Below are 57,671 nucleotides of genomic sequence, written 5' to 3'. Positions count from 1 at the left end.
GTCCTGCACGAAGTGCGTGAACAGGCGCCGCTGGTAGCGGTAGTGGCCGGGCAGGTTGGCCTTGAACGCGCCCATGAAGTAGGGCTCGTTCTCCCAGGAGACGGTCACCGGGTTGCCGATGATGTGCTTCCTGATGTCGACCTTCGGATAGATCTCGCCGAGCGACTTCAGCATCACCTCCATCCGCTCGTTCGCGGACAGCGGCAGCCACTTCAGGCTGTCGTCGCACCAGGTGTAGGAGAGGCAGATGACGGCCGGCTTGTCCGGGCCGTCGTCGAGGAGGTAGGTGCCGCGGGTCATCCGGTCGGTGAGCGTCATCGACATGACGTCCCGGCCGGTGTCCTCGTCCTTGTCCAGCCAGAAGGGCCGGTCGACGGGGACGAACAGCTTCGAGGACTCCATGTAGTGGGTGCGCTCGATCGCGGTCCAGTGGTCGATCGGGAAGAGCGAGTCGTCGCAGGCGATCTTCGAGAGCAGCATCCAGGACTGGGCGGTGAAGATCGCCGCCTGGTAGGTGCGGATGTCGCCGTTCGCGTCCGTCACGGTGATCCGGTTGCCGGTGGTGCGGTGCAGCCGGGTCACGGCGGGGCGGGGCGCGCCGTTCGCGTGCAGTTTCGCGAGCGAGGTGCCGTACGCCCAGTGCACGATCTTCTCCGGCTCGCGTTCCCAGAGCCGGACCGGGAGCTGCTGGCTGCCCCCGACGATCCCGCGGTGGTGGTCGTCGGCCTCGGTGTAGACGACCCGCAGGATCTCCAGGATGGAGTTCGGGAAGTCCGTGTCCCAGCCGCCCGTCCCGAAGCCGACCTGGCCGAAGATCTCGCGGTGCCGGAAGGACTTGAAGGCCTCGGAGTCGCAGAGGAAGCCGTAGAAGGTCTGGTTGTCGAGCTTCTCGACGAGCCGGGACCAGATCTCGCGGATGCGCGGCACGTCCCGCTCGCGCATGGCGCGGTTCATGTCGGAGAAGTCGGCGCCCTCTTCGAGGCACTTGTTCCAGGCGTCGGCGACGTCACGGTAGACCTGCGGCAGGTCGGCGGCCGTCTCGGCGTAGTGCGACTCGCCCTTGAGGTCGACGACGGTCGAAGGGGTCGCCTCCGCAAGGGGGTTGGGGAAGGGCCGGGTCTCCAGTCCCACCAGGTCGATGTAGTGCTGGAGGGCGGTGGAGGACGGCGGGAAGCGCATCGCGCCCATCTCGGCGCTCAGCGAGGGGTCGCAGCCTTCGAAGCCGACGGTCCGCAGCCGTCCGCCGATCTGGTCGGCCTCGTACACGACCGGCTTCAGGCCCATCTTCATCAGCTCGTACGCGGCCACGATGCCGGACAGCCCGCCGCCGATGACCGCGATCTCGGTGCCGTGCTCGGCCGCGGGTATCTGGCCGAGGCCCGCCGGGTGGGCGAGGAAGTCGTCGTACGCGTACGGGAAGTCCGGCCCGAACATGGTGATCGGCGGCTGCTGCTCGTCTGCGTGCTCGACGGCGTTGGGCACGGTGGACGTCATGGGGTACGGGCTCCTTGCGACTTGCGACCTGCGAAAAGAAGAGACAGGGGAGGTGACAGCGGGAAAAAACGGGGGGGAGGTCAGACCAGGGACCCGTAGAGGCCGGGGCGGCGGTCCTTCAGGTAGGGGTTCGCCTCGCGGGAGGCGGCGAGGAGGGCGGGGTCGATGTCGGCGATGACGAGTTCCTCGCCGCGTCCGGCCCGGGCGCGGGCCACACCGTCGGGGCCGGCGAGGCCGGACAGCCCGAAGAAGTCGAACTCGCCCTCCTGGCCGACCCGGTTGACGTACGCCACGTACATCTGGTTCTCCCAGGCCCGCACCGGGACGAGGGACTCGGCGACGAACTGGAACGGGTGCATGTTCGCCGTCGGGACGAGCAGCAGGTCGGTCCCGGCCAGGGCGTGGGCACGGACGGGCTCCGGGAACTCCACGTCGTAGCAGATCATGATCCCGACGGTGAGGCCGTTCAGCTCGGCCTGGACGACCGGCTGCTCGCCGGGCGTGAAGTGGTCGCGCTCGAAGCCGCCGAAGAGGTGGGTCTTGCGGTAGTTCGCGAGCCGGGTGCCGTCGGCGGAGATCAGCTGGGCGGAGTTGTGGACCGCGTCGCCGGCGCGCTCCGGGTAGCCGTAGGCGATCGCCAGGCCGTACCGGTGGGCCAGCTCGGCGATCGCGTCCGCGCAGTCGCCGTCGGCGGGCTCGGCGAGGCGGGCGATGTCGTCGCCGATCGCGTAGCCGGTCAGGAACATCTCGGGTGCGACGAGCAGCGCGGCGCCCGCGGCGGCGGCCCGGCCCGCGGCCTCGTCGAGCGCCTTGAGGTTCTCGACGGTCGAGCCGGGGCGGCCGGAGCTCTGGAGCAGGGCGGTGCGCATACGGGTCCTCACCGGGTACGGAGGGGGTCTGGGGCCCTTTAGACGGTAAGTCGGTCAGACCGGGCCGGACAAGGAGGAGCCGTTGCGCGTGGTCGAACGGTTCGTTGCGTGATACAGGTGTCCGGCGGCGATTCGTTGCGCCGGACGCGCCCCTACAGCTCCCTCAGCCGCTCGACGATCTCCTTCAGCAGCGCGGGGTCGGCGCCCGGACCGGCCGGTGCCACGCGGCGCGGCAGGTCGATGCGGACCAGGCCGGCCTCGGCGAGGTCGCCGAGCAGGACGCGTACGACGGTGAGCGGCAGGTCGGCGTCCGCGGCGAGCTCGACGACCGGGCGGGCGCCGCGCCGCACCAGGGCGAGCAGGGCGGTCCGGGCATGGTCGACGTCCGGCTCGGCCGGGTCCGCGTCCACCGCCGTGACCTGGGACATCAGGTCGATGGTGTGCCGTCCGGAGGGCTCGGTACGGCCCCGGGTCACGGTGTAGGGGCGGACCAGCGAGCCGGTCTCGTCCTCGTACCAGTGCTCGTCGCTCACCGGAGGGTCAGGGGGTCGAGCGTGCGGCCGCGTCCAGGTGGCGGCCGAGGCGGCGGACGAGCAGGGCCATCTCGTGGGCCAGCTGGCCGACGTCGGTGCGGACGTCGCTGAGGACGGCGAGCCGGCTGCCGTGCCCGGCCGGGGTCACGAAGAGATAGGCGTCGTCGAGCATCACCATGGTCTGCCGTACCTCTCCGGCGCCGAACCGGTCCCCTGCCGAGCGGGCCAGGCTGTGGAAGCCGGAGCAGACGGCCGCGAGATGCTCGATGTCCCGTCGCCGCATGCCCTCGGAGTGGCTGAGCGGAAGCCCGTCCGCGGTGAGCAGCACGGCCTGCCGGACGTGGTCGGTCCGGGCGACCAGGTCGTCGAGAAGCCAGCCGAGGTCACTGCCGGGCTGGGCGCCGGGCCCTGGGCCGACGGCAGGCAGTGGGCCACGGCCGACCCGGGAAGAGGGGACAGCACTACCGGAACCGACAGCCGAGCCGGGGCCGACAGCCGAGCCAGGGCCGGTGGCCGGGTCGGAATCGGTGGCGGACGGGTCGGAATCGATGGCCGGGTCGGGTGGCTGGGGCTGGGCGTCACTGGTCATGGTCGGCGCGCGTCCTTTCCTCGATGTGGTCCGGCTCCTCGGGTCCGGTCGGCAATCCCCTGCGCCCTCGGTCCAGCCCGCGCTGGAAGGCTCCGAAGACCGCCCGCATCTCGTCGGCGTCCAGATCGCGCTCGACGGGCGGGGCCGGGGCCACCGGGCCGGCGGCGCGCAGTTCGGGGGCGAGGGAGGCCTGGCGGGTGCGGGTGGGCAGGGCCGGGGGCACGTCGGGGGCGGGATCCTCGATCCGGCTCGGCCGGGGCTCCGTGTCGTGGCCCGCTCCGGCCTCGTCGGCCGGCGCCGACGCGGCCGCTCCGCCGAGCGCCGGGGATTCCCCGGCGACCGCCGTACCGCCGTGGGGCGGCAGGACGCCGACCGCCGACGTGGGTCGGCCCCCGGCACGCGTCGGCCGGCTGCCGTGTTCCTCCGCGGACGCCCGCCGCCCTCGCTCGCCTCCCCGTCGGCCGCTCTCCGGCTCCACCTCCGCCAGCACCGCCGCAGGCAGCAGCACCACCGCGGTGGTGCCCCCGTACGGCGACTCCCACAGGGTCACCTCGATGCCGTGCCGGGCGGCCAGCCGGCCCACGACATAGAGGCCGAGGCGGTCGTGGCGGGTCGGGTCGAAGGCTTCGGGGTCGGTGAGGGTGCGGTGGGCCTCGGCGAGCTGGTCGGCGTCCAGGCCGAGGCCCCGGTCGTCTATCTCCAGGGTGAAGCCGTGGCCGACCCGGCCGGTGCGCAGGGTGACCTGGGTGTGCGGCGGCGAGAACACCGTGGCGTTCTCCAGCAGCTCGGCGACCAGGTGCACGACGTCGGCGACCGCGTCCGCGGCGACCCCGACCTCGGGCATCGGCGGCACCACGACCCGTGGGTAGTCCTCGATCTCGCCGACCGCCGAGGACACCACGTCGGCGACGGGCACGGGCCGCCGCCAGCGCCGCCCGGGAGTCGCGCCGGAGAGGATGATCAGGCTCTCCGCGTGCCGGCGCATCCGGGTGGTCAGATGGTCGATGCGGAACAGCTCGCCCAGGACGGCCGGGTCGTCGGTGCGCCGCTCCAGGGTGTCGACGAGTTTCAGCTGGCGGTGGACGAGGGCCTGGTTGCGGCGCGCGATGTTGAGAAGGACCGCGAACAGGCCCCTGCGCAGCGTGGCCTGCTTCACCGCCGCCTCGACGGCGGCCAGCCGCGCCCTGTTGAACGACCGGCCGACGTCCCCGATCTCGTCGTGCCCGGCCTCCCCGGCGGCCAGCGGCGGCGCCTCGATGACCGCGTCCACGTCCTCACCGGCGCTCAACCGGCTCATCAGGGTGGGAAGTTGGTGTGCGGTGAGCAGGTCGGCCGCGTCCCGCAGGGTTTCCAGACGGCGTGAGATGCGGCGCGCCCCGCGCACCGTGAACCACAGCGAGAGCCCCACCGCCGCCAGCCCTACCACGCCGACGACGGCCGCCTTGGTCAGCTCCCGGTAGGCGAAGTCCCGTCCGCGCGCGGCGGAGTTCCGCGCCGACTCGGTGCACAGCAGCATGTACTGCTTGACGGCCCGGTCGGTGGTCGACCGCCAGGTGTCCGCGGCGACGGCCGCACCGGCCCGGTCCGCACCGGCCCGCAGCAGCGCGTCCTCACCGCGCGTCAGCGAGCCGTACAGCTCGCCGCGCTGGAACCGCTCGAACAGCCCCCGCGAGTCGGAGGGCAGGTCGGGGACGTAGGTCCGCTGGAAGACACGGCGGTCCTCGATGGTCGCGGTGAGGCTGCCGTACTGCCTTTCGGTGAGCCGTCCGGCGGCCCGGGCCCCCGTGACCAGCGCGTCCTCGCGCGAGACGAACTCCCGTACTCGCACCAGCTCGACGACGACCTGCGACTCCCGGGCCAGCTGTCCGGCCTGGAGGGCGGTGAGGGTGGACTCGACGTCGAAGCCGGGTTCCACCAGGGCGCTGTAGTCGGTGACGGCGCTGTCCCAGGAGATCCTCCGGGACAGCACCCGCTCGCGCAGTCCCTCCAGCCTGCCGGCGGCGGTCACCATCGTGTCGAGGGCCGCGCGCTGCCGGTCGCTGAGACGGCCGCGGTCACCGCCCCGGACCGCGTCCCGCATGGCGTCCACCGCCCGGTCGGTGCGCCGCTGCTGTGCGAGCAGGTCGGCGGCGGTCGCCGTGTCGAGCCGGGCGCCCAGGTAGGCCGCCGACAGGCGCCGCTCGATCTGGATCTGCCCGATGGCGGTGTCGACGGGGGTGCCGTAGTCGTCGTACACCCCTTGGAGCCGGATCAGCGCGCGGAGTTCGGCGGTGACCGAGACCATCGCGAAGCTCCACAGAGCCGTCAGCGCGACGGCCGGGGCGAGGGCGAGCGCCACGATCCGCGCGCGGACGGTGGTGGGTCGGCGCGTGAAGCGAGATCGGGGTCCCCCCGGCCGGAGGGTGGCGGAGGGCCAGCGCATGGATTGCCTACCGGTGTTACCAGCGAGTAAGGAGCCCGGCACAACCTACGGGATGCCCCCGATGACCGCAATGGTTGCCCCCGGTAACCCCGAGTCAGGACTCCATGGCGAAGGTGCTGACGACGGCCGCGTGGTCGGACGGCCAGTCGTTGCCCGCCACCTCGGGCCAGGGCGCGGGGATGCCGCTGACGTAGGTCCGGGAGTCGAGCACGCGCAGCCCCCTGTGCAGCACGTAGTCGATCCGGTCCTGCGGCTCTGGTCGCCCGCTGCCGTCCTCCTGCACGGGGTGGATCGGCGACCAGGTGTGCCCCGGCGCGGTCACCGGATCCGGATGGACCTCCCGGTAGGAGTCGCGGAACCCGGCCTGTTCGGCGGCCTTGGTCACCGGCCACTCGACGTCCCTCCAGTCCAGGTGGGATGGACAGTTGAAGTCCCCCACGAGCACCACCGGCACCGCGCCGTCCCCGATCCGCCGCAGTGCCTCGCGCAGTTGCCCGAGCCGTACCGCCTCGTGGGCGATCAGCTCGGCCGCCCCGAGTCCGTCGAAGTGGAACTCGTAGGGCCCGTACGGGGTGTAGTGCAGATGCGCGGTCCAGACGTCGACCTCGCGTCCGGGGCGTACGGCGATCCGCACCCCGGCGGCTCCGTAGAAACCGACCTCCGGGTCACCCAGGCGGGCGGTGATGGGGTACCGGCTGATGATCCCGAGGTTCTCGCCGGCCGTGTGGTGGTGCCAGCCGAGGGCCTCGGCGAGTTCCCGGGCCGAGGTGCCGGCGGTCTCCTGGAGTCCGACGACGTCCGCGCCGGCCTCCAGGACGGCCTTGACCTGCTTGGCCCGGTGGTCGTCGATCCGGCTGCCGCCGAGCCACAGGTTCCAGGACATGACCCGCAGTTCGGGTACCGCCATGTCGCTCAGCTGCTTCGGCGTGACCCCGACGAGGGTGTCCCGGACGGTCCGGCCGGGTGCGCCGCCGATCGGCGCGAGCGAGGGCACGGCGAGCACCGCGCAGCCGGCGGCCTCGGCGGAGGCCACCCCGGTCTCGGTGTCCTCGACGGCGACACAGGCCGCCGGGTCGACACCGAGGGCCCGGCAGGCGGCGAGGTACGGGTCGGGGGCGGGCTTGGTGCGGCCGGTGTCGTCGGCGGTGACCGAGGCGGCGAACCGGCCGGCGCCGAGCGCGGCGAGCACGAGGTCGGCGACCGCGCGTGGGGACGCGGTGACCAGGGCGGTGGGAACGCCGGCCGCCGCGAGCGCGTCCAGCAGGTCGAGGGCGCCGGGGCGGGGCACGATGCCGGTGCGGACGCGGTCCGCGAACTCACGGTGCAGCTCGGCCGCGAGGTCGGCGCCGGACCTGCCGGTGCTGCCGGCCAGCCACTGGGCGGTGTACTCGACCGGACGGCCCAGCACATCGGGCTCGTCGGCCTCGCCGAGCGTCCGCCCGGCAACGCGTTCCACCGCCTCCCACCACAGTCGCTCGGTGTCGACGAGCGTTCCGTCCATGTCGAACAGGACGGCCTGGAGTGGGAGTCGGGGGTGGGGGGTCACGTTGTTGTCATTCCTTACTTCTGGGTTTCTGGATACTTCCGGACTTCTGGAAGCGTTACTTCTGGGTACGGTCCGCCACGAGCACCGGCCGCTCGGGCAGCGACACGCTCACCGCGGCTCCGGCGCCCAGACCCGCGGCCTCGTGGGCGGGCAGATCGGCCTTGGCCTCGGTGCCGTCGGCGAGCCGTACGGTGACCCGGACGACCGCGCCCAGGAAGGCGGTGGCGACGACGGTGGCCGTACCGGTGCCGTCCGCGCGCACCTGGACCGCCTCGGGCCGTACGAGCACGTCGACCTCGCTCGCGTCCGGCGCCTGTCCGTCGACCGGCAGCCGCTGACCGAGCACCTCGACCCGGTCGTCCTTGACCGTGCCCGGGATCCGGCTCATCGTGCCGACGAACTCGGCGACGAAGGCGGTGGCCGGACGGCCGTACAACTCGGCGGGCTCGGCGCACTGTTCGAGCCGCCCGGCGCGCATCACGGCGACCCGGTCGGCGACGGACAGCGCCTCCTCCTGATCGTGCGTCACGAACAGGGTGGTGATGCCGAGTTCCTGCTGGAGGCGGCGGATCTCCTCGCGGAGGCTCAGCCGGACCTTGGCGTCCAGCGCGGACAGCGGCTCGTCGAGGAGGAGCACGCGGGGGCGCAGGGCCAGGGCGCGGGCGAGCGCGATGCGCTGCTGCTGGCCGCCGGAGAGCTGGTGCGGGAACCGTTCCCCCTTGTCACCGAGCCCGACAAGGTCCAGCAACTCGGCGGCCCGCGCCCGTCGTTCACTCGTGCGCACCTTGCGCATGCGCAACCCGAACGCCACGTTGTCGACGGCGTTCAGATGCGGGAAGAGGCTGTACGACTGGAAGACCATCCCGGCGTCACGGCGATGGGCCGGGACCGAGGTGACGTCCTTGCCGTCCACCAGCACCGCGCCGGAGTCGGGGTGTTCGAACCCGGCGAGCATGCGCAGCGCGGTGGTCTTGCCGCAGCCGGACGGGCCGAGCAGAGCCAGGAACTCCCCGGGGCGGACGGCCAGATCGAGTCCGTCGAGGGCGACGGTGGCGCCGAACTCCCGTCGCAGCGAACGGAATTCGACGGTGGCGGCGGTGGTGGCCTTCTCAGGCGTGCTGACACTCATGGTTCATCCCCGGGAGGAAGCGGTACGGTCACGGCCGCCGGCACCGGCGAGCGCGAGGAGCAGGGCCCAGGTCACCAGGAGACTGAGCACGGACACGGCGACGGACATCTGAGCCTGCGAGCCGCCGACGTTGTAGATCCACACGGCGAAGGGCTGGAAGCCGAGCAGCCGCGCGACGGTGAACTCGCCGAGCACCAGCGCCAGGGTGAGGAAGGCCGCGTTGAGCAGCGCCCCGCGCAGATTGGGCAGCACGGCCCGCACAAGGGCCTGCGGCCAGTTGGCACCGCAGCTGCGGGCGGCCTCGACGAGGGTGCGCACGTCGATCGCGCGCAGTCCGGCGTCCAGCGCCCGGTACACGAAGGGGAGCGCCATCACGACGTACGCGAGGACCAGGACGACCGGGAAGTCCGGGTTCTGGATGGCGACGAACGTCTCGAACAGCGGGGTCCGGGAGAGGTAGTCCGGCCCCCACTTCAGCACGCTCGCGATCCCGGCGACGAAAGCGATCGGCGGCACCACCAGCGGCAGCGAGCAGACGATCTCGACCACGGGGCGCAGCTTCGGCGCGCTCAGCCGCAGGGCGACCACGGCGGGCACCATCAGCAGCAGCACGACGGCGATGGTGGCGAGGGCCAGCTCCAGCGAGAGCAGCAGGCTGGAGAGGAAGCCGTCGGCGGACAGGATCTGGGTGTAGGCGTCGAAGGTGACGCCCTGGCCGGGCACGTCGACGGTGAAGACGACGGAGGCGCCCAGCGGGACCAGGAAGTACAGGGCGGCCAGGCCGAGGACGGCCCAGCGCCAGGGGGTCAGGCGTCGAGCCATCGGGCGCTCCGTCGTTGCAGGGGCAGGTACACGGCCATCACCACGCCGGCCACCAGCACCATGTCGAGGCTCAGGGCGAGGGCCACGTTCTCCTGGCCGACCAGGACGTTGCCGGAGATGGCGTCGGCGATCTGCAGGGTGACCAGCGGGACCGCGCTGCCGACCATCGCGGCGGCGGTGGCGTAGGCGGCAAAAGCGCTGCCGAAGAGCAGCACGAGCCCGCCGAGCAGCGAGGGCGCGAGCACGGGCAGCGCCACGAACCGCCAGTACTGCACACCGGTGGCGCCGTTGTTGAGCGCGGCCTCCCGCCACTGCGCCCGCAGTCCGTCCAGGGCCGGGGTGATGGTGAGGACCATCAGCGGGATCAGGAAGTAGAGGTAGACGAGGACCAGTCCCCAGAAGCTGTACAGGTTCCAGCCGTGGTCCGCGAGCCCGAGGTGCACGGTCAGCACACCGGCGTTGCCGAGGGTCGCCACGAACGCGAACGCCAGCGGCACACCGCCGAAGTTGGCGAGCACGCCGGAGGCGGTGAGCACGGCCTCGCGCAGCGCCCGGGAGCGCGAGCTGACCACGGCCTGCGCGAGCGGCAGCCCGAGGACGGCCGCGATGAGGGCGGAGAGCGCGGACAGCTTGACGCTGCCGACGAGGGCGGTGAGGTAGGGCCCCTGGAGGGAGTCCGTGAGGTTCTTCCCGGTGTACGAGGACACCCCGCTGGCCGGGTCCTTGACCGTGAAGGCGCCGTTCAGCATGGCCACGGCCGGCAGCCCGAAGGCGACGGCCGTGAAGACGAGCAGTGGGACGACGGCCAGCCAGCCGGGGGCGCGGCGCCGCCGCTTCTGGGAAGCGGCGGACGCCACGTCGGCCTGCGTGAGCGTGGCCGTCATCCGGAGACGGCCTTCGACCAGCCCGTCGCGAGGACCGTCTTGGCCTTGTCCTGCTGGGCCTCGGTCGGGAAGGACGGCGTGCCGGTGACCGCGGGCAGCTTGGCGGCGGCGGTCTTGTCCAGGGAGCCGGCGGACTCCATGGAGGTCATCAGGACCGGGCGGGCGTAGCCCTTGAGCCACAGGTTCTGACCCTCGGTGCTGTACAGGTACTCCTGCCACAGGCGGGCGGCCGCCGGGTGCGGGGCGTCCTTGTTGATGGCCTGGGAGTAGAACTGGGCGTACTGGCCGTCGGTCGGGATGGTGACCTTCCAGTCCACGCCCTTGGACTTGAACTCGTCGGCGTACCCGGCGTTCAGGTAGTCCCAGTCGATCGAGATGGGCGTCTCGCCCTTCTCCACGGTGGCCGGGGTGGACTCGACGGGCGTGTAGTTGCCGTTCTTCTTCAGCTTGGCGAAGAAGTCGAGGCCGGGCTGGATGTCGTCGAAGGAGCCCTTGTTGGCGAGCGCGGCCGCGTAGACGCCGCCGAACGCCGAACCGGACTTGGTCGGGTTGCCGTTGAGGGCGACCTGGCCCTTGTACTGCGGCTTGAGCAGGTCGGCGAAGGTGGTCGGGCAGGTCTTGACGCGCTTGGCGTCGCAGCCGATGGAGATGTACCCGCCGTAGTCGTTGTACCAGCGGGCCTGCGGGTCCTTCTGACCGGTGGGGATGTCGTTGTACGAGGTGACCTTGTACGGCGCGAGCAGCCCCTGCTGAGCCGCGCTGAGCGCGAAGGAGGAACCGAGGTCGAGGACGTCCGGGGCCCGGTCCTGGCCCTTGCGCGAGGTCACGGCGGTGATCTCGTCCTGGCTGGAGCCGTCGGGGCTCTCGTCCTCGATCTTAATGCCGTACTTCTTCTTGAAGCCGTCGATGATGGCGCCGTAGTTGGCCCAGTCGCGGGGCACGGCGATGATGTGCAGCGTGCCCTCCTTCTTGGCTGCGGCGACCAGCTTGTCCATGCCGCCGAGGTCGGCGGCGGAGGTGGCGGTGGCAGCGTTCTTGCCGTCGGAGGTGGTGGACGCCGAGTTGTCGGGGGCGGCGCCGCAGGCGCTCAGGGCGAGCGCGGCAACGACGGCGAGGGAGCCGCCAAGGACGGCGGTTCTCGGCAGGGACACGGTCACGGTCTCTCCAGGGAGTACGCACGAGGGTGGGTGGCGCTGTGGGTGGCACGGGCAAACTTGTCTGAACAAGTTGGCTCACAGTACGCCCGGCGCGGGTGTCGGGACTGTGAACTCCGGAAAAACCCTGGCCCCCAATTCCCTGCACACTCCTGACCGGTTCCGGGCTGACACGAATCACACGGAAACGTCGATTAGGCTGGTCACGCTGTGCACAGCGGCCTATCCAGAGGGGAAGCATGACGGCGCGACACGAGGAGATCGCCGACGAGCTGCGGCGCGCCATCGACCGTGAGGAGTACACCGTCGGCAGTCGGCTGCCCTCGGAGACGGAGCTGGCGGCGCAGTACGGCGTCTCCCGCGGCACCGTCCGCCAGGCCGTCGCCGCGCTCACCTCCGAGGGGCTGATCGGCTCCCGCCAGGGCGCCCGCCGGGTGGTGCTGGCCAGCCGGCGCAGCCAGAGCTTCGCGGAGCTGCGCAGCTTCGCGCAGTGGGCGCGGTCGATGGGCCGCGAGGCGACCGGACACGTGGTGTCCCAGGAATACCGCCCCGCCACCCAGGAGGACGCGGTCCGCCTCCAACTTTCCCCCGGCACAGCGGTGTTGCACGTACTCCGGGTACGCGGCCTGGACGGCGAACCGGTGTTGCTGGAACGGACGGTGTACGCGGACTGGATCTCCCCGGCGGTGGCGGCGATAGAGCCGGAGTGCCCGTCGGTGACTCAACGCCTGTACGAGGACACGGGGTTGGTCTTCGCGTACGGCGAGCACGTGATCGACGCGGTCGCCTGCGGCGCACGGGACGCCGAACTGCTGGGGGTCCGCCGGTCGAGCCCGCTGCTGCGGGTGCGGCGGGTGACGACGACACGGGAAGGGCGCCCGGTGGAGTGGTCGGACGACCGGTACCGGTCGGACGCGGTCAGCTTCAGCGTGCACAACTCCATCGACAGCAACGCGCTGGCGCGGATGACCGCGGGATAGGGGGCCGGGGGTGCGGTCGCGTGCCGGGTGCGGGTGCGTGGAGGTTGCTCGCGCAGTTCCCCGCGCCCCTACAAGCAACTCAACTGGTCCCACCTTCAGGGGCGCGGGGAACTGCGCGATCAGCCACGATCTACCCGCACCCGGCACACGACCGCACCCCCCGAGCCCTCCCCGCCCCTCACCCCGGCGCGCCTGAGGAGAACCTCCTCAGCAGCGGCGACAGCACCAGTACCGACTTGGTGCGCTCCACGAACGGCTCCCCCGCGATCCGCTCCAGGACCCGCTCGAAGTGCCGCATGTCCGACGCGAAGACCTGCACGACCGCATCGGCCTCACCGGTGACCGTGGACGCGGCCACCACCTCCTGGTACCGCTCCAGCCCCCGCTGGATCGTCTCCGGTGAGGTGTTGCGCCGGCAGTAGATCTCGACGAACCCCTCCGTCTCCCAGCCGAGGGCCGCAGGATCGACCCGCACGGTGAAACCCGTGATCGCTCCGGTGGCGCGCAGCCGGTCCACGCGCCGTTTGACGGCGGGCGCGGACAGGCCGACCAGTTGCCCGATGTCCGCGTAGGAGCGGCGGGCGTCCTCGGCGAGGGCGTGCACGATGCGTTCGTCGAGATCGTTCAGCAAGGGGTCGTTCAGCTTTCAGGTGTTGCAAGACGGGACCGGCGATAGCCGTACAGGAAGTAGAACACGAGCCCGACCGCCATCCAGACTCCGAAGACCACCCAGGTGACGGCCGAGAGGCTGCCCATCATCCAGACGCAGAATCCGAAGCCCAGCGCGGGCAGCAGCGGGGACAGCGGGACGCGGAAGGTACGGGGCATCGCGGGACGCGTCCGGCGCAGCACCACCACCGCGATGTTCACCAGGCCGAAGGCGAACAACGTGCCGATGCTGGTGGCGTCGGCCAGCTGCCCCAGCGGGATCGCGGCGGCCAGCACCCCGCAGAAGACGGAGACGATCACCGTGTTGGCCCGGGGCGCCCCGGTCTTCGGGTGGACCTTGGCGAACACCTTGGGTACCAGGCCGTCCCGCGCCATCGCGAAGAGGATGCGGGTCTGGCCGTAGAGCACGGTCAGCACCACGCTGGCGATGGCGACGACCGCGCAGGCGGCCAGCAGGGTGCCCCAGAAGCTCTGGCCGGTCACGTCCCGCATGATCTGGGCGAGGGCGGCCTCGGAGTCGTTGAACTGCCGCCACGGCTTCGCACCGACGGCGACGGCCGCGACGAGGACGTACAGCGCCGTCACGATGACCAGCGACAGCATGATGGCCCGGGGCAGGTCGCGCTGCGCGTTCTTCGCCTCCTCGCCTGCGGTGGAGGCCGCGTCGAACCCGATGTACGAGAAGAACAGCGTCGCCCCGGCCGCGCTGACACCGGCCATCCCCAGCGGCATGAAGTGCGCGTAGTTGCCGGACCTGAAGCCCATGAAGCCGATGGCGCAGAACAGCACCAGCGCGGCGATCTTCACGCACACCATGATCGTGTTGGCGCGCGCCGACTCCTTGGCGCCGCCGAGCAGGAACACCATCGCGAGGAGCACGACGATCAGGGCGGGCAGGTTGAAGACACCGCCGTCGACGCCGGGCGGCGCGGACAGGGCCTTCGGGAGGGTGACGCCGATGGTCCCGGCGAGCAGCTCGTTGAGGTACTCGCCCCAGCCGACCGCGACCGCGGCGACCGAGACGCCGTACTCCAGGAGCAGACACCAGCCGCAGACCCAGGCGATCAGCTCGCCCATCGTTGCGTATGCGTACGAGTACGAGGAGCCGGCGACCGGGATGGTGCCCGCCAGCTCGGCGTAGGAGAGCGCCGAGAAGAGCGCGGTCAGCCCGGCGATCACGAAGGACAGGGTGACGGCCGGGCCGGCCTTGGGGACGGCCTCGCCGAGGACCACGAAGATGCCGGTGCCGAGGGTGGCGCCGATGCTGATCATCGTCAGCTGCCAGAGCCCGAGGGAACGCCGCAGCGTGCCCCCTTCACCCTGCCCGCCTTCGGCCACCAGCCGCTCGACGGGCTTCCGCCGCATCAGTCGGGCACCGACGGAGGGGGAAACGTCGGTTCGTTGGGGTGCGCCTTGGTCAAGCACGCGCGGCTCCTTCGTCGCTGCGGGTCTGGGCGGCCGGGACCGGCGGCGCCCATCCCGCCGGGCCCCACCGAGCGGGGTCCCGGCCACGCCACGTACAGCGCATGACCCTATGAGCCAGCCCTTCACGGACGTAATGCAGCAACCTTGCACGTACACGCAAGATCGTTGCGTGTGTGGTCGGAGGGTGCACATTCATTGCACGCCGGGTGCAACGCGCCCCGAAGGGGCGCGGGGATGTATCAATATGCGGCTCCGCCGCGCAGGCGCGAGCAACCACGAGGGACCCGCACCCGAAGGCGACGAGGCACCCTCTTTCGGTCAGCTCCAGCTCGCGTGCAGCGGCTGGCCCTCCGCGTAGCCCGCCGCGCTCTGGATCCCCACGATCGCCTTCTCGGCGAACTCCTCCAGGGACCCCGCACCGGCGTAGGTGCACGAGGACCGCACGCCCGCGATGATCGAGTCGATCAGGTCCTCCACGCCCGGCCGGGCCGGGTCGAGGAACATCCGGGACGTCGAGATGCCCTCCTCGAAGAGCGCCTTGCGGGCCCGGTCGTAGGCCGACTCGTCGGACGTACGGTTGCGCACCGCACGCGCCGAGGCCATGCCGAAGGACTCCTTGTACAACCGCCCGTCGGCGGCCTGCTGGAGGTCGCCCGGCGACTCGTACGTGCCGGCGAACCAGGATCCGACCATCACGTTGGACGCGCCCGCGGCCAGCGCCATGGCGACGTCCCGCGGGTGCCGGACACCCCCGTCGGCCCACACGTGCTTGCCGTACTTCTTCGCCTCCGCGGCGCACTCCAGCACCGCCGAGAACTGCGGCCGGCCGACGCCGGTCATCATGCGGGTGGTGCACATGGCGCCCGGGCCCACACCCACCTTGATGATGTCCGCGCCCGCGTCGACGAGGTCCTTGACGCCTTCGGCGGAGACGATGTTGCCGGCCGCGATCGGGACCTGCGGGTCGAGGCCGCGGACCAGCTTGATCGCGCTGATCATCGACTCCTGGTGGCCGTGCGCGGTGTCGATGACGAGCGTGTCGACGCCCACGTCGAGCAGTTGCTTGGCCTTGTCGGCGAAGTCCCCGTTGATGCCGACGGCGGCGGCGATCCGCAGCCTGCCCTGCGCGTCGGTGGCCGGGGTGTACAGGGTGGCGCGCAGGGCGCCCTTGCGGGTGAGGATGCCGGCCAGCTTGCCGTCCCGGTCGACGGCGGGCGCGTAGCGGCGGTTGGCCGCGTCCAGCTTGTTGAACGCCTCGCGCGGGTCGATGTCCGCGTCGAGCAGCAGCAGGTCACGGGACATGACCTCGGCCAGCTGGGTGAAGCGGTCGACGCCACTGAGGTCCCGGTCGGTGACGACGCCGACGGGGCGGCCGTCCTCGTCGACGACGACACCCGCGTTGTGCGCTCGCTTGGGCAGCAGGGCCAGCGCGTCGGCGACGGTCTGGTGCGGGGCCAGCACGATCGGAGTGTCCAGCACCAGGTGGCGGCTCTTCACCCAGGTGATGACGTCGGTGACCACGTCGATCGGGATGTCCTGCGGGATCACGACGAGTCCGCCGCGCCGGGCCACCGTCTCGGCCATCCGCCGGCCCGCGATCGCGGTCATGTTGGCGACGACCAGCGGGATGGTGGTGCCCGTGCCGTCCGGCGAGTCGAGGTCCACGCCCTGACGCGAGCCGACCGCGGAGCGGCTCGGCACCATGAAGACGTCGTCGTACGTCAGGTCGTACGCGGGCTGGATGTCATTGAGGAAACGCACGTGCCGCACATCCCGGTCGATCAGAGGTGACCCCCGGACCGGCCGGCCAGGGGGAAAAGCACGTACTTCATTGTCCCATGGCGACCGGTATGCGGTGCCCGGGACGAACGTCCAGGCAGGTCAGCGGTGCTTAGGAGGAACCTCCAACGGCGGTGCGCACGGCTTCCCGACTCAGCCGAGGGCGAGCGCCACCGTCAGTCTCGGTTCGCCGTCCGAGGCCTGGGCGAACACGTCCTGGGCCGTCTTCCACTCGTCCGGCCGGGTCCCCGCGTAGCCCTGCCAGCCGGTCACGACCAGGAGGAGCCCGCGGTCGACCGCCTCCGGCGGCCAGACCGAGGGGTCGCGAAGGCTGTCGGCCAGGGCGTCCCAGTTGCGGCCGAACCAGTCGGGCAGGCTCAGGGCGAGGACGGCGCGGTCCATGAGACCGGCCTTGTCGGCGACCCCGGCGAGGTCGAGCATGACCAGATGCGGACTCGTCGTCATCTCAGCACCGCCCGGGAGGAGTTGTAGGGATCACGGTGTAGTAGATCCCACCGGTGCACCGCGTGACAATGCACACCGGCGTCATGCCTTCTCGGGAGCCGGGGGCAGGTCGTCGAGGAAGTCGCCGGACGGCACGTGGAAGAGCGTGCCGGTGACCGCCGTGGAGAAGTCGAGGATCCGGTCGTGGGCGGCGTCCTGCGTGCCGAGGAACATGTTGCGCAGCATGCGCTCGATGACGTCCGGGGTACGGGCGTACCCGATGAAGTAGGTGCCGAACTCACCCTGGCCGGGGCTGCCGAAGGGCATGTTGTCGCGCAGGATGTCCTGCTCCACGCCGTCCGGTCCGGTGACGGTGTTCAGGTCGACGTGCGAGCCCGGCTCCTCCAGCTCGATGTTGGTGGCCTTGGTACGGCCGATGATCCGCTCCTGCGTCTCGACCGGCAGCGCGTTCCACGCGTCCAGGTCGTGCAGGTACTTCTGCACGATCACATAGCTGCCGCCGGCGTGCGCGGGGTCCTCCGCCCCGATCAGGACGGCCCCACGGGCGGCGGCGCCGACCGGGTTCTCGGTGCCGTCGACGAAGCCCAGCAGGTCACGGGCGTCGAGGTACTTGAAGCCCTGTACCTCGTCCTCGACGGTCACCGCGTCCCGCAGCCGGTGCATGATCTCGGCGGCCAGCCCGAAGCAGAGGTCGAAGCGGCCGGCCCGGATGTGGAGGAGGACGTCGCCGGAGGTGGCGACCGCGGTGTGCCGGGAGCCTTCCAACGGCTGGAAGGAATGCAGTCCTGCCGGGCGCGGATGGTCGAACAGCCGGTCCCAGGCCTCGGAGCCGATCCCCGCGACACAGCTCAGGGCGGCTTCCGGGGCGCCGAAGCCGAAACTGCGCCGCAGCGAGCTCAGATCGCCCAGCACTTCCCGTACCCGCTCCTCGTGCCCGGGGCGGACGGTGACCACCAGGAAGATCGCGGCGGTGGTCAACGGTCCTAGCACCGGCTGTGGTTCGGCTTCCCGTGCGGGCTGGGGTTCATTGCTCACCGCGTCCTCCCGATGCGATCGGCGCTCGGCCTGTCGTACACATGAGCCGCGCACGTAAGTCGTACACGTATGTCGTACACATAATCGGGGTCGGCGGCGCTCAGTCGACGCAGACGCTCCATGCGACAGCGTCGAGATCGGCCCACAGACTGCGCCACAGAGCCCGGAGGAAGTCACGCGATGTGCCGGGCACCCCGGTCCGGTGCCTCCAGCGGGGGCGGCCGGCCGAACCGGCCGGGTCGGTGAGCGTCGCGGTGGGGACACCGGGCCGCCTCCCCGGCCCGGGAGCCGTCCTCCTGGATCCGGCGACGCCAAGATTTTTTCGCCCTGCCGGAATAGACAGACCTGTCTATGCGGTTTACCAGGTCATGTAGACAGACCGGTCTACTCACTCAGCATCTGTGAACCGACGGTCTCCGGCCCCGGCCCCGCGAAGGATCTCCCCGATGAACCACCTCGCACCGCACGAGCGAACCAAGCCGTCGAGCAAGCCGATCCCGCCGCGCGCGGCGTTCTACGTGCTCGCCTCCGTCGTCGTCTCCTTCCTCGCCGCCTCCAGCGCGCCCACCCCGCTCTACGCCTCCTACCAGGCCGAATGGGGCTTCAGCCCGATCACCACCACCGTGGTCTTCGGCATCTACGCCATCGCCGTGCTGACCGGCCTGCTGGTCCTCGGCAAGCTGTCCGACCACGTCGGCCGCCGCCCCGTCCTGATCACCGCGATCGCCGCCCAGGCCGTCGCGATGGTGCTGTTCTCCACGGCCGGGGGCGTCGGCGAACTGCTCGTCGCCCGGATCGTGCAGGGCCTGTCCACCGGCGCCGCGCTCGGCGCGGTCGGCGCCGCGATGATGGACGTCAACCGCTCCCGGGGCACCGTGGCGAACGCCTTCGCCCCCGGCCTGGGCACCGCGACAGGCGCCCTGGTCAGCGGTTTCGTCGTGCAGTACCTACCCGCCCCGACCCACACGATCTACCTCGGCCTGCTGGGTGTGTTCGTGGCCCAGGCCGTGGCCATCGCCCTGATCGACGAGACCGTCACCCGTGCGCCCGGCGCCCTGGCCACCCTGGTACCCGAGATCAAGCTGCCGCGCACGGTCCGCGGCGCCGCCCTCGCGGCCGCCCCGGTCATCTTCTCCGTCTGGGCTCTCGCCGGGTTCTACGGCTCCCTCGGCCCCGCCCTGGTCCGCACCCTGGTCGGCTCCGACTCCGCCGTCTACGGCGGCCTCGGCCTGTTCGTCCTCGCGTTCGTCGCGGCCGCCTCCGTCCTCCTGCTGCGCAGCGCCCGGGCGACGACCGTGACGTACACCGGCATCGGAGCGCTGGTCGTCGGTGTCGCCGTCACGCTGCTGGCCGTCGACCAGAGCGCGCCGGTGCTGTTCTTCGTCGGTACGGCCGTCGCCGGCTTCGGCTTCGGCAGCGGCTTCCAGGGCGGCATCCGCACCGTGCTGCCGCTGACCAGGCCGCACGAGAGCTCGGGCGTGCTGTCCCTGCTGTTCGTCGTCGCCTACCTCGGCATGGGCGTCCCCTCCGTCGTCGCCGGAACGCTGGTGGTGCACGGCGGCGGACTGGTCCCGACCTCCGAGGAGTACGGGGCGGTGGTCATCGCCCTGGCGCTGCTGGCCCTCGCTGCCCTGCTGCTGCGCCGCGGCCCACAGATCGCGCCCGGGGTCCTGGTGGCCGCCGGAGGCTCGCCCGCCGTCGATGCCCGGGAGGCCGAGCGTGCCGACACGGTGTCCCGGTGACTGAGTAGACCGGTCTGGTCAGTCGTAGAGTGGAAATGTCGAGAAGGTGGGTGGCATGACGAAGACGTTGAGTGCCAAGGCTCCCACGGCCCGGGAGCGACTGCTGTCGGCCGCGAACGAGTTGTTCTACGCGGAGGGCGTGCAGACGGTCGGGATCGACCGGATCATCGAGCGCGCCGGGGTCGCCAAGGCCTCGCTGTACAACACCTTCGGCGGCAAGGAACAGCTCGTCCGCGCCTACCTCGACTCCCGGTACGCCAGGATGTCCGCCCGCCTGCTGCGCGCCGTCGAAGGCACCGACGATCCGCGGGAGCGGCTGCTGGCCGTCTTCGACGCGCAGGCCGCGCTCTTCGCCGAGCAGAGCTACCACGGGTGCGCCTTCGTGGCGGCCAGCGCGGAGGCCAAGCACGGCAGCGCCATCGAAGAGGTCTCCGACACCTACCGCGCCTGGGTCCGGGCACTGTTCACCGACCTCGCCAGGCAGGCCGGCGCCCCGGATCCCGAGAGCCTCGCCCGCCAGCTCCACCTGCTGTACGACGGGGGCGGCCTGTCCGCACGGATGGACCGCGACCCGTCGGCGGGCGCGGTCGCCCGGCAGGCGGCCACCGTTCTCATCGACGCGGCGCTGCCCGCCCGTCCCGCAGAGCCCGTTTCCTGAGGCCGCTTTCGTGAGTCCGCCTTTCTGAGACGGCTTTCCTGAGATCACTTTCCACCCGGCCGCATCCCGGACGAGCTGACGGCCGTGGAGGCCGCGCCACCGGCCTGCGTGGGGGGCACCACCTTCGCCACGCTGCGCCGCGGCCAGGCCCGCTCATCACCAACTCCCGTACCGTGCACGGTCATCCGAGCGGAGACGCCAAGGACGCCGAGGACACCCTCGCCCTCGCCGCGCTGCACGGGGTACGGGCCTGGGCCGAGGAGGCCCCGCCGGCGGAGGCGGCCGCCGCGTACGACCGCGAGATGCGCAACCAGGCCCGCTTCCGGACGGTGCTCACGACCGGCGCCTGACCCGGACCCGGGCACCAGGGACCACCGCGGCAGCGTTGTCAGCGATGCCGCCGCGGCGATCCCCGTCAGGAACCGTCGGGGTCCGACCGGTTCAGCGTCGGCTTGGGCGTCGGCCCCGCCGTCATCAGGTAGTCGGCGGCCGAGGTGTCGGTGACGAGGCTGGTGACCAGCCCCGACCTCAGCACCGCGTCGATCGCGGCCGCCTTGCGCTGCCCGCCCGCGATCGCGACGACCTCCGGGATACGGCGCAGCTGGTCGGCCTTGACCGTGATGCATCGTTCCCCCAGGTCCCGTCCGACCCGGCGGCCCTCGGCGTCGAAGAGGTGCGCGGCCATCTCGGCGGCGACGCCGAGCGTGGCGTAGTGCGCACGCTCCTCGTCGCTGAGCATGTCGTGCACCGTCGAGATACCGCGCTCCCAGGAGCCGATGGAGACACAGGCGACCGTGACCTTGTCGAAGTACTCGAAGGCCCGGGCGATGCCGGTCTGGTTGCGCAGCGCGGCCGCGGTGGCCGCGTCCGGCAGCAGCATCGGCGCGTAGATGGGGTGGGCGTCGCCGCCGGACACCTGGGCGGCGCGCCGGACGGCCTCGACCGAACCACGCTCGGAGGTCCCGGCGTCGTACACACCCGTCAGCTGCACCACCGTGCACGGGGGCAGCCGGTCGAGCGCCGCCGCCATGTGGATGGTGGACCGGCCCCAGGCGAGGCCGAGCACATCGCCCTCGTTGACCAGCTCGCCGAGCAGGTCGGCGGCCACTTCTCCGAGGTTCTCGGGGTCGGGGGTCTCCTCCGCCTCGGCCGGGGACTCGACCACCACGGCGTGCCGCAGGCCGTAGCGGGCGCGGAGCGCGTCGGAGCGCTCGGCGTCCAGTTCGGCCGGCACACGGATCTCGATGCGTACGAGATCCCTTTCGAGGGCAGTCTCCAGTACCCGGGCCACTTTGAAGCGGCTGACGCCGAACTCCTCAGCGATCTGGATCTTGGACTTGCCCTCAAGGTAGAAGCGGCGGGCCATGGCCGCCGCCTGCACCAGCTCAGCGGGTCCCATCCGCATGGCTGACCGGCCCGCCGACATACCCGACACGGCCATCTCCTCACTGCTGTTCACACTCTGGATACGCCGTTCATCCTTGCAGATCCGGCGCAGTCGATCAGCCCTGATCGGAGCCGTTCACGTTCCCGTACCTCAGTGGTCGCACGCCCAGGACGCGGCAGCCGTGGCCGCCTCGGCCTGGGTGCGTAGTGCACGTACCGCCTCTGCCGGGTCGTTTGCCCCGTACACCGCTGAACCTGCCACAAAAACGTCGGCTCCGGCGTCCGCGCACCGCTCGATCGTCGACGCCGAAACTCCACCGTCGACCTGCAGCCACAGCTCCAGCCCGTGCTTGCTGATCAACTCCCGGGTGCGGCGGATCTTCGGCAGCATGATGTCGAGGAACGCCTGGCCGCCGAAGCCCGGCTCCACCGTCATGATGAGCAGCATGTCCAGCTCGGGGAGCAGGTCCTCGTACGGCTCGATGGGCGTCGCGGGCTTGAGCGCCATGGCGGCACGGGCGCCCTTCGCCCGGATCTCGCGCGCGAGCCGCACCGGGGCCGCCGCCGCCTCCACGTGGAAGGTGACGGACGAGGCACCCGCTTCTACGTACTGGGGTGCCCAGCGATCGGGGGCCTCGATCATCAGATGGCAGTCCAGCGGGGTGTCCGTGGCCCGGGCCAGGGACTCTACGACCGGCACGCCGAGCGTGAGGTTCGGGACGAAGTGGTTGTCCATGACGTCGACGTGGAGCCAGTCGGCGCCCTCGACCGCCTTGGCCTCGTCCGCGAGGCGGGCGAAGTCGGCGGACAGGATGCTGGGGTTGATCTGCGCGGCCATGCGTCAAGCGTGCCATGCCCTGACGGGGAGGGCCGCGTGGGGTTCGGGGTGGGGGCGGTTGTCCGGACAGGGCAGGTGGTTCGTGGCCGAGCGCACAGTTTCCCGCGCCCCTGAAGGGGCGCTCCCCAGCCGCGCGTCCACAACTACAGCCGCCGCTGGGGCGGCACGGGTGGGCGCGGCGGCACCCTGCCGGCGCCGGTGAGCGCAACCCCGCCGCCTCAGCCTGTCCTCCGGATCAGCGCCAAATACATCGCGTCCGTGCCGTGCAGATGCGGCCACAGCTGGACATCAGGGCCCTCGCCCAGGGCGGGCACGCCCGGCAGCAGCGGACGCGCATCCAGCAGCTCCGTCTCCGGCCGCTGCTTGAGCACGTCCTGGACCACCGCCCGGGTCTCCGCGAGATGCGGCGAGCACGTGGCGTACCCGACGACCCCGCCCACCCGCACCGAGTCGATCGCCGTACGCAGCAGCGCACGCTGCAGCGGAGCGAAGTTGTCGAGGTCCTCGGGCCGACGGCGCCAGCGCGCCTCCGGGCGCCGGCGGAGGGCGCCGAGACCGGTGCAGGGGACGTCCATCAGCACCCGGTCGAAGGTGCCGGGCCGCCAAGGCGGCCGTGTGCCGTCGGCGGCGATCACCTGATACGGCCCCGGATTGCCGGACAGCGCCTTCTCGACCAGACCGGCCCGGTGCGGCTGCTTCTCCGAAGCGAGGAGCACGGCCCCGCGCTCCGCGGCGAGCGCGGCGAGCAGCGCGGCCTTGCCGCCGGGCCCGGCGCAGCCGTCGAGCCAGGTCCCGTCAGGGCCGTCGAGCGGGGCGTTGGCGAGCGCGAGGGCCACCAGCTGGCTGCCCTCGTCCTGCACCCCGGCGCGCCCCTCCTGTACGGCCTCGATGGCGCCGGGCTCCCCGCCCTCGCTCAGCCGCACCGCGTACGGCGACCAGCGCCCCGGCACGGCCGCCTCCTCGTCGAGCAGTTCCTCGGGGGTGGCCCGCCCGGGCCGGGCGACCAGCGTCACCTCGGGCCGTTCGTTGTCGGCGGCCAGCAGTTCCTCGATCCCCGCGCGGCCCCCGCCCAGCGAGTCCCAGAGCGCGGAGACGACCCACCGCGGGTGCGAGTGCACGACGGCGAGATGGTCCTCGGGGTCCTGGTCGTAGGGCGGTGCGACCCGCGCGAGCCAGCCGTCGAGATCGTCCTGCGCGACCTTGCGCAGCACGGCGTTGACGAACTTGGCACGCCCGTCGCCCAGCACCACCCGCGCCAGCTCGACGGAGGCGGAGACGGCGGCGTGGGACGGGATCCGCGTGCCGAGCAGCTGGTGCGCGCCCAGGTTCAGCACGTCCAGCACCGGCGGGTCGACCTCGCGCAGCGGCCGGTCCACGCACGCGGCGATGATCGCGTCGTACGTCCCCTGCCGACGCAGCGTCCCGTAGACCAACTCGGTCGCAAGGGCCGCATCCCTCCCGTCGAAGTCGCCTTTCTCGCGCGCCTTGCGCAGCAACGGCGGCAGCACGAGGTTGGCGTACGCGTCCCGCTCGTCCACGGCGCGCAGCGCCTCGAAGGCGAGGAGACGGACGGGGTCCTTCTGGGGACGGCGGTACGGCTTGGCGGGCCGACGCGGCCCCCGGGACTGCTGGCTCACGAAAAAGGTGCTCCGGTTATGGGAATGATGCGGCTCCCAGCGTACGCCGAACGCACCGGAAAGCCGCTGCTGAGAAGGGGCGGCTCAGTCGCCGAGGGTCTCCCCGGCGCCGATGCGCACACCACGCGCCCAGTCGGCCGCCCGCATCGGCTTCTTGCCCTGGGCCTGCACCCAGAGCAGTTCCACGGCGTACGACCCCGTCCCCACGTGCGCGCTGTTCTTCCCGACGGCGATCTGGGCCGGCGCGAGATCGGTCCGCTCGGGCACCGGGGCGACGTGGATCAGCTTGAGCCGCTCACCGCGGAAGGTGGTCCAGGCACCGGGGGCGGGAGTGCAGCCGCGCACCACCCGGTCGACCCGCAGCGCGGGCGCCGACCAGTCGACCTTGGCGTCCTCGACGGTGATCTTCGGAGCGAGGGTGATGCCCTCGGCCGGCTGCGGTACGGCCTTGAGCGTGCCGTCCTCGATGCCGTCCATGGTGGCGCCGAGCAGCCCGGCCCCGGCGAACGCGAGCCGCGTCAGCAGGTCGCCGCTGGTGTCGGTGGGCCGGATCTCCTCGGTGACGGTCCCGTAGACGGGCCCGGAGTCGAGGCCCTCCTCGATCAGGAAGGTGGACGCACCCGTGATCTCGTCGCCCGCCATGATGGAGTGCTGGACGGGCGCCGCCCCACGCCACGCGGGAAGCAGCGAGAAGTGCAGGTTGACCCACCCGTGGGCCGGCACGTCGAGCGCGACCCGCGGCAGCAGTGCTCCGTACGCCACCACCGGGCAGCAGTCCGGCGCGATGGCCTTCAGCCGCTCCAGGAACTCCGGATCGCGCGGCTTCTGCGGCCTCAGCACCTCGATACCGGCCTCCATCGCCCGCTCGGCCACCGGCGAAGCGATCAGCCTGCGGCCCCGCCCGGCCGGCGCGTCGGGCCGCGTGACCACGGCGGCCACCTCATGCCGCCCGGAGGCGATGAGAGCGTCCAGAGCGGGAACGGCGACTTCGGGGGTACCGGCGAAGACAAGCTTCATGGGCGACTGAGGGCCTCTCGGACACGACGAACACGGGCAACACACAAGTCTATGCCGCAACCCAAACCCACCACCCACAAACCACAGCCCACAAATCACGGCCCGCAGCCCGCGCGCCGCCAACCGCCAGCCCGCCAACCCGCCAACCCGCCAACCCGCCAACCCGCCAACCCGCCAACCCGCCAGCCGCGAGTCGTAAGCCGTAAGCCGTAAGCCGTAAGCGGCGAACCGTAAGCCGCCGACGGCGCACACCCCCACGGGTCGCTCAGCCTCTCTGCCAACCGAACGGGCGGTGCGCGGGCGGGAGAACACGGCGACACCCCGGTGGTGCACACCCCACCGCACGGCGTACGCATATGCCCATACGCCCCCACACCGTGACCAGCGGCGCGCCCACGCGTTGGTCAAGTAAGAGTTGACCACAACGGGCCGCATACGCGGCCCATTCCTTTCAACGCCGGTTCGAGAGGCTTGTTCATGGCCGACCACGCAACCCACGACGCCCAGGCCCGGGCCAGCCTGCACTTGTTGGTGCGGGACATCGAGCGGGTCCGCCGCCAGGTGGACGCACTGCGCACGCTCACCGCCCAGTTGGGCAACGTCTACCGCCCGCGCCGCTCCGGCCCGTCCACGGGCTTCGTCGTCTACGGACGCGCCCCCGCCCCGACGGTCCGCCTCGCCCAGGAACTCCGGGACAGTGTCGAAACCCTGGTCACGGCCGCCGTGGACTTCGACCGCTCACTCGGCTTCTCGTGGGACGCGGTGGGCTCCGCGCTCGGGGTGACCAAGCAGGCGGTGCACCGCCGTTACGGCGCCCGCCGCGCCGCGGCCCAGTCGGCACCGGCCGCCGAGACCGAACTGCCGACCGAGCCGTCCGCCGCTCGCGCCCTCAACATGGGCGTCGGCCTGCCCTCGGTGCCCACGGTCCCGGCCGCCCGCTCCATGCCGACCCAGCCGACCGCTGGCAGCCCCACCCTCCGCGACGAGGCGAGGCCAACCGCCTTCCCCGGCCCGCGCAACGGCTGACGCGGACACACCCGGCTCGGACACACCAGCTCGGACACACCCGGCTCGGAGCACACCTGATCCGGACAACGGCTGCCCCAGCACAACGGCTGCCCTCAAGGCGCTGACCCGCCCTCTGCCCTCCCGGCGAACCCCCGGGAGGGCAGCCGTCTACCCAGCCACCGCCGTCGCCCCTCCCCCACATCGCCCCCCCGCATCGCCCTCTTGCCCGCTAGCCGATGTCCGGCGGATCGACCCGCACCCGTACGGCCTCCCCGTTCCCCCGCGCCATCCGCGCGGCCTGAGCCGCCTTCAGCGCGGCCGCCAGCGCGGCCCCGCTCCCGGGCGGCACCCGTACCAGCACCCGCTCCCAGTGCTCCCCGGGCGGCGGCGCCCCCGCCCGCCGAGGCGCCCCGGCCCGCACCACGGGCACCGGAACCGGCCCCAACACCTCCGCGTCCGGGGGCAGTTCGGCCGACGCAAGGAACTCCGCGAGCGCCTCCGCCGGACCCGACACCGCCGCCATCCGCGACACCGGCGGAAAACCCAACTCGGCCCGCTCGGCGAGCTCCCGTACCGCGTGCCCGACGGGATCCCAGCGCACCAACGCCTGCACGGGCCGCAGCGTCGGCTCCGCGACGACGACCACGGTGCCTCCCTCCTCCTGCGGCCGCACCAGCGCCCCGGCCGCGATCCACCGCCGCAGCGCGTCCTCACCGGCCCGCAGGTCGGGCCGCCCGAGCATCGCCCAGCCGTCCAGCAGCAGTGCGGCCGCATAGCCGCCCTCGGCGACCGGCTCGGCGCCCGGTGTGCTCACGACCAGCGCGGGCGTCCCCGGCACGGTGTCCAGCACCTGCTCACGCCCCGAGGTCCGTACGGGCACGGCGGGAAACGCCCGCCCCAGTTCCTCGGCGGTCCGCCGGGCCCCGACCACCTGGGCCCGCAGCCGGAACCCACCGCACTCGGGACAGTGCCAGTCGCTCTCCGCACGCCCGCACCACCCACACCCCAGCACCCCGGCGTCCCGCGCCTCCAGCGGACCGGCGCAGTGCCGGCAGCGCGCCGGAGCCCGGCACTGGGCGCAGGCCATCCGCGGCACATACCCCCGCCGGGGCACCTGCACCAGTACCGGCCCGTGCCGCAGCCCGTCCCGCACGGCCTGCCAGGCGAGCGTCGGCAGCCGCGCGGCCCGCGCGGCCTCGTCCCGCGCCAGGTCCCCGTCGCCGACCGTCCGGACCAGCGGTGCGGTCCGCCGCACCTGTTCTCTCCCCGCCACGAGGGGCCGCGCCCAGCCGTTCTCCACGAGCTGCGCGGCCTCCACGGTGCAGCTCCAACCCCCCAGCAGAAAGCCGCACTTGTCCAGGGCGGCGCGCAGCAGCAGCACATCCCTGGCATGCGGCTGCGGGGCGTGCTGCTCGCTGTGGCTGTCGTCCCCGTCGTCCCAGATCGCGACGAGCCCGAGGTCCCGTACCGGCGCGAACATGGCGGCCCGCGTCCCCACCACCGCCCGCACCGCACCGCGGCTGACGGCGAGCCACTGCGCGTACCGCTTCTCGGGCCCGGCGTCGGCCGTGAGCAGCGCATGCCGCCCTTCACCCAGCGCTTCGGTGAGGGCGGCATCCACCCGCGCGGCGGCCCGCCCGTCCGGTACGACGACGAGCGCGCCGCGTCCCGAGGCGAGCGTGGCGGCGACGGCCCGGGCGATCTCCTCGCTCCACCCGGGCCCCGGCAGGGCGTTCCACACCGCACGCGGCGCGCCGCCGGAGGCCAGCGACTCGACGAAGGCGGCCCCGTGCTCGTATCGCGTCCAGGATCCGGCCTCGGGCGCCGGCGGGGGCGGCAACGGCTCGGGGGACGGCCGCTTCTCGGCCCGTGCGCTACGCGGCGGCACGGCCAGCTGCAACACGTCCGCGAGGCTCCCCGCGTAGCGGTCGGCGACGGCCCGGGCGAGCCGCAGCAGTTCCTCGCTCAGCACCGGCTCGGGCGACACCACCTGGGCCAGCGCGGCCAGCGGCCCCGCGTAGTCGGACTCGTCGAGCCGCTCCACGAGGAACCCGTCGATGAGCCCCCCGCCCTCCCGGCGCCCGTCCCGCACCCGGTGCCGGCCGGCCCCGAACCGCACCCGCACCCGCACCCCCGGCTGTGCGTCGGCGTCCAGCTCGGCCGGGACGGCGTAGTCGAAGTACCGGTCGAGATGGAGCACGCCCTTGTCCACGAGCACCCGGGCGACCGGCAGCCGCTCGGCCAGCTCGGCCCCGCGCCAGGTCCGCGGCTTGGCCCGGGGCACCTTGGCCCCGCGCACACTCTCCCGAATGAGCGCGAGCTGCTCCGGCGGCGCCCCTTCGGCGCCCCCGCCCCCCTGCCCGTTGTCGCTGCTCACGCTTGCATTCTTACCAAACGCCACTGACAACCGACGCCGCCCGAGATCATTCCGGCCGCGGAACGCCGTACGGCGGTCTTCTGCCTTGGGCCACTCGGCCATACCGGTCCAGAACCGGCAGCAGGATTCGAACCTGCGGGGGATCACCCGGAAGAAAGTATCCGAGGCCTGCGCACCGGGCGGCGCCGCTGTCCCGAGATCAGCCCGGCAACGGTCGAAACACACCAGCTTCACCGCGCGCCCGGAGGCACGCTCCACGGAAGTAACCGCAGCCATCGCACCGGGACGGCACCACCGTACTGATCACCCCGTCACTGCGGCCAGCCGATTTCCGCGCCCCAGGGACGCGACGAAGGCCCGGCTCCCCCGAAGGGGAACCGGGCCTTCGTCGAGGTGGCTCCGGGGTTACAGGCCCACGGCCTTGCGCAGGGCGTCCACGCGGTCCGTCTTCTCCCAGGTGAACTCGGGGAGCTCGCGGCCGAAGTGGCCGTACGCCGCGGTCTGGGCGTAGATCGGGCGGAGCAGGTCGAGGTCGCGGATGATCGCGGCCGGACGCAGGTCGAAGACCTCGTCGATCGCCTTCTCGATCTTCTCGGCGTCGACCTTGGCGGTGCCGAAGGTCTCCACGAACAGACCGACGGGCTCGGCCTTGCCGATCGCGTAGGCCACCTGGACCTCGCAGCGGGAGGCCAGGCCGGCCGCGACGACGTTCTTGGCGACCCAGCGCATGGCGTAGGCGGCGGAACGGTCGACCTTGGACGGGTCCTTGCCGGAGAAGGCACCGCCACCGTGGCGGGCCATACCGCCGTAGGTGTCGATGATGATCTTGCGGCCGGTCAGGCCGGCGTCACCCATCGGGCCGCCGATCTCGAAGCGGCCGGTCGGGTTGACCAGGAGGCGGTAGCCCTCGGTGTCGAGCTTGATGCCCTCGTCCAGCAGGGCCTTCAGCTCCGGCTCCACGACGAACTCGCGGATGTCGGGGGCGAGCAGCGACTCCAGGTCGATGTCCGAGGCGTGCTGGCTGGAGACGACGACCGTGTCGAGGCGGACGGCCTTGTCGCCGTCGTACTCGATGGTGACCTGCGTCTTGCCGTCCGGGCGCAGGTAGGGGATGGTGCCGTTCTTGCGGACCTCGGACAGGCGCTTGGACAGGCGGTGCGCCAGGAAGATCGGCAGCGGCATCAGGGTCGGCGTCTCGTCGGTCGCGTAACCGAACATCAGGCCCTGGTCGCCGGCGCCCTGCTTGTCGAGCTCGTCGTCGTCGCCCTCGACCCGGTTCTCGTACGCCGTGTCCACGCCCTGCGCGATGTCCGGGGACTGCGCGCCGATCGACACGGACACGCCGCAGGAGGCGCCGTCGAAGCCCTTCTTGGACGAGTCGTAGCCGATGTCGAGGATCTTGTTGCGGACCAGCGTCGCGATGTCCGCGTACGTCTTGGTCGTGACCTCGCCGGCCACGTGCACCAGGCCGGTGGTGATCAGCGTCTCGACGGCGACCCGGGAGGTCGGGTCCTCGCGCAGAAGCGCGTCGAGAATGGTGTCGCTGATCTGGTCAGCGATCTTGTCGGGGTGACCCTCGGTCACGGACTCCGAGGTGAACAGGCGACGGGACACAACGCTCCCTGGGGTTGCAGCGGCTGCTGGCTGATCATTGGCGGACGACACGGGGAGCTGCGCCCGGCATCGTCCGAGAACAGTTTATCGGTCGTACTCCGCCGCCGGCCCACCTGTCTCGACACTCGGAAGTGCTGTGACCTGCGGCACGGGCATTCTGCCCAATGAGCGGCGGCGTTGAACAGGGCCCCCACACCCTAATGTGACGTCCGGGAAAGTTGACAGAAAGTTGACAAGTGACCGGAAAAAGTTAACCCAATCGGGCCGCAGCCAGGTCCCACACGATGTCGGCGAGGGCCTCCTTGGGCCCGTGCGGCACAGGCGTCTCACTGCCGTCGGCGCCCAGCACCACGGCCTCGTTCTCCTCGGAGCCGAAGGTCTTGCGCTCCCCCACCTCGTTCACCACGAGCAGGTCGCAGCCCTTGCGCGCCAGCTTGGTGCGGCCGTTGGCGAGGACGTCGTCGGTCTCGGCGGCGAATCCCACGATCACCTGTCCGGGCCGCGCCCGGTCGGCCGAGATCTCCGCGAGGATGTCCGGATTCCGCACCAGGACGATCGGCTCGGGATCCTGGCCGTCCTTCTTCTTGATCTTCCCGGCCGCGTAGACCGCGGGGCGGAAGTCGGCGACGGCGGCGGCCATGACCACGGCGTCGGCGTCGGCGGCCGCCTTCAGCACGGCCTCCCGCAGCTGTACGGCCGTACCGACCGGGACGACGTCCACGCCGGCCGGGTCGGGCAGGCCGGTGGTGTTGGCCGCGACCAGCGTCACCCGGGCGCCCCGCGCGGCGGCCGTGCGGGCGAGGGCGTAGCCCTGCTTGCCGGAGGAGCGGTTGCCGAGGAAGCGGACCGGATCGAGGGGCTCCCGGGTACCGCCGGCGGAGACGACGACATGGCGGCCGGCCAGGTCGGGCTCCCGCGCTCCCCGCGCGAGGACGCGGCGGCAGGCCTCGAAGATCTCCGCCGGGTCGGGCAGCCGGCCCTTGCCGGTGTCGACGCCGGTGAGACGGCCGACCGCCGGTTCGATGACGACGGCGCCGCGACGGCGCAGCGTGGCCACGTTCTCCTGGGTGGCCGGGTGCTCCCACATCTCGGTGTGCATCGCGGGGGCGAAGACGACCGGGCAGCGGGCCGTGAGGAGGGTGTTGGTGAGCAGGTCGTCGGCGAGGCCGTGGGCCGCCTTGGCGAGCATGTCGGCGGTGGCGGGGGCGACCACGACCAGGTCGGCGTGCTGGCCGATCCGGACGTGCGGGACCTCTTCGACGTGGTCCCAGACCTCGGTGGAGACGGGGTTACCGGAGAGGGCGGACCAGGTGGCGGCGCCGACGAAGTGCAGCGCGGAGGCGGTGGGCACGACCCGGACGTCATGGCCCGACTCGGTGAACCTTCTCAGCAGCTCGCAGGCCTTGTAGGCGGCGATGCCACCGCTGACCCCCAGCACGACCTTCGGCTTGTCCACCGTCTCTCCCCGCACTCGGCTCCCGTGCACCGGCTCCGGCGCACGAGTCCATCACACACCACAGGCCCGACAGTCAGCTGCCGGGCCTGTGGATAAGTCAACTGCAATACGAAAGTACTACTGCAGCACTACTGTGCCGGGCCTTCGACGGCCTCGGAGGTCAGCAGGCCCGCGTTGATCTCGCGCAGGGCGATGGAGAGCGGCTTCTCGTGGACGTGGGTGTCGACGAGCGGACCGACGTACTCCAGGAGACCCTCGCCGAGCTGCGAGTAGTACGCGTTGATCTGGCGGGCACGCTTGGCCGCGTAGATCACGAGGCTGTACTTCGAGTCGGTGGCCTCGAGGAGCTCGTCGATCGGAGGGTTGATGATGCCCTCGGGCGCGGTGATGGAAGAGGACACGCTCTGCCTTCCGATGGATGGGAAAGATTCAGTCTGAATGATCAGAGACGATCACACAACGTCCATCAAGGCTAGCAGCTCGCGCGCCACGTCCTCGACGGAGGTGTTGACCAGCGTCTCGTCGAACTCCGGCTCCGCCGCCAGTTCGATCTTGGCAGCGTCCAGACGGCGCGCGATCACCTCGGGCGGCTCGGTGCCCCGTCCGGTGAGCCTGCGCACCAGTTCCTCCCAGGAAGGAGGCGCCAGGAACACCAGCCGGCCTTCCGGCATGGACTCGCGGACCTGCCGGGCGCCCTGGAGGTCGATCTCCAGCAGCACCGGCACACCGGACTCCAGGTGCTCCAGCACCGCCTGCCGCGGGGTGCCGTAGCGGTTGCCCGCGAACTCGGCCCACTCCAGGAGCTCGCCGTTGGCGATGAGCTTGTCCATCTCCTCGTCGGAGACGAAGAAGTACTGCACTCCGTGCTTCTCGCCCGGGCGGGGCTTGCGGGTGGTCGCCGACACGGAGAGCCAGACCTCGGGGTGCACCTTGCGCATATGGGCGACGACCGTGCTCTTGCCGACCCCGGAGGGGCCGGAGAGCACGGTCAGCCGCGGACGTACGTCCGGGGGCTCGGGGGTCGTCCCCCGGAATGTTGCAGCCATGCAGCGATTATTCCAGCAATCGCAGGTTGCCCGGGACGTCTGTCCCGGACGGCCCCGTGATCAGGAGCCGGTGCTGCCGAACTCGCGCTCCAGTGACGCGATCTGATTGGACCCGAGGCCACGAACCCGGCGGCTCTCGGAGATCCCGAGTCGCTCCATGATCTGCTTGGCGCGGACCTTGCCCACGCCCGGCAGGGACTCGAGCAGGGCGGAGACCTTCATCTTGCCGATGACGTCGTTTTCCTGGCCCTGCTTGATGACCTCGTGGAGAGAGGCGCCGGAGTGCTTGAGTCGATTCTTGACCTCGGCCCGCTCCCGGCGAGCCGCGGCGGCCTTTTCGAGCGCGGCTGCGCGCTGTTCAGGGGTAAGGGGCGGAAGAGCCACGCCTACGTCACCTCGGATGTCGAACTGTCGGATACGGACCGGTGAGGAACCTAGTCGGCCCACACCTGGGGAGCTACGAGCAACACGCTTGCCCGTTGACTCTGCTCGGAGACTAGCGGGCAAGTCCGCCGGAGTCAGCGAGAACAGCGGAAAAGTCCTGGTCAGCCTCCGTCAGGCCAGACATTTCAGACATACTGCCCCGGATTTGAGGATGTATTCACGCTCCGGCCGTCGCCGAAGTGCTCACCGGAGCAGTCATCGGAGTCCTCACCGACCTGCGACGACATCCCGGATCTCGCCCGCGAACCGCTCCGCGGCCGCCCTCAGGGCCCCGGCATCGGGACCGTGACGCAAAACACCTCGGCTCACGTTTGGAACCACGTTGCGCACCGCCGCCCCGAAGACCGTGGGAAGGTCGGCCGCCGTCGCGCCCTGCGCCCCGACGCCCGGCGCGAGCAGCGGGCCGTTGATGTCGAGGTCATACGACGACAGGTCGCCGACCGTGGCACCGACGACGGCGCCGAAGGAGCCCAGCGGCTCCTCGCCGGTGTTCTCGGCGGCCAGGTGGGCCAGCATGGTCGCGCCGACCGTCCGGCCGTCGCCGCGCACCGCGTGCTGCACCTCGGGGCCCTCCGGGTTCGAGGTCAGCGCCAGGACGAAGAGGCCGGCCCCGCTCTCCCGGGCCAGCGCCACGGCCGGGCTGAGCGAGCCGTAGCCGAGGTACGGCGAGACGGTAAGGGCGTCCGAGAACAGCGGCGCGTCCTTGCTCAGGAAGGCCTCCGCGTACCCGGCCATGGTGGAGCCGATGTCGCCGCGCTTGGCGTCCATGACGACCAGCGTCCCGGCGTCTCGTGCCTCCTGCACCACCCGCTCGAGGACGGCCACGCCGCGCGAGCCGAACCGCTCGAAGAACGCGCTCTGCGGCTTCATGACCGCGACCCGGTCGGCCAGCGCCTCCACGACGGTACGGCTGAACCGTTCGAGCCCCGCCACGTCGTCGTTCAGACCCCACTCGGCGAGCAGCGAGGCATGCGGGTCGATGCCGACGCACAGCGGACCGCGCTCGTCCATCGCACGGCGCAGGCGCGCGCCGAAGGGCTCCAACGGGCTCATACGGTCTTCCTCACATCGGCGCCGACCGCGTCGGCGAGCGTGGCGTACGGGCTGGTGCGCAGGCGGGCCGCGAGCCCCTTGTGGAGGTCGCGAGCGTAGAACGGCCCCTCGTAGATGAAGGCGCTGTAGCCCTGGACCAGCGTGGCACCGGCCAGGATGCGCTGCCAGGCGTCCTCGGCGTTCTCGACGCCTCCGACTCCGACCAGGGTGATCCGGTCGCCCACGCGCGCGTACAGGCGCCGCAGCACCTCCAGGGACCGCTCCTTCAGCGGCGCCCCCGAGAGCCCCCCGGTCTCCTTCACCAGCTCGGCGTCGGAGCGCAGCCCGAGGCCCTCCCGGGCGATGGTGGTGTTGGTCGCGATGATCCCGTCGAGCCCCAGCTCGACGGCCAGGTCGGCGACCGCGTCGACGTCCTCGTCGGCGAGGTCCGGCGCGATCTTCACCAGCAGCGGCACCTGGCGGTTCGCCGCCACACGGTCGGCGGCCTCGCGCACGGCCGTCAGGAGCGGACGCAGATGATCGACGGACTGGAGGTTGCGCAGGCCCGGCGTGTTCGGCGACGACACGTTCACGACCAGGTAGTCGGCGTACGGCGCGAGCCGCTCGGCGGACTTCACGTAGTCGTGGACCGCCTCGGCCTCCGGTACGACCTTGGTCTTGCCGATGTTGACGCCCACGACGGTCCTGAAGACGGGCTCACGGGTCGCCAGCCGCGCGGCGACGGTCAGCGATCCGTCGTTGTTGAACCCCATCCGGTTGATCAGCGCCCGGTCGGCGACGAGCCGGAACAGCCGCTTCTTGGGATTACCGGGCTGCGCCTCACCGGTCACGGTCCCGATCTCGACGTGATCGAACCCGAGCATCGACATCCCGTCGATCGCGACGGCGTTCTTGTCGAACCCCGCGGCCAGCCCGAAGGGCCCGTGCATCCGCAACCCGAAGGCCTCGGTGCGCAGTTCCTTGTAGCGGGGAGCCAGGGCGGCCGCGACGAAAGTACGCAGCACGGGGATACGAGCGGCGAGCCGGATCCAACGGAAGGCGAGGTGGTGGGCCTGCTCCGGGTCCATCCGCTTGAAAACGAGATTGAAGAAGATCTTGTACATGGAGTCCTCATGCGAAGGGGGACACCGGCGTACGGTGCCCCCCATACCGACAGCTGGGCAACGCGCCCCCCAAGGGGCGCGGGGCGGTGCTCAATATGCGGCTCCGCCGCGTGGGCGCGACCGGCCCCCACCGGCCCGCAGCTTCACTACGGCCTCTCAGACCCTCGCGGCCGTCAACCTCTCCGCATGCTCCTGGAGCGACCGCACCCCCACGTCCCCGTGGTTCAGCGCATCGATCCCCTGCACAGCCGCCGCCAGCGCCTGCACGGTCGTCAGACACGGCACCGACCGGGCCACCGCGGCCGTCCGGATCTCGTACCCGTCCAGGCGACCCCCCGTGCCGTACGGGGTGTTGACGATGAGGTCGACCTCGCCGTCGTGAATCAGCTGAACGATCGTCTTCTCGCCCTGAGGGCCAACGCCGTCCGACTGCTTGCGAACAACGGTCGCGTTGATGCCGTTGCGCTTGAGCACCTCGGCCGTGCCGGACGTGGCGAGCAGTTCGAAGCCGTGGGCGACCAGCTCACGCGCCGGGAAGATCATCGAGCGCTTGTCGCGGTTGGCGACCGAGATGAACGCGCGGCCCTTGGTCGGCAGCGGCCCGTAGGCCCCCGCCTGGGATTTGGCGTACGCCGTGCCGAAGACCGAGTCGATGCCCATGACCTCGCCGGTGGAGCGCATCTCCGGGCCGAGCACGGTGTCGACGCCGCGGCCCTGGATGTCGCGGAACCGCGACCACGGCATGACCGCCTCCTTGACGGAGATCGGCGCGTCGAACGGCAGCTCACCGCCGTCGCCGCGGGCTGGCAGCAGGCCCTCGGCGCGCAGCTCGGCGACGGTCGCGCCCAGCGAGATCCGGGCGGCGGCCTTCGCCAGCGGTACCGCGGTCGCCTTCGAGGTGAAGGGGACCGTACGGGACGCGCGCGGGTTGGCTTCGAGGACGTAGAGGATGTCCCCGGCCATCGCGAACTGGATGTTGATCAGACCGCGCACGCCGACGCCCTTCGCGATGGCCTCCGTCGAGGCCCGCAGGCGCTTGATGTCGAAGCCGCCCAGCGTGATCGGCGGCAGGGCGCACGCCGAGTCGCCGGAGTGGATACCGGCCTCCTCGATGTGCTCCATGACGCCGCCGAGGTACAGCTCCTGGCCGTCGTACAGCGCGTCGACGTCGATCTCGATGGCGTCGTCCAGGAACCGGTCTACGAGCACCGGCCGGGAGGGGCTGATCTCGGTCGACTCGGCGATGTAGGCGGCGAGGCGGGTCTCGTCGTAGACGATCTCCATGCCCCGCCCGCCGAGGACGTACGACGGCCGGACAAGCACCGGGTAGCCGATCTCGTCGGCGATGGCCTTTGCCTCGGCGAACTTGGTGGCGGTGCCGTGCTTGGGGGCCGGCAGACCCGCCTCCGCGAGGACCCGGCCGAAGGCGCCCCGGTCCTCGGCCGCGTGGATGGCCTCGGGGGACGTGCCGACGATCGGCACCCCGTTGTCCTTCAGCGCCTGCGACAGACCCAGCGGGGTCTGCCCGCCCAGCTGCACCACCACACCGGCGACCGGACCGGCCTGCCGCTCGGCGTGGACGATCTCCAGCACGTCCTCCAGGGTGAGCGGCTCGAAGTACAGCCGGTCGGAGGTGTCGTAGTCGGTGGAGACGGTCTCCGGATTGCAGTTGACCATCACGGTCTCGTACCCGGCGTCCGACAGCGCGAAGGACGCGTGTACGCAGGAGTAGTCGAACTCGATGCCCTGGCCGATGCGGTTGGGACCGGAGCCCAGGATGATGACGGCCGGCTTCTCGCGCCGGGCGACCTCGGTCTCCTCGTCGTAGGAGGAGTAGAAGTACGGCGTCTTCGCGGCGAACTCGGCCGCGCAGGTGTCGACCGTCTTGTAGACCGGGCGGACGCCGAGCGCGTGCCGGACCTCGCGGACGACGTCCTCGCGCAGCCCGCGGATCTCGCCGATCTGCTGGTCGGAGAAGCCGTGCCGCTTGGCCTCGGCGAGCAGGTCGGGGGTGAGTTCGGCGGCGGCCGCCAGCTCGTCCGCGATCTCCTTGATCAGGAACAGCTGGTCCACGAACCACGGGTCGATCTTCGTGTACGCGAAGACCTCCTCGGGCGTGGCGCCCGCGCGGATGGCCTGCATGACGGTGTTGATCCGGCCGTCGGTGGGCCGCACCGCCTCGTGCAGCAGCGCTTCCTTGTCACCGGGCTCGCCGACGAAGGTGAACTGGCTGCCCTTCTTCTCCAGCGAGCGCAGCGCCTTCTGGAAGGCCTCGGGGAAGTTGCGGCCGATGGCCATCGCCTCGCCGACCGACTTCATGGTCGTGGTCAGCGTGGAGTCGGCCTGCGGGAACTTCTCGAACGCGAAGCGGGGGGCCTTGACGACCACATAGTCGAGCGTGGGCTCGAAGGAGGCCGGGGTCTCCTGCGTGATGTCGTTCGGAATCTCGTCGAGCGTGTAGCCGACAGCCAGCTTGGCCGCGATCTTCGCGATCGGGAAGCCGGTGGCCTTGGAGGCGAGCGCCGAGGACCGGGACACGCGCGGGTTCATCTCGATGACGATGACCCGGCCGTCCTCGGGGTTCACCGCGAACTGGATGTTGCAGCCGCCCGTGTCGACACCGACCTCGCGGATCACGGCGATGCCGATGTCCCGCAGGATCTGGTACTCGCGGTCGGTCAGCGTCATCGACGGGGCGACGGTGATCGAGTCACCGGTGTGCACGCCCATGGGGTCGAAGTTCTCGATGGAGCAGACGACCACGACGTTGTCGTGCTTGTCGCGCATCAGCTCCAGCTCGTACTCCTTCCAGCCGAGGATCGACTCCTCCAGGAGCACCTCGGTGGTGGGCGAGAGGGTCAGGCCCTGGCCGGCGATCCGGCGCAGCTCCTCCTCGTCGTGGGCGAAGCCGGAGCCGGCGCCGCCCATGGTGAAGGAGGGGCGGACGACGACGGGGTAGCCGCCCAGCTCGTCCACTCCCGCGAGCACCTCGTCCATGGAGTGGCAGATCACCGACCGGGCGGACTCACCGTGCCCGATCTTGGCGCGCACGGCCTCCACGACGCCCTTGAAGAGGTCGCGGTCCTCGCCCTTGTTGATGGCTTCGACGTTGGCGCCGATCAGCTCGACGCCGTACTTGGCAAGGACGCCGTTCTCGGCCAGCGAGATCGCGGTGTTGAGCGCGGTCTGGCCGCCCAGGGTGGGCAGCAGGGCGTCGGGGCGCTCCTTGGCGATGATCTTCTCGACGAACTCGGGGGTGATCGGCTCGACGTAGGTCGCGTCGGCGATCTCCGGGTCGGTCATGATCGTCGCCGGGTTGGAGTTGACCAGGATGACCCGCAGGCCCTCGGCCCGCAGGACGCGGCAGGCCTGGGTGCCGGAGTAGTCGAACTCGGCGGCCTGGCCGATGACGATCGGGCCGGAGCCGATGACCAGGACGGACTGGATATCGGTGCGCTTAGGCACGCTGGCCCTCCATCAGGACTGTGTCCATCAAAGACGTGAAGCGGTCGAACAGGTAGGCGGCGTCGTGCGGGCCGGCTGCCGCTTCGGGGTGGTACTGGACGGAGAAGGCGGGCTGGTCGAGCAGCTGCAGCCCCTCCACGACGTTGTCGTTCAGGCAGACGTGTGAGACCTCGACGCGACCGAACCTCGTCTCGCTGACCTCGTCGAGCGGCGCGTCCACGGCGAACCCGTGGTTGTGCGCGGTGACCTCGACCTTGCCGGTCGTACGGTCCTGGACCGGCTGGTTGATGCCCCGGTGGCCGTACTTCAGCTTGTAGGTGCCGAAGCCGAGCGCGCGGCCGAGGATCTGGTTGCCGAAGCAGATACCGAACAGCGGGGTCTTCCGCTCCAGGACGGAGGCCATCAGGGCCACCGGGCCGTCGGCCGTGGCCGGGTCACCGGGGCCGTTGGAGAAGAACACGCCGTCGGGGCCGACTGCGTACACGTCCTCCACGGTCGCGGTCGCGGGCAGCACATGCACCTCGATGCCGCGCTCGGCCATCCGCTGCGGGGTCATGCCCTTGATGCCGAGGTCGATGGCGGCGACGGTGAACCGTTTCTCGCCGACCGCGGGGACGACGTACGCCTCCTTGGTCGCGACCTCCTCGTAGAGGCTCGTGCCCTTCATGTGCGGCTGGGCCTGCACGCGCGCGAGGAGCTCGGACTCGGCGGCGATCGCCTCGCCCGAGAAGATGCCGGAGCGCATCGAGCCGCGCTCACGGAGGTGGCGGGTGAGGGCGCGGGTGTCGATCCCGGAGATGCCGACCACGCCCTGCGCGACCAGCTCGTCGTCCAGGGAGCGCCGGGCCCGCCAGTTGGAGGGCACGCGCGAGGGGTCGCGCACGACGTAGCCCGAGACCCAGATGCGGCTGGACTCGTCGTCCTCGTCGTTCCACCCCGTGTTGCCGATCTGCGGGGCGGTGGCGACCACGATCTGGCGGTCGTAGGACGGGTCGGTGAGGGTCTCCTGGTAGCCGGTCATACCGGTGGAGAACACGGCCTCGCCGAAGGTCTCCCCCACGGCCCCGTAGGCGCGGCCGCGGAAGATCCGGCCGTCCTCCAGGACGAGTACGGCGGGAGCCTTGCCGGCTCCCCTTGTGGAGGTCGTCATCGTTCGGCGCCTTCCGTGCTGGGTGTCTTGATCATGGAGTTGATGGCGTCGACCCACTCGGTGTGCTCGGCCGCGTGGTCGGAGCGGAAACCGGAGTCGATCAGCTTGTCGCCGTGCGCCCAGGTCACCACGAGGAGTCCGCCCTCGGTGAGGACCTTGCCCGCGATGCCCTTGCCGAGCAGGGCCTCGCGGAGCGCGTCGGCGGGGATGAAGAAGTCGGTCGCCCCGGGGCGTACGACGTCCAGGCCCGCATCGGTCAGGGTGAGCTCGACCCGGCTGCGGGAGCCGAGGCCGTGGGCCACGATGCGGTCCAGCCACTGCCCGGCGGTGGTGGAGCCGTGGTAGCGGCCGCTCATCGTCAGTCTGGCCGCGCCGAGGTCGTCCGGCGCGCTGGGCAGCTCGGGCAGGTCACCCTGGAGGGTGCCGCGCCATTTCCAGCCCTCGCGCATCAGCCAGTAGACGAGCGCCACGAAGAGGGCGAGCCCGACGAGCCAGCCGATGCGCGCGGACCAGTCGGTGACCGCGGCCGACTTCTTCTCGTCGGCCAGCAGGATCAGAGGTGTCACGTCAGCTTCCCGTCCACGAGCGTCGCCTTGCCCCGCAGCCACGTGTGGGTGACACGGCCCGGCAGCTCACGCCCCTCGTACGGGGTGTTGCGGCTGCGCGAGGCAAAGCCCGCGGGGTCCACCGGGCCACGGTATTCCGTGTCGACGAGGGCGAGGTTGGCGGGCTCACCAGCCGAGACGGGACGGCCGTGGCCGGTGGCCCGTCCGATCCGCGCGGGCTTGACGGACATCCGGTCGGCGACGCCGGCCCAGGTCAGCAGGCCCGTGTCCACCATGGTCTCCTGCACCACCGACAACGCGGTCTCCAGCCCCACCATCCCCATGGCGGCGGCGGCCCACTCGCAGTCCTTGTCCTCGTGCGGGTGCGGGGCGTGGTCGGTTGCGACGATGTCGATGGTGCCGTCGGCAAGCGCCTCACGCAGGGCCAGGACATCGCGCTCGGTGCGCAGCGGCGGGTTGACCTTGTAGACCGGGTTGTACGACCGCACCAGCTCGTCGGTGAGGAGCAGGTGGTGCGGGGTGACCTCGGCGGTGACGTCGATGCCCCGGGCCTTGGCCCAGCGCACGATCTCGACGGATCCGGCGGTCGAGAGGTGGCAGATGTGGACGCGCGAGCCGACGTGCTCGGCGAGCAGGACATCCCGGGCGATGATCGATTCTTCGGCCACCGCCGGCCAGCCGCCGAGCCCCAGCTCGGCGGAGACGACGCCCTCGTTCATCTGGGCGCCCTCGGTCAGCCGCGGTTCCTGCGCGTGCTGGGCGACGACCCCGCCGAAGGCCTTCACGTACTCCAGCGCGCGGCGCATGATCACGGCGTCGTCGACGCACTTGCCGTCGTCGGAGAAGACGGTGACCCCGGCGGCCGACTCGTGCATGGCCCCCAGTTCGGCGAGCTTCCTGCCCTCCAGGCCGACGGTGACGGCGCCGATGGGCTGGACGTCGCAGTAGCCGTGCTCCTGGCCGAGCCGGTAGACCTGCTCGACCACACCGGCGGTGTCGGCGACCGGGAAGGTGTTGGCCATGGCGAACACGGCCGTGTAGCCGCCGGAGGCAGCCGCGCGGGTACCGGTCAGCACGGTCTCGGAGTCCTCGCGGCCGGGCTCGCGCAGATGGGTGTGCAGGTCGACCAGGCCCGGCAGCAGCACCTTGCCGGCGGCCTCCACGACCTCGGCGCCCTCGGCGGACAGCCCGCTGCCCACCGCCGCGATGAGCTCACCGTCGATCAGGACGTCCTGCGGCTCACCGCCGAGCACCTTCGCACCACGGATCAGGATCTTGCTCATGGGTCTTACTTCTCCTCGATGGTGCGGGCGTGGCTGACGGCGGGTTCGTTGCCGCCGAGCAGGAGGTAGAGAACGGCCATCCGGATGGAGACTCCGTTTGCGACCTGCTCGACCACGGTGCAGCGGTCGGAGTCGGCGACCTCGGCGGTGATCTCCATACCGCGGACCATCGGGCCGGGGTGCATCACGATGGCGTGCTCGGGCATCCGCGCCATGCGGTCGCCGTCGAGGCCGTACCGCCGTGAGTACTCGCGCTCGGTCGGGAAGAACGCGGCGTTCATGCGCTCGCGCTGGACGCGCAGCATCATCACCGCGTCGGACTTGGGGAGGACGGCGTCGAGGTCGTACGACACCTCGCAGGGCCAGTTCCCGACGCCGACCGGCACCAGGGTGGGCGGGGCGACCAGGGTGACCTCGGCGCCGAGGGTGTGCAGCAGGTCGACGTTGGAGCGGGCGACCCGGCTGTGCAGGACGTCGCCGACGATCGTGATGCGCTTGCCGGCCAGGTCCTGCCCTATCCCGGCGTCCCGGCCGACGAGCCGGCGGCGCATGGTGAAGGCGTCCAGGAGGGCCTGGGTGGGGTGCTGGTGGGTGCCGTCGCCGGCGTTGATCACGGCGGCGTCGATCCAGCCGGAGGTGGCGAGGCGGTAGGGGGCTCCGGAGGCGCCGTGCCGGATGACGACGGCGTCGACGCCCATCGCCTCCAGGGTCTGGGCGGTGTCCTTCAGGGACTCGCCCTTGGAGACGCTGGACCCCTTGGCGGAGAAGTTGATGACGTCCGCCGACAGCCGCTTCTCGGCGGCCTCGAAGGAGATCCGGGTCCGGGTCGAGTCCTCGAAGAAGAGGTTGACCACGGTGCGGCCGCGCAGGGTCGGCAGCTTCTTGATCGGCCGGTCGGCGACCCGGGCCATCTCCTCGGCGGTGTCGAGGATCAGGACGGCGTCGTCGCGGGTGAGGTCGGCGGCCGAGATGAGATGACGCTGCATCTGTCAGGCTCCGTAAGGCAGTTCACATATCGGGAGGTTACGGGCAAGCGTGGGCGCACCGGTGCGGTGCGGGCCCCTGGGCTTGCTACGGGGTCGGCTTCACACCGAGCAGCACGGTGTCGCGACCGTCCTCCTCGGTGAGCAGGACCTTGACCGTCTCCCGCAGCGACGTGGGGAGGTTCTTGCCGACGTAGTCGGCACGGATGGGCAGTTCGCGGTGGCCGCGGTCGACGAGGACCGCGAGCTGGACCGTGCGCGGGCGCCCGATGTCGTTCAGGGCGTCGAGGGCGGCGCGGATGGTGCGGCCGGAGAACAGCACGTCGTCGACGAGGACGACGAGTCTGCCGTCGATGCCGTCACCGGGGATCTCGGTGCGGGCCAGCGCACGCGGCGGGTGCATGCGCAGATCGTCGCGGTACATCGTGATGTCGAGCGAACCGACGGGCATCTTGCGGTCGGTGATCTCCTCCAGCTTGGCGGCGAGCCGCCGGGCGAGGAAGACACCCCGGGTCGGAATGCCGAGGAGCACCACGTCGTCGGCGCCCTTGGCGCGCTCGACGATCTCGTGGGCGATACGGGTCAGTACCCGCGCGATGTCGGACCCTTCGAGCACGGGCCGGGCATCGGATGCCGGAAGGTCGGGCTTTACCTGCTTGTCCATACGAAACGGACCCCCTTCTCCGCCTCACGGGACGGACCTTAAAGGACGTCGGATTTGCGCCATCCACGCTATCAGGTGCCAGAGAGGTCTCCGATCACCCCCTTGGCGTAATCGGCCATCGCCACCACGGAAGAGTCGGTGCGGACCATTCGGCTTGACGCGAGAGAGTAACGCTGCGTAACCTCACAGTGAGTTACCAGCCGCGCGGCGGGAACCAAAGGCCGGCCGCGTCGACACAGTGTCCGGGGAGCTATATGTCCAGCGAATACGCCAAACAGCTCGGGGCCAAGCTCCGGGCCATCCGCACCCAGCAGGGCCTTTCCCTCCACGGTGTCGAGGAGAAGTCCCAGGGTCGCTGGAAGGCCGTGGTGGTCGGTTCGTACGAGCGCGGCGACCGTGCCGTGACCGTGCAGCGCCTTGCCGAGTTGGCGGATTTCTACGGGGTCCCGGTGCAGGAGCTGCTGCCGGGCACCACGCCTGGCGGCGCCGCCGAGCCCCCGCCGAAGCTGGTCCTGGACCTGGAGCGGCTGGCCACCGTGCCGGCCGAGAAGGCGGGCCCGCTGCAGCGCTACGCGGCGACGATCCAGTCCCAGCGCGGTGACTACAACGGCAAGGTGCTGTCGATCCGCCAGGACGACCTGCGCACACTGGCCGTCATCTACGACCAGTCCCCCTCGGTCCTCACCGAGCAGCTGATCAGCTGGGGCGTCCTGGACGCGGACGCGCGCCGCGCGGTCGCCACCCACGAGGACGCCTGACCCCCACAACGCCTGAGCAGAAACGTGCCGCCGGGGCGCCCGGAACTCGATGGTTCCGGCCGCCCCGGCGGCTTTTTGTCATCGCACTTCGCGTGGCGGGCGGCGGCTGCACGCCCCACCAGGGGCGCGAGGCCGTGTCGATATGCGGCTCCGCCGCGTGGGCGCGAACGGCCCCACACGGCCCGCAGCCGCCCTGCGAACGCACCACCCACCCCATTGGGCACACAAACGCCGGAGGGCCCGCAGCGAGGCACGCTGCGGGCCCTCCGGCGTTTGTGTGGCTCACGCCTCCCGGCGCAGCGACGGCTTCAGCTCCTTCAGCCGCCCCAGCAGTCCGTTCACGAACGACGGCGACTCGTCCGTCGAGAACTCCTTCGCCAGCTGCACCATCTCGTCGAGAACGACCGCGTCCGGCGTCTCGTCGACCCAGATCAGCTCGTACGCCCCAAGGCGCAGGATGTTGCGGTCGACGACCGGCATCCGGTCGAGCGTCCAGCCGACCGCGTACTGGGCGATCAGCTCGTCGATCCGCCGCTCGTGCTCGGCGTAGCCCTCGACCAGCTGCATCGTGTATTCGCTCACCGGCGGCTGCCGGGTGTCGTCCCGGGAGAGCCTGATCCAGTCCGCGAGAACGGTCAGGACGTCGGCCCCGCGCTGGTCGCCCTCGAAGAGGATCTGGAAGGCGCGCTTGCGGGCCGTGTTGCGGGCAGCCACGGTTAGCTGTTCACCCGGCCGAGGTAGTCGCCCGTGCGGGTGTCGACCTTGATCTTCTCACCGGAGGTGATGAAGAGCGGGACCTGGATCTCGTAGCCGGTCTCCAGCTTGGCGGGCTTGGTGCCGCCGGTGGAGCGGTCGCCCTGGACGCCCGGCTCGGTCTCGGCGATGGTCAGCTCGACGGCGGCCGGCAGCTCGACGTAGAGCACCTGGCCCTCGTTCTGCGCGACCATGGCCTCGAAGCCCTCGATCAGGAAGTTCGCGACGTCACCGACGGTCTTGCGGTCGATGTGCAGCTGGTCGTACGTGTCCATGTCCATGAAGACGAAGTAGTCGCCGTCCATGTACGAGAACTGCATGTCGCGCTTGTCGACGTTGGCCGTCTCGACCTTGACGCCGGCGTTGAAGGTCTTGTCGACCACCTTGCCGGACAGCACGTTCTTCAGCTTGGTGCGCACGAAGGCCGGGCCCTTGCCGGGCTTGACGTGCTGGAACTCGACGACGGACCAGAGCTGGCCGCCTTCGAGCTTGAGCACCAGGCCGTTCTTGAGGTCGTTCGTGGAAGCCACGGTTGCGGAATCTCCTGGACTGACGTACGACCCCGGGTCACGCGCTACAGCGCGAGCAGCTCCTTGGTCGTGATGGTGAGTAGCTCGGGTCCGCCGTCCGCCTCAGGGCGTACGACGAGCGTGTCATCGATCCGGACACCGCCCCGGCCCGGGAGGTGGACCCCCGGTTCGACGGTGACCGGCACGCAAGCGTCCAGTTTACCCATGGACGACGGGGCGAGCTGCGGGTCCTCGTCGATTTCGAGTCCGACACCGTGTCCCGTGAGGGGCTGCAGCCCCTCGGCGTAGCCCGCGGAGTCCAGCACCTGGCGTGCGGCGCGGTCCACGTCACGGTAGGCGGCTCCCGGTACGAGCCCCTCCCGGCCGGCCCGCTGAGCGGCGAAGACGAGGTCGTAGAGCTCGATCTGCCAGTCGGCGGGCGAGGTGCCGATGACGAAGGTCCGGCCGATCTCGCAGCGGTAGCCGCGGTAGGTGGCACCGAGGCAGACGGAGAGGAAGTCACCCTCCTCGACCCGCCGGTCGGTGGGGCGGTGACCGCGGCGGCCCGAGTTGGGTCCGGTCGCCACGGAGGTGGGGAAGGCCGGGCCGTCGGCGCCGTGGTCGACCAGGCGGCGCTCCAGCTCCAGCGCGAGGTGCCGTTCGGTGCGGCCGACGAGGATCGACTCCAGCAGCTCGCCGAGGGCCTGGTCGGCGATCTCGGCGCCGATCCGGAGGTACGAGATCTCCTCCTCGTCCTTCACGACCCGGAGCTGCTCGACGGCGCTGCCGAGGTCGGTGAGGCGGATGCGCGGGGCGACCGAGGAGAGGGCTCGGTGCCGGGTCACCGTGAGGTGGTGCTCCTCGACGGCGAGGGCGTCGGCGTCCTGGGCGGCGGCAAGGTCGGCGGCGGCCACGGCGGGGTCACCGCCGGGTCCTTCGAGGAGGTGCTGCCGAAGGGCGTCGTCGGGGCGGGCCTCGGTGGGGCGGTCGTCCTGCGGGCCGGGGCTGACGAGGAGGTCCTCGCGTCGGCCGAGCAGCAGGACGGAGCCGGCGGGGGCGGCGCCGGCAAGGTATCTCACGTTGGCCGGGCGCGAGACGAGGGCGGACTGGCAGCCGGCCGCGTTGCATCGTTCCCTCAGCCTGGTTCGGCGGGTCACGTACACGTCTGACATGAGTCGAGCGTAGGAGTCGCGGGCGGTTTGTGCCGGTTGAGGGGAGCCGAGTGGGGTGGCGGGGCGCCGGTGTGGGGTGCGGGTCCGTGGGACTTTTCTGCGCAGTTCCCCGCGCCCCTCAAGTGACCGGTCGTCCTTCGGCTGCGGACCGGTGGGGCGTTCGCGCCCACCCGGCGGAGCCGCAGATCGATACGGCGCCCGGGCCGCCTTCTACCAGCTCGGTGGGCTCGCTATCGCCCGTGCCAGGACCTCGTCCAGCACGCGAGCCGTGCTCGGTACGTCCAGCTGGGAGTTGTCGATGATCGGGAGGCCCGAGCCGTACCAGCCCGCCATGCGGCCGTGGATACGGGCCACCTCCTCGTCGGTGAGGCGGCGGTTGCCCATGCGTTCGGCGTTGCGCTCCAGGACGATGTCGAGGCCGGGGAGGAGGACGACCGGGAGGAGGCCGGGGCCGACATGGCGCTTCCAGCCGCCGAGGCCGACGACCGGCCGGTCCGGGAAGACCGCGTCGTCGAGGATGCACGAGATGCCGTTGGCCAGGAAGTTGCGCGCGGCGAAGCCGCAGGTGCGGCGGGCCAGGCGGTACTGGGCCTCGGAGTTGTCGTTCCAGCCGGACTGGGGGTCGGCGAAGCCGGAGCGGACCCATTCTCGGACGTCGTCGAGGCTGATGTGAGCCGTGGGGACCCTGCGGTGGTCGGCCCAGTACTTGGCCACACTGGTCTTGCCCGCGCCCGCCGGGCCGATGAGCAGGACCGCCAGGGTGGTGGTGGTCGGGTCGGGCGCGGTGGTCGCGGCCGGGGGTGCGGTGGGGATACCCACCGGGGCGCCCGACGGCAGCGGGACATGGCCCGTGGCGTCGGGGGGCGGCGGGGCCGAGGGCAGGGGTGGTGGCGGCGGAACCGACGGCTGCGGGGGCGCGGCCGGTGGCGGCGGCACGGGCGCGGGGCCCTGCGGCGCTCCCGGATGGTGTGCGGCCGGCGGCCAGCCGGTCGGTCCCTGCCCCGGCTGATGGGGCGGCGGCAGCGGAGATCCCACTGCGTGCTGCATCCGGTGCCACTCCGTCTCGTCATGTGCGGCTGCGCTCGTTACCGAACGGTACCGCCCCCGGTCGTCGTTTGGTGAAACGGCCGGGGGCGGTACGAAGTGCCCGAGCCACCAGGCGAATCGGGCGGAAGGAACAGCTGCGGACTTACTGCCCGACCTCGCCGTAGGCGGCGAGCAGTACCGCCGGGTCCGGGCCCTCCAGGACGGTGGGCTTGGCGAGGCCGTCGAGGACGATGAAGCGCAGCAGGTCGCCGCGGGACTTCTTGTCGACCTTCATCGTCTCGACCAGCTTGGGCCACTGGTCGTAGCGGTAGTGCAGCGGCAGGCCCACCGATTCGAGGATCGCGCGGTGGCGGTCGGCTGTCGCGTCGTCCAGGCGCCCGGCCAGCCGGCCGAGTTCGGCGGCGAAGTGCATGCCGACGGCGACCGCGGCACCGTGCCGCCACTTGTAGCGCTCGTTCTTCTCGATGGCATGGCCGAGCGTGTGGCCGTAGTTGAGGATCTCCCGCAGGCCCGACTCCCTGAGGTCGGAGGAGACGACCTCCGCCTTGACCCGGATGGAGCGCTCGATCAGCTCGGCCGTGTGCGGGCCGGCCGGCGTGCGCGCGGCCTCGGGGTCGGACTCGATGAGCTCCAGGATCGCCGGGTCGGCGATGAAACCGGCCTTGATGACCTCGGCGAGCCCGGACACGTAGTCGTTGACCGGGAGGGAGTCCAGCGCGGCCAGGTCGCACAGCACACCCGCCGGCGGGTGGAAGGCGCCGACCAGGTTCTTGCCCTCGGCGGTGTTGATGCCGGTCTTGCCGCCGACCGCCGCGTCGACCATGGCGAGGACGGTGGTCGGGACGGCGATCCAGCGGACCCCGCGCAGCCAGGTGGCGGCCACGAAACCGGCCAGGTCCGTCGTCGCCCCGCCGCCCACGCCGACGACGACGTCGGAGCGGGTGAAGCCGGACTGGCCGAGCGCCTTCCAGCAGTAGGCGGCGACCTCGGCGGTCTTGGCCTCCTCCGCGTTGGGCACCTGGATGGCGACGGCCTCGTAGCCCTGCCCGGCCAGGTCGGCGCGGAGCGCGTCACCGGTCTCGGCGAGCGCCTCGGGGTGGATCACCGCGACCCGCTTGACCCTCTCACCGATCAACCCGCCCAGCTCACCGAGCAGTTGACGGCCCACCAGGACCTCGTACGGCTCGGTGCCCGCCGTGCCGCCGACCTGGATCCGGGTGACTGCCTCGCTCATGCTTCCTTCAACTCCAGTGCGTCCAGCGCTGCTTGGGTGACCTCTTCGGGCGTACGCCCGTCGGTCGCGACGACGGCCGAGGCGACCTCCTCGTACAGGTGCCGACGCGCCTCCATCAGTTCCCGCCACTGCCTGCGCGGATTGATGGCCAGCAGCGGCCGGGCCGCGTTCAGGCCGGTGCGCTTCACAGCCTCCTCGACGTCCATCGAGAGGTAGACCACCCGTCGGCCGGCCAGCAGCGCCCGCGTGTCCGCGTCGAGGATCGCGCCGCCGCCGAGTGCGAGGACGCCCTCGTGCTCGGCCAGGGCCACCTGGACCGCCCGCTTCTCGATGGCACGGAAGGCGGGCTCCCCCTCGTCGACGAAAATCTCGGCGATGGCGCGGCCCTCGGCGGCGACGATGTCCTCGTCGGTGTCCCGGTAACCGACCCCGAGCCGCTCGGCGAGCAGTCCCCCGACCGTGGACTTGCCCACGCCCATCGGTCCGACCAGCACCACCACCGGTGCGCCGGTCACCGGATCGCCAGGTTCTCGAGGTACGACTGCACGTTACGGCGGGTCTCGGGCACCGAGTCACCGCCGAACTTCTCCGCGACCGCGTCCGCGAGGACGAGCGCGACCATCGCCTCGGCGACGATGCCGGCAGCCGGCACGGCGGAGACGTCGGAGCGCTGGTGGTGGGCCTGGGTGGCCTCACCGGTGGACACGTCCACGGTCCGCAGGGCGCGCGGCACGGTCGCGATCGGCTTCATCGCGGCCCGCACCCGCAGCAGCTCACCCGTGGACAGGCCGCCCTCGGTGCCGCCGGCGTGGCCGGAGACGCGCCGGATGCCCTCGTCGGTGCCGACGATCTCGTCATGGGCCTGCGAGCCGGGCACCCGTGCCAGCTCGAAGCCGTCGCCGATCTCGACGCCCTTGATCGCCTGGATGCCCATCAGCGCACCGGCCAGGCGGGCGTCCAGCTTGCGGTCCCAGTGCACGTGCGAGCCGAGGCCGACCGGCACCCCGTAGGCCAGCACCTCGACCACACCGCCGAGGGTGTCGCCGTCCTTGTGGGCCTGGTCGACCTCCGCGACCATCGCCTTCGACGCGTCCGCGTCCAGGCAGCGCAGCGGGTCGGCGTCCAGCTTCTCGACGTCGGCCGGGGTGGGGTACACGCCCTTAGGGGCCTTCACGGAGCACAGCTCGACCACGTGCGAGACGATCTCGATGCCGGCCGTCTCCTTCAGGTACGACCGGGCGACCGCGCCGAGCGCCACCCGGGCCGCGGTCTCCCGCGCGGAGGCACGCTCCAGGACCGGCCGGGCCTCGTCGAAGCCGTACTTCTGCATACCGGCGAGGTCGGCGTGACCGGGACGCGGGCGGGTCAGCGGGGCGTTGCGAGCGAGTCCGGCCAGGATCTCGGGGTCGACCGGGTCGGCCGCCATGACCTGCTCCCACTTGGGCCACTCGGTGTTGCCCACCATGATCGCGACCGGCGAGCCGATCGTGAGACCGTGCCGGACACCGCCCAGGAAGGTGACCTGGTCCTGCTCGAACTTCATGCGCGCACCGCGTCCATAACCGAGCCGCCGCCGCGCCAGGTGGTCCGCGACCATCTCGGTCGTGATCGGCACGCCGGCGGGAAGGCCCTCCAGCGTCGCGACAAGTGCGGGACCGTGGGACTCCCCCGCGGTCAGCCAACGCAGCCTGCTCAACGATGCTCCTCAGTGCTCGCGCCCTGGTACTGCCCTGCGTACGCGCGTCCTCGCGTACGGCGACGGCCCGACCGGGTGCGCGGCCCCGGTCCGCCGCCTCCGATCCTCCCACGTCCGGGCGGTGAACCCGGCCGCCGGTCCAGCAGACGGACGCGGAGGTGGACGCGGAGGTGGAAGGGGTCAGCGCTCGGCGAGCGCCTTCTCCCCGGCCCGGCGCATGGCGTCCAGCGGCGCCGGGGCGCGTCCGGTCATCTGTTCGACCTGGAGCACGGCCTGGTGCACCAGGAGGTCCAGGCCGCTCACCACGGCTCCCCCGAACATGGACCAGCGCGCGGCCAGCGCCGTGGGCCAGGGGTGGTAGAGGACGTCGAAGAGGGTGGTGGGGCGTTCGGGTACGGCGGCGGCGAGGGCGTCGGTGGTGCCCGCCGGGGTGGTGGCGATGACCAGGGGGGCGTGCAGGGCCTGTTCGGCGTCGGCCCAGTCGGCGGTGCGGACCTCGACGTCGAGCCGCTCGCCCCAGTGCCGCATCTCGGCGGCGCGCTCCTCGCTGCGGACGTAGGCGACGACCTCGCCGGTGCAGATCCGGGCGAGCGCGGCCAGCGCCGAGGAGGCGGTGGCGCCGGCGCCGAGGATCGCGGCGGAGTCGATCTGTTCGATGCCGTGCTCCCGCAGCGCGGCGATCATGCCCGGGATGTCGGTGTTGTCCCCAAGCCGTCGGCCGTCCTCCGTGAAGACGACCGTGTTGACCGCGTCGACCGAGGCGGCCGTCTCGCTGATCTCGTCGACCAGCGGGATGACCGCCCGCTTCAGCGGCATGGTCAGCGACAGCCCCGCCCACTCCGGCCCCAGCTGCCCGAGGAAGCCGGGCAGCCGGGTCTCGTCGACCTCGAAGCGCTCGTACGACCAGTCGGTGAGCCCGAGTTCGTCGTACGCGGCCCGGTGCAGCACCGGGGAGAGCGAGTGGGCGATGGGCTTACCGAGCACGGCGGCCCGACGGGCGTCAGTGGCCCGAGTTGGCATTGAACTTTTCCTTGAGCTTCTCGAATTCGGCGTTGGTCTTGGCGAATTCGGTGTTGTTCACGCCGTCGGTCGCCACGAAATACATCCAGCCCTCGTCGGTCGGATTCATTGCCGCCTTCAGCGCTTCGTCGCCGGGGTTGCCGATCGGGCCGGGCGGAAGGCCCTTCTGGGTGTAGGTGTTGTACGGGTCCCGGTTGCTGTTGATCTCCGACTCGCTGATATGGATGTTGCTCGTGCCCTTCAGGTAGTTGAAGGTCGAGTCGAATTGGAGCAACTGGTTCGTCTCGGTGTTCGTGGGCTGGAGACGGTTGTAGATCACTTCCGCCATCTTGCGGAAGTCGTCGTGTGTCTTTCCTTCGGCCTGGACGAGGCTCGCGACCGTGATGAGCTGCAGCGGATTGTCCAGGTCGTACTTCTTGGCCTGTGCCGCGAGGTCGTAGGGGGCGTACTCCTCCTTGGCCGCGGCGACCATCTGCTTCAGGATCGTGTCGGGCTTCATGCCCTTCGCCGCAGGATAGGTGCCCGGGAAGAGGAAGCCCTCCAGCGGGTCCATGATCTTGCTGTTGGTGTTCGCGTAGCTCGGCAGACCGAGGCTCTTGTATTCGGTCTTCGCCACCTTCCTGGTGGTGCCCGAGGAAAGGCCGAGCTGTTTGTCGAGGGCCACGTAGACAGCCCCCGCGCGCTCGCCCGGGGTGACCACCACATTGGCCTTGCTCTTCGGGTCGAGCATCAGCTGCACGGCACTCGCGGCGGACATCTCCTTCTTCAGGAGATAGGCGCCTGCCTGAATCGTTTTTCCATCCGGGTTCTGCGACTGGGCGGCCACGAACGCGTCGACACTCTTGACGACGTCGGCCTCCTTCAGACGCCGGCCGATGTCATAGCCGCCCGCGCCCTTCGGGATCTCGACGGTCACCGAACCGTTGCCGCTGCCCGCGTAATCCGGCGCCGCGCCGAAACGATTTTGGTAGAAGTGCCAGCCGTAATAGCCGACCGTGGCCGCACCGCCGCCGAACACCAGGCAGACCACCAGACAGGCGCAGCCGTTGCGGCGCTTCTTGGCCCCCTTGCCGCCCTTCGCCTCCTTGCCGCGGCCACCACCGCGGCGCCCTTTCGGGTCGTCATCGTCGTCCTCGTCGTCGTCGGCGCCCGTGAAGAAGGGGTGCTGCTCTTCCTCCTCCTCGACGGCGGGCTCCGGCTGCGGTTCCGGCTCCGGGCGCCTGCGGCCGGGCGGCTCCGGCGGCGGGTACGCGTCCTCGGTGCCGTAGAAGTCGGGCTGCTCCCCGCCGTACGCCACCGGCTGCTGGCCGTAGGGGTCGCCCGGGTCGGCGGCGTAGGGCACCTGGCCGTGGGTGCCGGTCGCGTCCCAACCGCCCTGGTGGTACTGCTGCCGGGCATGGCCGGCGTACTGCTGGTCGTACTGCTGCTGGTCGTACTGCTGCTGGTCGTACTGCTGCTGGCCCTGTCCGTCGGCGTACTGAAGCTGCCCCTGCTCGTCGTAGTACGCGTACTGCTGCTGGGCGTGGTGCTGGTCGTACCCGCCCTGTGGGTGCTGGCTCCAGTCGCCGTACTGCTGCTGCGACTGCTGCGGGTAGTGCTGCGGCTGGCCGCCGTAGGGGGACTGCTGACCCACGTGGGCCTGCTGTCCTCCCCATCCGTCGTCCCCGTACAACGGGTCCTCCGGATGCCACGGTTCGGAGCCTGGGCCCCGGCCATACTCAGTCATCGATCCCCTAGAGCCGCGAGGCGGCGCATCACGCGGCTGGTGGGCCGGCTGACCGTTCCGCCTCTTGCTGTGCGGTGGCTGTTCGAAAACCATCGCATCGCGCGGAACGTTACCGTATCGCGATCAGATGACTACTTCGACGCCCTCGCCGGGTGGTTTACCTGACACCCGTTCGGATTCCAGCGCCTGCTGGAGGATGATCACAGCGGCGGCCTGGTCGATGACCGAGCGGCCCTTCTTGGACTTCACCCCCGAGGCCCGCAGTCCCTGACTGGCCGTCACGGTCGTCATCCGCTCGTCGACCAGCCGGACCGGCACCGGCCCGATGCCCTTGGCCAGCTCCTGGGCGAAGGCCCGGACCTTGACGGCGGCCGGGCCCTCGCCTCCCTTGAGGGAGCGCGGGAGTCCGACGACGACCTCGATCGGTTCGTACTCCTCGACCAGTTGCCGCAGTCGGCGGTGGGCGGCCGGGACGTCCCGGCCGGGGACGGTCTCGACGGGGGTGGCCAGGATCCCGTCGGGGTCGCACGAGGCGACCCCGATCCGGGCGTCCCCGACGTCGACGGCGAGCCGACGCCCTCTGCGCATCTTCTTACCGTTTCTTACTTGGCGGTCTCGGCCACGAGACGCTCTACGGCGTCGATGGCCTCGCCCACGGCGGCCGGGTTCTGGCCGCCGCCCTGGGCGACGTCCGGCTTGCCACCGCCACCGCCACCGAGCGTCTTGGCGGCGGTGCGGACCAGGTCACCGGCCTTGAGGCCGCGATCGCGGGCGGCGTCGTTGGTGGCGATGACCGTGAGCGGCTTGCCGTTGTTGACCGTGAACAGGGCGACCACGGCGGCGCGCCCGCCCTGGATGCGGCCGCGCACGTCGAGGACGAGCTTGCGCAGGTCGTCCGGGGTGGTGCCGTCCGGGACCTGCCCGGTCACCACGGCGATCCCGCGGACGTCCTTCGCGGAGTCGACCAGGCCGCTGGCGGCCTGCAGCACCTTCTCGGCGCGGAACTTCTCGATCTCCTTCTCGGCGTCCTTCAGCTTGCCGAGCATGGTGGAGACCTTCTCCGGAAGCTCCTCCGGACGGCCCTTGATCAGCTCCTGGAGCTGGGCGACGACCGTGTGCTCACGGGCCAGGAAGTTGTAGGCGTCGACGCCGACGAGGGCCTCGATACGGCGGACACCCGAGCCGATCGACGACTCGCCGAGCAGCTTCACCAGGCCCAGCTGGGCGGTGTTGTGGACGTGGGTGCCGCCGCACAGCTCCTTGGAGAAGTCGCCGATGGTCACCACGCGGACCCGCTCGCCGTACTTCTCGCCGAACTCGGCGATGGCGCCCTGCTTCTTGGCCTCGTCGATGCCCATGATGTCGGCGCGCACGTCCAGGTCGCGGGCGAGCACCTCGTTGATCTTCTGCTCGACGTCGGTCATCACGGCCGTCGGGACGGCGGACGGCGAGCCGAAGTCGAAGCGGAAGCGGCCGGGCTGGTTCTCCGAACCGGCCTGGGCCGCCGTCGGGCCGAGGGCGTCGCGCAGCGCCTGGTGGGTGAGGTGGGTGGCCGAGTGGGCACGGGCGATGGCGGTGCGGCGGCGCTGGTCGATCGCGGCGTGGGCCTTGGCGCCGACCGTCACCTCGCCGAACTGGACGACACCCTTGTGGACGTAGACGCCCGGGACCGGCTTCTGGGTGTCGCGGATCTCGACGACGGCACCGGAGTCGACCTTGATCCGGCCGGTGTCGCCGATCTGACCGCCGCCCTCGGCGTAGAACGGGGTGCGGTCCAGGACGATCTCGACCTCGTCGCCCTCGCTGGCGGCCGGCGAGGAGACGCCGTCGACCAGGATGCCGACGATCGTGGTCTCGCCCTCGGTGTCGGAGTAGCCGATGAAGTCGGTCTCGCCGGTCTTGTCGGCGATCTCGCGGTAGGCGCCGGCACCGGCGTGCCCGGTCTTCTTGGCCTGGGCATCGGCCTTGGCGCGGTCCCGCTGCTCCTTCATCAGGCGGCGGAAGCCGTCCTCGTCCACCGCGAGGCCCTGCTCGGCGGCCATTTCGAGGGTGAGGTCGATCGGGAAGCCCCAGGTGTCGTGGAGCAGGAAGGCCTTGTCGCCGGCGAGGACCGTGCCGCCGGCCTCCTTGGTCTCGGTGACGGCGGTGTCGAGGATGTTGGTGCCGGCCTTCAGCGTCTTGAGGAAGGCGTTCTCCTCGGCGACGGCGACCTTCTCGATGCGCTCGCGGTCGGTGACCAGCTCCGGGTACTGCTGCCCCATCATCCGGATCACGGTGTCGATCAGGTCGAGGACGACCGGGCCGGTGGCGCCGAGGAGGCGCATGTTGCGGATGGCGCGGCGCATGATGCGGCGCAGCACATAGCCGCGGCCCTCGTTGCCGGGGGTGACGCCGTCGCCGATGAGCATGACCGACGTCCGCATGTGGTCGGTGACCACGCGCAGCGAGACGTCCGAGCCGTGGGCGTCGCCGTAGGCCACACCGGTCAGCTCGGTGGCCTTCTCGATGACCGCCATCGAGGTGTCGATCTCGTACATGTTCTGCACGCCCTGCAGAATCATGGCGAGACGCTCCAGGCCGAGGCCCGTGTCGATGTTCTTGCTGGGCAGTTCGCCGAGGATCTCGAAGTTGTCCTTGCCGATGCCCTCGCCGCGCTCGTACTGCATGAAGACGAGGTTCCAGATCTCCACGTACCGCTCGTCGTTGACGGCCGGGCCGCCCTCGACGCCGAACTCGGGGCCGCGGTCGTAGTTGATCTCGGAGCAGGGGCCGCAGGGTCCGGGGACGCCCATGGACCAGTAGTTGTCCTTCATGCCGAGGCGCTGGATGCGCTCCTTCGGCACGCCGACGACCTCGTGCCAGATGCGCTCGGCCTCGTCGTCGTCCTTGTAGACGGTGATCCAGAGCTTCTCCGGCTCCAGGCCGTAACCACCCTTGTCCTGGGGCGTGGTGAGCAGCTCCCAGGCATACTTGATGGCGCCTTCCTTGAAGTAGTCGCCGAAGGAGAAGTTGCCGCACATCTGGAAGAAGGTGCCGTGCCGAGTGGTCTTGCCGACCTCTTCGATGTCGGGGGTGCGCACGCACTTCTGCACGCTGGTGGCGCGCGCCCAGGGCGGCTTGACCTCACCGAGGAAGTAGGGCTTGAAGGGCACCATGCCGGCCGGGACGAGGAGCAGAGTCGGGTCGTCCGCGATGAGCGACGCCGAAGGGACGACGGTGTGACCGCGCTCCTCGTAGAAGCTCAGCCAGCGGCGGCGGATCTCTGCCGACTCCATCAGTGGTCCTCATTCCGGTCGTACGAGTACGTCGTGTTATCGATGTACTTCGGGTTGCTGCGGTTGTTCTCGATGGCGGCGAGCCGCCGGGGCGCGGGGAGTTCGGGGTCCGCGTTGATACCCAGCGCGTCCCCCAGCTCTTCCTCCCGCTGAGCCATGTTCTCGCGGACGTCGAGCGCGAAGCCGATCGCCCGGTCCTTGATCCGGTGGCCGGTCTCCAGCGCCTTGTTCGCGGCGGTGGCGGCGAGGCTCTCGGGGGTCAGCTGCCTGAGCTTGCGGTTGACCTTGGTGGTGGCCCAGACACCGGCGGCAACACCGGTGGTGAACCAGAACGTACGGCGGAACATCTGCCTGGCTCCTACTTTCCCCGGTTCTTCCGCCGTGCGGCGGGCACGGTCCGGCCCACGATCACGGTACGCCTGGGCTCCCGGGCGGGCACGTCCGCCTTGCGGCCGGTCAGTGCCCGGCGCACGCCGTAGCCGAACGCCGCGACCTTGACCAGCGGGCCGCCGAAGGTGGAGGCGACGGTGGTCGACAGCGCGGAGGCGTTGGAGGTGACCTCCTGGACGTCGGAGGCGATCGCGTCGACCCGGTCGATCTGGGTCTGCGCGGAGCGTACGGCCGCGGAGGCGTCGGCGAGCAGCGGGACCGCCTGGTCGGTCACATCCGCCACGAGTTTGGTGGTCGCCTTGAGCGTCTGGGCCAGCCTCACGAGAGCCACCGCGAGGAAGGAGACCAGGATCGCCCAGAAGACGGCCACCAGGATCCCGGCCACCTCTCCACCGGACACTGCGCGCACCTGCTTCCCGCTCTTCCGCGAAATCAATTGAGCACTGAGCCTATCGCGCGGGGCGTCGGGCTCCGTACCGGATTACCGCGCGCGAGCGGCTGAGTTCCGGGAACCGATTGTACGGACTGAATACGGTTAAGTACGCTCCGTGTTCCATGCGAGGTCCTCAGCACCCCGGCCCTTCGGCGGACGGCAATCTGCCCCTGGAACTGACCGCGTTCGTGGGCCGCTCGGCCGAACTCGGCGAGCTGGCCCGGGCCCTGGAGTCCGGCCGGCTGGTGACGGTGACCGGGGTCGGCGGGGTCGGCAAGTCCCGGCTGGCGTGGCCCGGCGCCCCCCCCCCCCCCCCCCCCCCCCCCCCCAGGGGGGGGCGGGGCGCGCGGCGGCCACCGACCACAGAGAAGAG

General features: G+C 71.1%; 53 protein-coding genes (1 of these 53 running past the window's edge). 7 read left to right on the top strand and 46 right to left on the bottom strand.

All coding sequences use genetic code 11. The annotated features are described in order from the left end of the window. The 10 genes from ACWGJB_RS05515 to ACWGJB_RS05470 all read right to left on the bottom strand — a co-directional run. Positions 1-1,494 carry the 5' portion of a flavin monoamine oxidase family protein gene (locus tag ACWGJB_RS05515; RefSeq protein ID WP_453378933.1) on the bottom strand. It extends 204 nt beyond the left edge of the window, so only the first 1,494 of its 1,698 coding nucleotides appear in the window; it begins with the start codon at positions 1,492-1,494; the stop codon falls past the left edge of the window. 80 nt (positions 1,495-1,574) lie between these two features. Then, positions 1,575-2,363, bottom strand: coding sequence for a carbon-nitrogen hydrolase family protein (locus tag ACWGJB_RS05510; protein ID WP_453378932.1), 789 nt, complete (start codon positions 2,361-2,363; stop codon positions 1,575-1,577). A 152-nt stretch (positions 2,364-2,515) separates the two neighbouring features. Beyond that, complete coding sequence (locus tag ACWGJB_RS05505) at positions 2,516-2,896, bottom strand: DUF742 domain-containing protein (protein ID WP_453378931.1); 381 nt, start codon at positions 2,894-2,896, stop codon at positions 2,516-2,518. A 7-nt stretch (positions 2,897-2,903) separates the two neighbouring features. Further along, the gene (locus ACWGJB_RS05500) at positions 2,904-3,323 is read right to left on the bottom strand and encodes a roadblock/LC7 domain-containing protein (protein ID WP_453379036.1); all 420 of its coding nucleotides are present in this window, start codon (positions 3,321-3,323) and stop codon (positions 2,904-2,906) included. A gap of 151 nt (positions 3,324-3,474) precedes the next feature. After that, a complete protein-coding gene (locus ACWGJB_RS05495) occupies positions 3,475-5,823 on the bottom strand; it encodes a nitrate- and nitrite sensing domain-containing protein (protein ID WP_453378930.1) in 2,349 nt (782 codons plus the stop codon). A 178-nt stretch (positions 5,824-6,001) separates the two neighbouring features. Further along, positions 6,002-7,453 (bottom strand): HAD-IA family hydrolase, encoded by a 1,452-nt coding sequence (locus ACWGJB_RS05490; protein WP_453378929.1) that lies wholly within the window; start codon positions 7,451-7,453, stop codon positions 6,002-6,004. Between the two features lie 55 nt (positions 7,454-7,508). Next, positions 7,509-8,582: an ABC transporter ATP-binding protein gene (locus ACWGJB_RS05485; protein ID WP_453378928.1), complete on the bottom strand. Its 1,074-nt coding sequence runs from the start codon at positions 8,580-8,582 to the stop codon at positions 7,509-7,511. A gap of 3 nt (positions 8,583-8,585) precedes the next feature. Further along, positions 8,586-9,404: an ABC transporter permease gene (locus ACWGJB_RS05480; RefSeq protein WP_453378927.1), complete on the bottom strand. Its 819-nt coding sequence runs from the start codon at positions 9,402-9,404 to the stop codon at positions 8,586-8,588. Further along, positions 9,389-10,288, bottom strand: a complete 900-nt coding sequence (locus tag ACWGJB_RS05475; RefSeq protein WP_453378926.1) for an ABC transporter permease — start codon at positions 10,286-10,288, stop codon at positions 9,389-9,391. Before ACWGJB_RS05475 ends, ACWGJB_RS05480 begins: the two co-directional genes overlap by 16 nt. Continuing rightward, entirely contained in the window at positions 10,285-11,445 is a 1,161-nt protein-coding gene (locus tag ACWGJB_RS05470) for an ABC transporter substrate-binding protein (RefSeq protein WP_360495382.1), read from the bottom strand. The genes ACWGJB_RS05475 and ACWGJB_RS05470 overlap by 4 nt, the downstream gene beginning before the upstream one ends. Positions 11,446-11,681: 236 nt before the next feature. On the opposite strand from ACWGJB_RS05470, the gene ACWGJB_RS05465 reads away from it, so the two are divergent. Beyond that, positions 11,682-12,422 carry a GntR family transcriptional regulator gene (locus ACWGJB_RS05465; RefSeq protein ID WP_453378925.1) on the top strand — a complete coding sequence of 247 codons (741 nt, stop codon included), beginning with the start codon at positions 11,682-11,684 and terminating at the stop codon, positions 12,420-12,422. 178 nt (positions 12,423-12,600) lie between these two features. Here the strand turns inward: ACWGJB_RS05465 and ACWGJB_RS05460 are convergent, their stop codons facing one another. The 5 genes from ACWGJB_RS05460 to ACWGJB_RS05440 form a co-directional block, all read right to left on the bottom strand. Continuing rightward, a complete protein-coding gene (locus ACWGJB_RS05460; RefSeq protein WP_046726552.1) occupies positions 12,601-13,053 on the bottom strand; it encodes an Lrp/AsnC family transcriptional regulator in 453 nt (150 codons plus the stop codon). A gap of 8 nt (positions 13,054-13,061) precedes the next feature. Beyond that, on the bottom strand, positions 13,062-14,516 hold the full coding sequence (locus tag ACWGJB_RS05455; RefSeq protein WP_453378924.1) for an amino acid permease: 1,455 nt from the start codon (positions 14,514-14,516) through the stop codon (positions 13,062-13,064). Positions 14,517-14,834: 318 nt separating this feature from the next. Continuing rightward, positions 14,835-16,277, bottom strand: a complete 1,443-nt coding sequence (locus ACWGJB_RS05450) for a GuaB1 family IMP dehydrogenase-related protein (RefSeq protein ID WP_453378923.1) — start codon at positions 16,275-16,277, stop codon at positions 14,835-14,837. 171 nt (positions 16,278-16,448) lie between these two features. Continuing rightward, entirely contained in the window at positions 16,449-16,760 is a 312-nt protein-coding gene (locus ACWGJB_RS05445; RefSeq protein WP_453378922.1) for a barstar family protein, read from the bottom strand. Positions 16,761-16,841: 81 nt separating this feature from the next. Next, positions 16,842-17,795 carry a Dyp-type peroxidase gene (locus ACWGJB_RS05440; protein ID WP_453378921.1) on the bottom strand — a complete coding sequence of 318 codons (954 nt, stop codon included), beginning with the start codon at positions 17,793-17,795 and terminating at the stop codon, positions 16,842-16,844. Between the two features lie 446 nt (positions 17,796-18,241). Between ACWGJB_RS05440 and ACWGJB_RS05435 the strand changes: the two genes are divergently transcribed. The 3 genes from ACWGJB_RS05435 (at position 18,242) to ACWGJB_RS05425 (ending at position 20,545) form a co-directional block, all read left to right on the top strand. Further along, positions 18,242-19,537: an MFS transporter gene (locus ACWGJB_RS05435; protein WP_453378920.1), complete on the top strand. Its 1,296-nt coding sequence runs from the start codon at positions 18,242-18,244 to the stop codon at positions 19,535-19,537. A 55-nt stretch (positions 19,538-19,592) separates the two neighbouring features. Further along, the gene (locus tag ACWGJB_RS05430; RefSeq protein ID WP_453378919.1) at positions 19,593-20,195 is read left to right on the top strand and encodes a TetR/AcrR family transcriptional regulator; all 603 of its coding nucleotides are present in this window, start codon (positions 19,593-19,595) and stop codon (positions 20,193-20,195) included. A 173-nt stretch (positions 20,196-20,368) separates the two neighbouring features. Continuing rightward, positions 20,369-20,545 carry a hypothetical protein gene (locus ACWGJB_RS05425; RefSeq protein WP_453378918.1) on the top strand — a complete coding sequence of 59 codons (177 nt, stop codon included), beginning with the start codon at positions 20,369-20,371 and terminating at the stop codon, positions 20,543-20,545. 65 nt (positions 20,546-20,610) lie between these two features. Here ACWGJB_RS05425 and ACWGJB_RS05420 read toward each other — a convergent pair whose 3' ends face one another. The 4 genes from ACWGJB_RS05420 to fmt form a co-directional block, all read right to left on the bottom strand. After that, on the bottom strand, positions 20,611-21,654 hold the full coding sequence (locus ACWGJB_RS05420; protein WP_360495407.1) for a sugar-binding transcriptional regulator: 1,044 nt from the start codon (positions 21,652-21,654) through the stop codon (positions 20,611-20,613). 78 nt (positions 21,655-21,732) lie between these two features. After that, on the bottom strand, positions 21,733-22,419 hold the full coding sequence (rpe, locus tag ACWGJB_RS05415) for a ribulose-phosphate 3-epimerase (protein ID WP_453378917.1): 687 nt from the start codon (positions 22,417-22,419) through the stop codon (positions 21,733-21,735). 218 nt (positions 22,420-22,637) lie between these two features. After that, the gene (locus tag ACWGJB_RS05410) at positions 22,638-24,056 is read right to left on the bottom strand and encodes an RsmB/NOP family class I SAM-dependent RNA methyltransferase (RefSeq protein ID WP_453378916.1); all 1,419 of its coding nucleotides are present in this window, start codon (positions 24,054-24,056) and stop codon (positions 22,638-22,640) included. Positions 24,057-24,140: 84 nt separating this feature from the next. Beyond that, positions 24,141-25,073, bottom strand: coding sequence for a methionyl-tRNA formyltransferase (gene fmt / locus ACWGJB_RS05405; protein WP_453378915.1), 933 nt, complete (start codon positions 25,071-25,073; stop codon positions 24,141-24,143). A 477-nt stretch (positions 25,074-25,550) separates the two neighbouring features. On the opposite strand from fmt, the gene ACWGJB_RS05400 reads away from it, so the two are divergent. After that, a complete protein-coding gene (locus ACWGJB_RS05400) occupies positions 25,551-26,099 on the top strand; it encodes a hypothetical protein (protein WP_453378914.1) in 549 nt (182 codons plus the stop codon). A 211-nt stretch (positions 26,100-26,310) separates the two neighbouring features. Here ACWGJB_RS05400 and ACWGJB_RS05395 read toward each other — a convergent pair whose 3' ends face one another. The 14 genes from ACWGJB_RS05395 to pyrR form a co-directional block, all read right to left on the bottom strand. Then, positions 26,311-28,458: a primosomal protein N' gene (locus ACWGJB_RS05395; RefSeq protein WP_453378913.1), complete on the bottom strand. Its 2,148-nt coding sequence runs from the start codon at positions 28,456-28,458 to the stop codon at positions 26,311-26,313. Positions 28,459-28,863: 405 nt separating this feature from the next. After that, positions 28,864-30,072, bottom strand: a complete 1,209-nt coding sequence (gene metK / locus ACWGJB_RS05390; RefSeq protein WP_360495424.1) for a methionine adenosyltransferase — start codon at positions 30,070-30,072, stop codon at positions 28,864-28,866. A 250-nt stretch (positions 30,073-30,322) separates the two neighbouring features. After that, complete coding sequence (gene coaBC / locus ACWGJB_RS05385) at positions 30,323-31,528, bottom strand: bifunctional phosphopantothenoylcysteine decarboxylase/phosphopantothenate--cysteine ligase CoaBC (protein ID WP_453378912.1); 1,206 nt, start codon at positions 31,526-31,528, stop codon at positions 30,323-30,325. A gap of 128 nt (positions 31,529-31,656) precedes the next feature. After that, the gene (gene rpoZ / locus ACWGJB_RS05380; RefSeq protein ID WP_003982715.1) at positions 31,657-31,929 is read right to left on the bottom strand and encodes a DNA-directed RNA polymerase subunit omega; all 273 of its coding nucleotides are present in this window, start codon (positions 31,927-31,929) and stop codon (positions 31,657-31,659) included. A gap of 51 nt (positions 31,930-31,980) precedes the next feature. Further along, positions 31,981-32,574: a guanylate kinase gene (gene gmk, locus ACWGJB_RS05375; protein WP_453378911.1), complete on the bottom strand. Its 594-nt coding sequence runs from the start codon at positions 32,572-32,574 to the stop codon at positions 31,981-31,983. 60 nt (positions 32,575-32,634) lie between these two features. Beyond that, positions 32,635-32,958, bottom strand: coding sequence for an integration host factor (locus ACWGJB_RS05370; RefSeq protein WP_003977346.1), 324 nt, complete (start codon positions 32,956-32,958; stop codon positions 32,635-32,637). A 267-nt stretch (positions 32,959-33,225) separates the two neighbouring features. After that, positions 33,226-34,071 carry an orotidine-5'-phosphate decarboxylase gene (gene pyrF / locus ACWGJB_RS05365; RefSeq protein ID WP_453378910.1) on the bottom strand — a complete coding sequence of 282 codons (846 nt, stop codon included), beginning with the start codon at positions 34,069-34,071 and terminating at the stop codon, positions 33,226-33,228. Continuing rightward, positions 34,068-35,174, bottom strand: coding sequence for a quinone-dependent dihydroorotate dehydrogenase (locus ACWGJB_RS05360; RefSeq protein WP_453378909.1), 1,107 nt, complete (start codon positions 35,172-35,174; stop codon positions 34,068-34,070). Before ACWGJB_RS05360 ends, pyrF begins: the two co-directional genes overlap by 4 nt. A 156-nt stretch (positions 35,175-35,330) precedes the next feature. Next, positions 35,331-38,639: a carbamoyl-phosphate synthase large subunit gene (gene carB / locus ACWGJB_RS05355; RefSeq protein WP_453378908.1), complete on the bottom strand. Its 3,309-nt coding sequence runs from the start codon at positions 38,637-38,639 to the stop codon at positions 35,331-35,333. Further along, the gene (gene carA / locus ACWGJB_RS05350; protein WP_453378907.1) at positions 38,632-39,789 is read right to left on the bottom strand and encodes a glutamine-hydrolyzing carbamoyl-phosphate synthase small subunit; all 1,158 of its coding nucleotides are present in this window, start codon (positions 39,787-39,789) and stop codon (positions 38,632-38,634) included. Before carA ends, carB begins: the two co-directional genes overlap by 8 nt. Next, the gene (locus ACWGJB_RS05345) at positions 39,786-40,355 is read right to left on the bottom strand and encodes a PH-like domain-containing protein (protein WP_453378906.1); all 570 of its coding nucleotides are present in this window, start codon (positions 40,353-40,355) and stop codon (positions 39,786-39,788) included. Before ACWGJB_RS05345 ends, carA begins: the two co-directional genes overlap by 4 nt. Continuing rightward, positions 40,352-41,638 (bottom strand): dihydroorotase, encoded by a 1,287-nt coding sequence (locus tag ACWGJB_RS05340; RefSeq protein ID WP_453378905.1) that lies wholly within the window; start codon positions 41,636-41,638, stop codon positions 40,352-40,354. The genes ACWGJB_RS05345 and ACWGJB_RS05340 overlap by 4 nt, the downstream gene beginning before the upstream one ends. Before the next feature lie 5 nt (positions 41,639-41,643). Beyond that, positions 41,644-42,624 (bottom strand): aspartate carbamoyltransferase catalytic subunit, encoded by a 981-nt coding sequence (locus ACWGJB_RS05335; RefSeq protein ID WP_453378904.1) that lies wholly within the window; start codon positions 42,622-42,624, stop codon positions 41,644-41,646. A gap of 85 nt (positions 42,625-42,709) precedes the next feature. Further along, positions 42,710-43,285 carry a bifunctional pyr operon transcriptional regulator/uracil phosphoribosyltransferase PyrR gene (gene pyrR / locus ACWGJB_RS05330; RefSeq protein ID WP_453378903.1) on the bottom strand — a complete coding sequence of 192 codons (576 nt, stop codon included), beginning with the start codon at positions 43,283-43,285 and terminating at the stop codon, positions 42,710-42,712. Positions 43,286-43,539: 254 nt separating this feature from the next. Between pyrR and bldD the strand changes: the two genes are divergently transcribed. Further along, positions 43,540-44,043, top strand: coding sequence for a transcriptional regulator BldD (bldD, locus tag ACWGJB_RS05325; protein ID WP_020938842.1), 504 nt, complete (start codon positions 43,540-43,542; stop codon positions 44,041-44,043). A gap of 282 nt (positions 44,044-44,325) precedes the next feature. Here bldD and nusB read toward each other — a convergent pair whose 3' ends face one another. The 13 genes from nusB to ACWGJB_RS05260 all read right to left on the bottom strand — a co-directional run bounded on the left by nusB (position 44,326) and on the right by ACWGJB_RS05260 (position 57,274). Next, the gene (gene nusB / locus ACWGJB_RS05320) at positions 44,326-44,757 is read right to left on the bottom strand and encodes a transcription antitermination factor NusB (RefSeq protein ID WP_360497743.1); all 432 of its coding nucleotides are present in this window, start codon (positions 44,755-44,757) and stop codon (positions 44,326-44,328) included. Between the two features lie 2 nt (positions 44,758-44,759). Then, on the bottom strand, positions 44,760-45,326 hold the full coding sequence (gene efp / locus ACWGJB_RS05315) for an elongation factor P (RefSeq protein ID WP_360497746.1): 567 nt from the start codon (positions 45,324-45,326) through the stop codon (positions 44,760-44,762). 44 nt (positions 45,327-45,370) lie between these two features. Next, complete coding sequence (locus tag ACWGJB_RS05310) at positions 45,371-46,477, bottom strand: M24 family metallopeptidase (protein WP_453378902.1); 1,107 nt, start codon at positions 46,475-46,477, stop codon at positions 45,371-45,373. 210 nt (positions 46,478-46,687) lie between these two features. Beyond that, positions 46,688-47,524: a Pro-rich N-terminal domain-containing protein gene (locus tag ACWGJB_RS05305; protein WP_453378901.1), complete on the bottom strand. Its 837-nt coding sequence runs from the start codon at positions 47,522-47,524 to the stop codon at positions 46,688-46,690. Positions 47,525-47,666: 142 nt separating this feature from the next. Further along, positions 47,667-48,758 carry a 3-dehydroquinate synthase gene (gene aroB / locus ACWGJB_RS05300; protein ID WP_453378900.1) on the bottom strand — a complete coding sequence of 364 codons (1,092 nt, stop codon included), beginning with the start codon at positions 48,756-48,758 and terminating at the stop codon, positions 47,667-47,669. After that, positions 48,755-49,237 carry a shikimate kinase gene (locus tag ACWGJB_RS05295; RefSeq protein WP_453379035.1) on the bottom strand — a complete coding sequence of 161 codons (483 nt, stop codon included), beginning with the start codon at positions 49,235-49,237 and terminating at the stop codon, positions 48,755-48,757. Before ACWGJB_RS05295 ends, aroB begins: the two co-directional genes overlap by 4 nt. A 32-nt stretch (positions 49,238-49,269) precedes the next feature. After that, positions 49,270-50,454: a chorismate synthase gene (gene aroC / locus ACWGJB_RS05290; RefSeq protein ID WP_453378899.1), complete on the bottom strand. Its 1,185-nt coding sequence runs from the start codon at positions 50,452-50,454 to the stop codon at positions 49,270-49,272. Positions 50,455-50,634: 180 nt separating this feature from the next. Further along, positions 50,635-51,474, bottom strand: a complete 840-nt coding sequence (locus tag ACWGJB_RS05285) for a shikimate dehydrogenase (RefSeq protein ID WP_453378898.1) — start codon at positions 51,472-51,474, stop codon at positions 50,635-50,637. Beyond that, positions 51,455-53,200 (bottom strand): endolytic transglycosylase MltG, encoded by a 1,746-nt coding sequence (gene mltG, locus ACWGJB_RS05280; RefSeq protein WP_453378897.1) that lies wholly within the window; start codon positions 53,198-53,200, stop codon positions 51,455-51,457. Before mltG ends, ACWGJB_RS05285 begins: the two co-directional genes overlap by 20 nt. Before the next feature lie 123 nt (positions 53,201-53,323). Then, positions 53,324-53,788, bottom strand: coding sequence for a Holliday junction resolvase RuvX (gene ruvX / locus ACWGJB_RS05275; RefSeq protein WP_453378896.1), 465 nt, complete (start codon positions 53,786-53,788; stop codon positions 53,324-53,326). 14 nt (positions 53,789-53,802) lie between these two features. Beyond that, positions 53,803-56,475: an alanine--tRNA ligase gene (alaS, locus tag ACWGJB_RS05270; protein ID WP_453378895.1), complete on the bottom strand. Its 2,673-nt coding sequence runs from the start codon at positions 56,473-56,475 to the stop codon at positions 53,803-53,805. Beyond that, complete coding sequence (locus ACWGJB_RS05265) at positions 56,475-56,822, bottom strand: hypothetical protein (protein WP_453378894.1); 348 nt, start codon at positions 56,820-56,822, stop codon at positions 56,475-56,477. Before ACWGJB_RS05265 ends, alaS begins: the two co-directional genes overlap by 1 nt. Positions 56,823-56,833: 11 nt before the next feature. Further along, positions 56,834-57,274, bottom strand: a complete 441-nt coding sequence (locus tag ACWGJB_RS05260; protein WP_453378893.1) for a DUF948 domain-containing protein — start codon at positions 57,272-57,274, stop codon at positions 56,834-56,836. Positions 57,275-57,420: 146 nt separating this feature from the next. Between ACWGJB_RS05260 and ACWGJB_RS05255 the strand changes: the two genes are divergently transcribed. Further along, on the top strand, positions 57,421-57,671 hold a 251-nt coding region (locus tag ACWGJB_RS05255; RefSeq protein ID WP_453379034.1), incomplete at its 3' end, for a hypothetical protein.

It is taken from the genome of Streptomyces sp. NPDC054813 (genome assembly GCF_053611365.1).
Note: the sequence above shows the minus strand (reverse complement) of the source record. Positions and strands in the feature narration are given on the sequence as shown.

Coding starts and splice junctions, on each gene's coding strand:
- ACWGJB_RS05340 (WP_453378905.1), bottom strand. CDS start 41,638: ATGAGCAAGATCCTGATCCGTGGTGCGAAGGTGCTCGGCGGTGAGCCG.
- ACWGJB_RS05435 (WP_453378920.1), top strand. CDS start 18,242: ATGAACCACCTCGCACCGCACGAGCGAACCAAGCCGTCGAGCAAGCCG.
- rpe (WP_453378917.1), bottom strand. CDS start 22,419: ATGGCCGCGCAGATCAACCCCAGCATCCTGTCCGCCGACTTCGCCCGC.
- ACWGJB_RS05305 (WP_453378901.1), bottom strand. CDS start 47,524: ATGCAGCACGCAGTGGGATCTCCGCTGCCGCCGCCCCATCAGCCGGGG.
- ACWGJB_RS05430 (WP_453378919.1), top strand. CDS start 19,593: ATGACGAAGACGTTGAGTGCCAAGGCTCCCACGGCCCGGGAGCGACTG.
- ACWGJB_RS05360 (WP_453378909.1), bottom strand. CDS start 35,174: ATGTACAAGATCTTCTTCAATCTCGTTTTCAAGCGGATGGACCCGGAG.
- ACWGJB_RS05335 (WP_453378904.1), bottom strand. CDS start 42,624: ATGCAGCGTCATCTCATCTCGGCCGCCGACCTCACCCGCGACGACGCC.
- ACWGJB_RS05510 (WP_453378932.1), bottom strand. CDS start 2,363: ATGCGCACCGCCCTGCTCCAGAGCTCCGGCCGCCCCGGCTCGACCGTC.
- fmt (WP_453378915.1), bottom strand. CDS start 25,073: ATGAAGCTTGTCTTCGCCGGTACCCCCGAAGTCGCCGTTCCCGCTCTG.
- ACWGJB_RS05445 (WP_453378922.1), bottom strand. CDS start 16,760: ATGACGACGAGTCCGCATCTGGTCATGCTCGACCTCGCCGGGGTCGCC.
- ACWGJB_RS05480 (WP_453378927.1), bottom strand. CDS start 9,404: ATGGCTCGACGCCTGACCCCCTGGCGCTGGGCCGTCCTCGGCCTGGCC.
- mltG (WP_453378897.1), bottom strand. CDS start 53,200: ATGACTGAGTATGGCCGGGGCCCAGGCTCCGAACCGTGGCATCCGGAG.
- ACWGJB_RS05265 (WP_453378894.1), bottom strand. CDS start 56,822: ATGTTCCGCCGTACGTTCTGGTTCACCACCGGTGTTGCCGCCGGTGTC.
- ACWGJB_RS05475 (WP_453378926.1), bottom strand. CDS start 10,288: ATGACGGCCACGCTCACGCAGGCCGACGTGGCGTCCGCCGCTTCCCAG.
- gmk (WP_453378911.1), bottom strand. CDS start 32,574: ATGGCTGCAACATTCCGGGGGACGACCCCCGAGCCCCCGGACGTACGT.
- ACWGJB_RS05465 (WP_453378925.1), top strand. CDS start 11,682: ATGACGGCGCGACACGAGGAGATCGCCGACGAGCTGCGGCGCGCCATC.
- ACWGJB_RS05285 (WP_453378898.1), bottom strand. CDS start 51,474: ATGCCAACTCGGGCCACTGACGCCCGTCGGGCCGCCGTGCTCGGTAAG.
- ruvX (WP_453378896.1), bottom strand. CDS start 53,788: ATGCGCAGAGGGCGTCGGCTCGCCGTCGACGTCGGGGACGCCCGGATC.
- ACWGJB_RS05485 (WP_453378928.1), bottom strand. CDS start 8,582: ATGAGTGTCAGCACGCCTGAGAAGGCCACCACCGCCGCCACCGTCGAA.
- pyrF (WP_453378910.1), bottom strand. CDS start 34,071: ATGAGCCCGTTGGAGCCCTTCGGCGCGCGCCTGCGCCGTGCGATGGAC.
- ACWGJB_RS05310 (WP_453378902.1), bottom strand. CDS start 46,477: ATGTCAGACGTGTACGTGACCCGCCGAACCAGGCTGAGGGAACGATGC.
- carA (WP_453378907.1), bottom strand. CDS start 39,789: ATGACGACCTCCACAAGGGGAGCCGGCAAGGCTCCCGCCGTACTCGTC.
- ACWGJB_RS05400 (WP_453378914.1), top strand. CDS start 25,551: ATGGCCGACCACGCAACCCACGACGCCCAGGCCCGGGCCAGCCTGCAC.
- pyrR (WP_453378903.1), bottom strand. CDS start 43,285: ATGGACAAGCAGGTAAAGCCCGACCTTCCGGCATCCGATGCCCGGCCC.
- alaS (WP_453378895.1), bottom strand. CDS start 56,475: ATGGAGTCGGCAGAGATCCGCCGCCGCTGGCTGAGCTTCTACGAGGAG.
- ACWGJB_RS05295 (WP_453379035.1), bottom strand. CDS start 49,237: ATGGGCGTGGGCAAGTCCACGGTCGGGGGACTGCTCGCCGAGCGGCTC.
- aroB (WP_453378900.1), bottom strand. CDS start 48,758: ATGAGCGAGGCAGTCACCCGGATCCAGGTCGGCGGCACGGCGGGCACC.
- bldD (WP_020938842.1), top strand. CDS start 43,540: ATGTCCAGCGAATACGCCAAACAGCTCGGGGCCAAGCTCCGGGCCATC.